Origin of the sequence: Pseudomonas sp. CH235 (genome assembly GCF_004368175.1) — a bacterium.
Lineage (GTDB): Bacteria > Pseudomonadota > Gammaproteobacteria > Pseudomonadales > Pseudomonadaceae > Aquipseudomonas > Aquipseudomonas paraglycinae.
The window spans coordinates 1-57,671 of record NZ_RRZJ01000035.1 but is presented as its reverse complement, the minus strand read 5'-3'; the positions used below and the strand labels follow the sequence as shown (position 1 = coordinate 57,671).

Here is a 57,671-nt window from a genome sequence, read left to right as displayed (position 1 = left end):
CGGATCAATGGCGAGAAGATGTCCAAGTCCTTGAACAACTTCTTCACCATTCGCGACGTGCTCGACAAGTACCACCCGGAAGTCGTGCGTTACCTGCTGGTGTCGAGCCACTACCGCAGCGCGATCAACTACTCGGAAGACAACCTCAAGGACGCCAAGGGCGCACTGGAGCGTTTCTACCACGCGTTGAAAGGCCTGCCGAACGTGGCGCCGGCGGGCGGCGAAGCGTTCGTCGAGCGTTTCACCACGGTGATGAACGACGACTTCGGCACGCCGGAAGCCTGCGCGGTGCTGTTCGAGATGGTGCGTGAGATCAACCGTCTGCGCGAGAGCGATCTCGATGCAGCGGCCGGTCTGGCAGCGCGCCTGAAAGAACTGGCCAGCGTGCTGGGTGTGTTGCAGCTCGAAGCCGATGACTTCCTGCAGGCCGGCGCCGAAGGGCGTGTCGATGCAGCTGAAGTCGAGGCGCTGATCGCTGCGCGTCTGGCGGCACGTGCCGGCAAGGACTGGGCCGAATCCGACCGCATCCGCGACCAGCTCACCGCCATGGGCGTGGTGCTGGAAGACGGCAAGGGCGGCACGACCTGGCGTCTGGCTGACTGATTGCTGCGCCTGCTACAAACAAAACCCGCCTTGTGCGGGTTTTTGTTTGGCTGCGAGAAGAGCCCCTCACCCTAACCCTCTCCCAGAGGGAGAGGGGACTGAATGGGGGATATTCAAGAAATACGCCGACCTGAAAGGTTTTCTCCGAATCCATAATCGACGCAATCTCTCAGGTCGATGTAGAACGCCAGACACCTCGGTCGGCTCCCTCTCCCTCCGGGCGGTCCGACGTTTCGGGAGGGCTGGGGTGAGGGATTGCTTTTGACGTTCGCGTAGGTCTTGATGTCGGCAACGCGCTCAGCCGGATGCTGAGCGGCGACGATTCGGAATGAAGACATCATGGCAAACCACTATCGCGAACTCCTGACAACCCCCGGCGCCACCGGGCTGATCCTCGCGAGCTCCATCGCCCGACTGCCCCAGGCAATGATCGGCATCGGCATCATCACCATGCTGGTGCAGCAGACCGACGTTTACTGGCTGGCCGGCGCAGTCGCCGGCACGTTTACCCTGGCCAATGCGCTGCTCGGCCCGCGCATCTCGAAACAGGTTGATCAGTATGGCCAGAGTCGCGTGCTGCCCGTCGTCACGGTGTTCAGCATCGTCATGCTGCTGGCGCTGATTGTTGCCGTTCACCTGAAGGCGCCCGCCGCGTTGTTTTTTGTGCTGGCGGCTCTGGCGGGGACGATGCCGAGCATGCCGTCCATGATCCGCGCACGCTGGACGCAGCTGTTTCGTGGCAAGCCGCAACTGCACACCGCGTTCTCGCTGGACACGGTCCTCACCGAACTGGCTTACATCATCGGCCCGCCACTGGCGATCGGTTTGAGTGTGAGTTTCTTCGCGGAAGCCGGGCCGCTGGTGGCGGTGGGGCTGCTGGCCGTCGGCGTGACGGCGTTTCTCATGCAGCGGCAGACCGAACCGAAAGTGGTGGCCAGCAACCGGAAAAACAGTGGTTCAACCCTGCTGATTCCCGGCGTTCGCACCATTGTCCTGGCGCTGCTGGCGATGGGGGCCATTGGCGGGTCGATCGATGTCGCCGTTGTGGCCTTTGCCAATGCGCAAGGCTGGCCATCGGCTGCCACCTTCATTCTTGCCGCCTATGCATTCGGCTCGCTGGTGGCGGGTCTGACCTTCGGCGCGTTGCGGGTTTCGCTGGCGATTGAAAAACAGTTCTTTATCGGGATCCTGGTCACGGCAGTCACCGGCGTATTGCCGGTGTTCTCACCGGACGTTTATGTCCTGTCCGCGATGCTGTTTATCGCCGGCATCTCGTTCGCGCCGACCATGGTTGTAGTCATGAAGCTGGGGACGATCATCATCCCGGCAGCGAGGATGACCGAAGGCCTGACATGGATGACCACCGGAATCAGCATCGGCGTGGCGCTCGGCGGCATGCTGGCGGGGCTGGTAATTGATGCCTGGGTCGCACGGGCAGGGTTCGGCGTTGCGATAGCCGCAGGTCTGATGATGATGGTTGTGGTGTTGATGGGCCTGCGGACGTTGGCGGCCGCATCGGCTGCACCTGTTGAGCCAGCCTTTTCACCCTCACCCTAGCCCTCTCCCCCAGGAGAGGGGACTGATTGGGGGATGTTCGAGAGGTACACCGACTTGAACGATTGGCGTCGAATCCATAATCGACTGGTTGTTTCAGGTCGATGTAAAACGCAAGACACCTCGGTCGGCTCCCTCTCCTGGGGGGAGAGGGCTGGGGTGAGGGGGAAGGGGGTTACTCAACCTTCGATCTGTCGCAATCGCTTGTACAGCGTATTGCGGCTCACCCCCAACCGTCGCGCCAGATGGGAAATATTCCCCCCGGCCAGTTGCAGCTCTCGGTTCAACGCCTCGGCATCGTTCAGGTCGATGCCCAACGGTTCGGCCACTTCCACCGGCTCCATCTCCAGATCGACAAAAAAGTCGTCCGGCAAATGCTCGGGTCGAATCGGTTGTTCCTCGGCCATCGCCAGTGCCACCTGCATCACACTGCTGACCTGACGCAGATTACCCGGCCACGGGTGTCGTTCAAACAAGTCCAGCACCTCGCGACTCAATCCCGCCCACTGCGATGGCTCGCGATGCTGTTCCCACAACCGCTTGAACAGCGCCTGCTTGTCACTGCGCTCGCGTAACGGAGGCAATTCCAGAGTCAAACCGCCAATGCGGTAGTACAGATCCTCGCGAAAACGACCCAGTTGCACCTGTTCCCTGAGCGAACGGTTGGTGGCGGAAATGATCCGCAGATCCACCGGAAACAGCTCGCTGCTGCCCACCGGTTGCACGCAGCGCTCCTGCAACACGCGCAACAGGCGAGCCTGAGTCGGCAGCGGCATGTCGCCGATTTCGTCGAGGAACAGCGTGCCCTTGTCGGCCTTGCGGATCAGTCCGATGCTGCCTTTCTGGTTGGCGCCGGTAAACGCGCCTTTCTCGTAGCCGAACAGCTCGGACTCCACCAGTTCGGCGGGGATCGCCGCGCAGTTGACGGCAATGAACGCCTGTTTGCTGCGGGAGCTGGCCTGGTGCAGGGCCTTGACGAAGACTTCCTTGCCGACCCCGGTTTCCCCGTGAATCAGCAGCGGGATGTCCTTTTCCAGCAGGCGTTCGGCCTGGCGCACGGCTTTTTCCACGCGGCTGTCGCCGAAGTGCAATGTGCTCAGGCTGATGGCCGTCGGTACGGCGACTTTCGGTTCGGCTGTTCTGGCTTCAGCGGTTCTTGTTTCAGTGAAGACGCGCGCCTGAATCGGCGCCTGTTTAGGCCGTTTCAACAAACACTGAAAACGATTGCGCCCGGAGGTCTGCAAGGCAAACGGCAAACCGTCCGGCTGATTGATCAACTCCAGCAACGACACCTTGAACAGGCTTTCAACGCTGACCCGCGACAACCGCACGCCCAACAGATTGTCGGCCCGTCGGTTGGCCGATAGCACCTGACCGCTCTCATCAAAGATCAGCAGCCCGGCCCACTGGCTGTCGAGGTTGTTCAACCCGGTGTTGAAGGTCAGTTGAAAGTGCTGGCCATGGAACAGGTTGAGGATCAGCCGGTTCTCCACGGTCTGGCTCATCATCTTGACCATGCCGAGGGTGTGCGACGGTGGCAGATAGCTGTCGCTGGACACATCGAGCACGGCGATGACCTTGCGCTCTGCATCGAAAATCGGCGCGGCGGAACCGGTCATGAAGCGATTGGCCTTGAGAAAGTGTTCATCGTGTTCAATGTGCACCGCCTGCTCGCAGGCCAGCGCCGTGCCGATGGCGTTGGTGCCGCTGGCGCGCTCGACCCAACTGGCGCCGGCCTGAAAACCGCGCGCCAGATTCGGCTCGATAAAGCGCTGGGTGCCCCAGGACGTCAGCACCTGGCCTTGATTGTCGGCCAGCATGATCAGGCAGTTGGAGTTGCTCAGGATGTTCTCGTAATACGGCAGCACTTCCTGGTGAGTGGTCTGCACCAGTGAATGATGGCGGTCGAGCAACTGCGCAATGCTGGCAGCGGGCAACTGATCGAAGGCCGGTGCGCTTTGATGATTGAGACCGAAGGCGCGGCAACGGGACCAGGAGTCCTGGACGATGGCGTCATGGGAAAGCGGCGGGGCAGGTGCGGCCATGATTGGCAGTCTCTGAAGGGTGCTTTGTTGTTTTTGTTATGGCTCGTTCGACGAGCAAAAAAGCATCCATAGAGTGTTGTTCACTATTGTTCATTGTCAATCGCCCGACTGTTCAATTGTTCAGTCGCGACTGTTCACTTGTGTTCAGCTACGAACCCCGGTTTGCGTGGCCTCCAGCGAATTTTCCGGTAAATCAACAGCTTGCCGTTTCTGGCACGAATGTCGCTCTACAGGACAGGTCGCTTGACTCCAATAATAAAAAGGCCGAGCCATGTCACTCACCCTGGAGCACGTCAGCCGTACCGTCGAGGGCCAGACCTGGATCGACGATGCGAGCCTGAAATTCGAACCTGGATCCTTCAACGTTTTGCTCGGGCGCACGCTGTCCGGTAAAACCAGTCTGATGCGCCTGATGGCCGGTCTGGACAAGCCCGACAGCGGCCGCATCCTGATGAACGGCGTCGACGTCACCCAGCGCCCGGTACGTCTGCGCAACGTGTCGATGGTCTATCAGCAGTTCATCAATTACCCGACCATGACGGTGTTCGAGAACATCGCGTCGCCGCTGCGCCAGGCCGGGATCTCCAACGAGCAGATTCAGAGCAAGGTGCAGGAAACCGCGAAGATGCTGCGCATCGAGAAGTTTCTGAAGCGCTATCCGCTGGAGCTGTCCGGCGGTCAGCAACAGCGCACGGCCATGGCCCGGGCACTGGTCAAGGATGCCGAACTGATTCTGTTCGACGAGCCGCTGGTCAACCTCGACTACAAACTGCGCGAAGAGCTGCGCCAGGAAATGCGCGAGCTGTTCAAGGCGCGCCACACCATCGCCATCTACGCCACCACCGAGCCCAACGAAGCGCTGGCGCTGGGCGGCACCACCACCATTCTTCATGAAGGCCGGGTGATCCAGAGCGGCCCCTCGACCGAGGTCTATCACCAGCCACAAACGGTGCTGGCCGCTGAATTGTTCTCCGAACCGCCGATCAACCTGATGCCGGGGCGCATCGCCGGCAACGAAGTGAGTTTCGCCAACTTCGTGCACTTTCCGTTGAACGTCGACCTGCGGCCGGTGGGCGAGGGCGAGTTCCGCTTTGGCGTGCGCCCGAGCCACATCTCGCTGGTGCCGAGCAACGACGACGACCTGGAACTGGCGGTGACCGTCGAGGTGGCGGAAATCAGCGGTTCGGAAACCTTCCTCCACGTGCGCAACGAGCATTTTCTGCTGGTGCTGCATTTGCCGGGGGTTCACGAATACGACGTCGATGCGCCGATCCGCATCTATATCCCGACTCATAAACTGTTTGTGTTCGATGCGCAGGGCCGTCTGGTGCAGGCACCGGGCCGGCGCGTCGCGAGGGTTGCCTGATGGCCGAAATCCGTTTGCAGCACCTCGCCCACAGCTACAGCAAAACCCCGAGCGGGCCCGAGGATTACGCGATCCGCGAGATGGACCACATCTGGGAGCAGGGCGGCGCCTATGCCTTGCTCGGTCCGTCGGGTTGCGGCAAGTCGACCTTGCTCAACATCATTTCCGGTCTGCTCAGCCCGTCCCAGGGTCATGTGCTGTTCGACGGCAAAGCGGTCAACGACCTGACCCCGGAAAAGCGCAACATCGCGCAGGTTTTCCAGTTCCCGGTGGTCTACGACACCATGACCGTGTTCGACAACCTGGCCTTTCCCTTGCGCAATCAGGGCCTGGCCGAAGCGAAAGTACACAGCAAGGTGCAGGAAATCGCCGAAGTCCTCGACCTGCAGAACCTGTTGAGCAAAAAGGCGCGCAACCTTACTGCCGACGAAAAACAGAAAGTTTCCATGGGCCGTGGCCTGGTGCGCGATGACGTGTCGGCGATCCTCTTCGATGAGCCGCTGACGGTGATCGACCCGCACCTGAAATGGAAACTGCGGCGCAAGCTCAAGCAGATCCACGAGCAATTCAACATCACCATGGTCTACGTCACCCACGATCAACTGGAGGCTTCGACCTTCGCCGACAAGATCGCGGTGATGTACGGCGGCCAGATCGTCCAGTTCGGCACCCCACGGGAATTGTTCGAGCGGCCGAGCCACACCTTTGTCGGCTACTTCATCGGCAGCCCGGGGATGAACCTGATCGAAGTGCAGCCGCAACCGGGCGGGGTCGGTTTCAACTCGACCCATCTGCCGCTGTCCGACGGCTTGCAGCGCCATATCGAACACGGCCAGTGGAAAAATCTGAAGGTCGGCATCCGCCCCGAATTCATTCACGTGTGGGACGAGCCGTTCGATGACGCGATGCAGGCGAGGGTCGTACACGTCGAAGACCTCGGCACCTACAAGATCATGACCCTGGATCTGGACGGTGCACCGCTGAAAGTGCGTCTGGCCGAAGACAAACCGGTGCCGCAGGGCACGGCGTACATCAGTTTTCCAGCGCAGTGGCTGATGGTGTATGCCGACGAGTTTCTGCTGGATGCCACCGACAGCGAGGTACAGCCATGAACAAGGTGCAGAACAACAAGGCCTGGTGGCTGGTGTTGCCGGTGTTCCTGCTGGTGGCCTTCAGTGCCGTGATCCCGATGATGACCGTGGTCAACTATTCGGTGCAGGACATCTTCGACCAGTCCAGCCGCTACTTCGTGGGTGCCGACTGGTACAAGCAGGTGCTGCTCGATCCGCGCCTGCACGACTCGTTGCTGCGCCAATTCATTTACTCGGCGTGTGTGCTGCTGATCGAAATCCCGCTCGGCATCGCCATTGCGCTGACCATGCCGACCAAGGGCCGCTGGTCGTCGGTGGTGCTGATCGTGCTGGCGATCCCGCTGCTGATTCCGTGGAACGTGGTCGGCACTATCTGGCAGATTTTCGGCCGCGCCGACATCGGTCTGCTCGGGTCGAGCCTCAACGCCATGGGCATCAGTTACAACTACGCGGCCAACACCATGGACGCCTGGGTCACCGTGCTGGTGATGGACGTCTGGCACTGGACTTCGCTGGTGGCGCTGTTGTGTTTCTCCGGGCTGCGGGCGATTCCCGACGTGTATTACCAGGCCGCGCGCATCGACCGGGCTTCGGCCTGGGCGGTATTCCGGCACATTCAGTTGCCCAAGTTGAAGAGCGTGCTGCTGATCGCGGTGATGCTGCGCTTCATGGACAGCTTCATGATCTACACCGAGCCGTTCGTGCTCACCGGTGGCGGGCCGGGTAATTCGACGACCTTCCTGAGTCAGACCCTGACCCAGATGGCCGTAGGCCAATTCGACCTGGGGCCGGCGGCGGCATTCTCGCTGGTGTACTTCCTGATCATCCTGCTGGTGTCCTGGCTGTTCTACACCGCCATGACCCACAACGATGCCAACCGCTGAGGCCCGGCCATGAGCAAAAGAAAGCTGATCCCCCTGCTGCTCTACATCCTGTTCCTGCTGGTGCCGATCTACTGGCTGCTGAACATGTCGTTCAAGAGCAACACCGAAATCCTCGGCGGACTGACCCTTTTCCCACAGGATTTCACGCTGGCGAACTACAAGGTGATCTTCACCGATCCGAGCTGGTACACCGGCTATATCAATTCGCTGTACTACGTCAGTCTGAACACGATCATTTCTCTGACCGTGGCGCTGCCGGCGGCGTATGCCTTTTCGCGCTATCGCTTTCTTGGCGACAAGCACCTGTTCTTCTGGCTGCTGACCAACCGCATGGCGCCACCGGCGGTATTCCTGCTGCCGTTCTTCCAGCTGTACTCGTCGATCGGCCTGTTCGACACCCACATTGCCGTGGCGCTGGCGCACTGCCTGTTCAACGTGCCATTGGCGGTGTGGATCCTCGAAGGTTTCATGTCCGGGGTGCCGAAGGAGATCGACGAAACCGCCTACATCGACGGCTACAGCTTTCCCAAGTTCTTCGTGAAGATCTTCATTCCGCTGATCGGCTCCGGCATCGGTGTGACGGCGTTTTTCTGCTTCATGTTTTCCTGGGTCGAACTGCTGCTGGCGCGCACGCTGACCTCGGTGAACGCCAAACCGATCGCGGCGGTGATGACGCGCACGGTGTCGGCGTCCGGCATTGACTGGGGCGTACTGGCGGCGGCGGGGGTGTTGACTATTCTCCCCGGCATGCTGGTGATCTGGTTCGTTCGCAACCACGTGGCCAAGGGCTTTGCCCTGGGCCGGGTCTGAGGAACTGATGATGGAATGGATGAGCTGGACCGTCCCGACGGCGGCGTTTTTCATCGTGATCGGGTTGATCCTGGTGGGCATGACCACCTGGGAATTGCGCTCGCCGAGCATCTTGCGGCGAGGGTTTCTGCCGATTGCCACCACCCGTGGCGATCGCTTGTTCATCGGTCTTCTCGGCAGCGCCTACCTGCATCTGCTGGTAATCGGCGTGACCGACTGGAGCATCTGGGTAGCGTCCGCGTTGTCCCTGGTGTGGCTGTTGGCTGTGATGCGTTGGGGCTAGTCGAATCGCTCGGCAATCTTGCTCCGAAAACCTAACAGGAGGTCTCTATGTTCGATAAGAAAAATAAGCTGCGACATAGCATTTCATTGGCAGCCATGCTGGCACTCAGCGGTTTGAGCGCGTCCGCCTGGGCCGACGCCTACGAAGATGCCGCAAAAAAATGGATCGGCAGCGAGTTCAAGCCGTCGACCCTGACGGCCGAGCAGCAACTCGAAGAACTGAAGTGGTTCATCAAGGCGGCCGAGCCGTTTCGCGGGATGGACATCAAGGTCGTCTCGGAAACCCTGACCACCCACGAATATGAATCCAAGGTGCTGGCCAAGGCCTTCAGCGAAATCACCGGCATCAAGCTGACCCACGACCTGCTGCAGGAAGGCGACGTCGTGGAAAAAATGCAGACCGTGATGCAGTCGGACAAGAACATCTACGACGGCTGGGTCAACGACTCGGACCTGATCGGTACGCACTTTCGCTACGGCAAGACCGAATCGATCACCGACCTGATGGCCAACGAAGGCAAGAACTTTACCTCGCCGACCCTCGACATCAAGGACTTCATCGGCATCTCCTTCACCACCGCGCCGGACGGCAAGATCTATCAATTGCCCGACCAGCAGTTCGCCAACCTGTACTGGTTCCGCGCCGACTGGTTCGAACGCGCCGACCTGAAAGCCAAGTTCAAGGAAAAGTACGGCTATGAACTGGGCGTGCCGGTGAACTGGTCGGCTTATGAAGACATCGCCAAGTTCTTCAGCGAAGACGTCAAGGAAATCGACGGCAAACGCATTTACGGGCACATGGACTACGGCAAGAAAGACCCGTCCCTGGGCTGGCGCTTCACCGATGCCTGGTTCTCCATGGCCGGTGGCGGCGACAAGGGCATTCCCAACGGTTTGCCGGTGGATGAGTGGGGGATTCGCGTCGAGGATTGCCACCCGGTCGGTTCCAGCGTGACCCGCGGCGGCGACACCAACGGCCCGGCGGCGGTGTTCGCCACCACCAAATACGTCGACTGGCTGAAGAAGTACGCGCCACCGGAAGCGGCGGGCATGACCTTCTCCGAATCCGGCCCGGTGCCGTCCCAGGGCAACATCGCCCAGCAGATCTTCTGGTACACCGCCTTCACCGCCGACATGACCAAACCGGGCCTGCCGGTGGTCAACGCCGACGGAACGCCGAAATGGCGTATGGCACCGTCGCCACGCGGGCCGTACTGGGAAGAAGGGATGAAGCTCGGTTATCAGGACGTGGGCTCCTGGACCTTCATGAAGTCCACGCCTGAGAAACAGAAACTCGCGGCCTGGCTGTACGCGCAGTTCGTGACTTCGAAAACCGTGTCGCTGAAGAAAACCATCGTCGGCCTGACGCCGATTCGTGAGTCGGACATCAACTCGCAAGCGATGACCGATCTGGCGCCGAAACTCGGTGGTCTGGTCGAGTTCTACCGCAGCCCGGCCCGCGTGCAATGGACCCCGACCGGTACCAACGTGCCGGACTACCCACGCCTGGCGCAACTGTGGTGGAGCCACATCGCTGAGGCCGCCAGCGGCGAGAAGACCCCGCAACAGGCCCTCGACGGTCTGGCCAAGGATCAGGACGCGATCATGACCCGTCTGGAACGGTCCAAGGCCCAAGCGGTGTGCGCACCGAAAATGAACCCCGAGCGCGACGCGCAATACTGGTTCGACCAACCGGGCGCACCAAAACCGAAGCTGGCCAACGAGAAGCCGAAGGGCGAAACCGTGAGCTACAACGAACTGCTCAAGTCGTGGGAGGCGGCACGCAAGTAAGCGCTTTTGCGGGACGGAACGGCACCTTCGGGTGCCGTTTTTTTTAGCCCTCGATTTCACGTTTCACCGCTCGGCGCACCGCTTTAAGGAGGGCGTTTTCAAAGGCGTTGTGCCCGGCGTGCAGCAGCCGGCAATGGATGTTCATGCGTTGCCTGAGCCAGCGCACGCTGGCCATGCCATGGGTATCGCGGATGCCCTGGATCAGCAGGGTGTTGTCATCGAGGGTCAGGTCTTCATCCTTTGGCGTGAAGCAGTAGTTCTGCAGGTGGTAATGCAGTTCCAGACGAATCGCGAGCACGGCTTCCTGATCGACGAAGCGCTCCAATGTGTCGGGGCAAATCGTCTGCCCTGTGCGACGTAGAACAGCGTTCAACCATTCGATGGCGGCGCGGTTTTGCTGCGATGGACAGCCTTCGCCAAGGATCCGGTAGATGTCCTTCGCGCGATGGCCTGACGACGCTTGAGGCGATTGCGCCAGCCCGTCATTGAGCGCCTGATCGTAGGCCCGGACATTGTCGGCAAACGGCACGAATACCGAGACCAGCGTGGTTTTCAGCAGGTGCTGCGGATAGCGCTGTTGGTACTGGATCGCCAGCCAGCTACCCCATGACACCCCCAGCACGCTGATTTTTTCGAAGCCGAAATGCTGGCGCAGGGCATCGATGTCTTCGACACACTGCCCGGTAGTGTTATCCCGAAGTTCGCCGTAGGGCGTCGAGCGTCCGCAACCTCGTTGATCAAACAGGATGATGTCGAACCGGCCCGTGTCGAAGAACTGCAAATGGTGGCGGCTGATACGCCCGCCGGGACCACCATGGATAAAAAACACCGGTTCGTGTCCCGGAACACCATGCCGTTCCCAATAGAGTTGATGGCCGTCGCCGGTCGGGTAATAACCTCGGCTGTGCAGGGAAAAACTCATGGCGCCGGAACCGTCAGACGATAGAACTGGAACAGCTCGACCTGCCCGGGCCGTGCCGCGACGCTGGATTCAAGTTTCAGGTGGTGGAGGGAGGCGAGCCAGGTGACCGAAATCAACACCGGGGTGTGCCCGAAAACAAGGATCGTGCCGCCGGGCTTGACGCAGCGGATCAGCGATTCGAATGCGGCCTGGGCATCCCGTCGGGTCAAGACTTCGGCGTTGAGGAACCGCAGGACCAAGACATCGCAGCGAATCCCGGAATCGAAAGCTTCACTCGCCTCCAGCACGTCGAATTCGATGGATGTTCCGCTGTGCCAGCGCCTGGCGTGTTCGATCATCGAGGCCGAACGGTCGCTGCCCAGGCACAGACAGTCGGGCAGGGCGCGGGCGAGGTGGGCGATGAACGCGCCGGTCGAACAGGCCGGGTCGTAAATCAGCGCGCCTTTTTCAGTGATGGCCTGGAGCAGCCCGGCGCAGTATTCGCGCAAGTGGTGTTCGTCAGTGTTCAGCCGTTCGGCCAGTGATTCGTTGCATTGCCAGAAGTCTGCCGGGCAGACCGCTTCCCGGCCCGCCTCATCCAGCAGCGGAAAGGGAAACAGGACCTCGCTGTCAGCCTGATGCAAGGCGTGCTCGAAGAACTGCGCTTTGTCTGCGGGGGAGACCGTCCGATAGCCGATCGACAACCCGTCATCACCCCACAATGAGTGGAGGTGCGGGCCAAACAACATGTCGGGTTTGAGCGCACTGCCGGCCTGCCACCGGAAATGCCGGTCACGCTGCAGGAGCTTGCGGCCGACCCAGAGCTCATCGTTCACCCGCAGGAAAAAAACGTGGTGCAGTCCGCTGCCTCGTGGTTCGAGGAAGTGGCCAACCGTGCCGTTCTCGTTGAGGTAAAGGCGCATCGAACGGGCCAGTGTCAGTTCCCGGGTGCGATCGAGTCGGTTCATACGGCTGGCCTCTCCAGCGTACGGCCTCGGGCTTGCGGAATGACGACGTTGCCGCTGGAGACCACGAAGAAGCGTTCCAGTCCGGGGATCACCACGTTGAGCAGGGTGGTGCCGAGCTCGGTTCGCTGCAGGATGGCGGCCCCCAGCGTACGGCCATGAATCCGCAGGTCTTGAGTCAGCAAGTACAGTTGGTTTTCCACCGACAGGTATTTAGCGGAATCCGGCAGTCTGATTTCGTGTTGAACGCAGCGATGCAGGAGCGTCTGCGGATCGAACTGCGCACAGCGCAGCAGTCGCGGGAAGGGCTGCAGATTGCGCAGCGCATTGTTCAGCGTCTGTCGGTATTCGGGTTCGGCGGCGCTGAGTTGCAATTGCACCAGTTCAGTGAGCGCCCGCCACGCCGCGTGGCGCGGGTCGAGGGAGCTGCCACTGCCGAATACCTGTGGGTGAGCGCCCGGCTTCGTGGTGAGGGCCAGAAAAGTCCGGGTCGTGAACTCGGTGCTGATATCCACCAGCACGATTTCGCCGTCGATCTCCTGTTCGGCATCGGCCCACAGACGACCGAGTTCGTCGCTTTCAGTGAGACGCGCCACCCGCCGCAGTGGTGGATGATTTTCGTAGTAAAAATGGTTGAGCAAAAACAACGACACGGCGTCGCGCTCGATGCATTCGTTGGCGGCGTGCAGCATCGCTTCGTTGTAAGTGGCGCCAATCGCGGTGCCGCTGTTGCTGGCGTAGCGCTGCACGGCGCGGTAGTCCGCCATATCCGGTGACGAGGGCAAACGTGAACCGTTCGGCGAGGTCAGCGCCACCGGATAGGAAAACCGGTCATGCCACGGCGGACAGACATAGGTCCGGCAGGTGATGCGCACGTTTTGCTGGCAAGTGAGCCTGTGCAGAAGCGAGTCATCGGCAAACACCGGCGTGTCTTTGAAATAGCCTTCCGTCTCGTGGTGAACATCGTAGGTACAGAGCTCATCCGTCCAGTAATGCTCGAGCGCTTCAAAGAGCGCGCCCAGGTGCGCCTGATCCGCATAGCCCTTGCCGGAGCCACGGGCATGACGGTTGTCGCTGCCATGCAGACTGGCCTGAACGGCAACCACTTTGCTGCCGAGGGTGCGGGTGTGTGGTGTGAGGCCCAGGCGTGAAAGTTCGGTGTGAATACGCCGTTCTGCCTGAGCGGCCGTGAGCTCACGCTCGGCCAACGTTGTCTTGTCCATGATTCCCTTCCTGGAAAGCCCGCGAGGGCGCAGGGCCCCCGCGGGTTCTGTCACTCGGCGTTGAGTTCCGCCTGTTCTTCCTCGGTCAGTTGCAGCGCTTCGATCTGCTCTGGCGAGGGTGCTTCCTGCTCTTCCAGTTCATCGATAGGGTTTGCGTTCAAGCTGCCCATGTAGCCCATGATGTTGCTCCTTGGTTGTTGTTTGGGAGTGCTGTTGCAAGCACGAACCGAATCTAAAAGGGCGGTGAGGGCGGGGTCAAAAATGTCCGGACGTTTCCAGCCGCGGGTTTCAGCGGTGTCGAAATACGTACTGATAAAACGTGAATTGACGCCGGGCGGATGTGTTTCTGGGGGGCAGCACTGCGTGGCAACGGGCGAACCATGCGAAAGGAGTCAGCGGTTTGAGGCGTTCTGTCGTGTGCCGCTGTCGGACGTTTCAGCGCGGGGACGACGCAAATTCGTACTGAAGGATTTACGGAGATGGATGCAGCACTTGTGCGGTGATTTTTCCCATGAGGTTTGAGAAAACACCGCACAAATCGGCTTGACGGTTCAGTGCCGTTCCCGGTGCATCACAGGAAACACCAGACTGAACACCGTCATCGCCCCCGGACGGCTTTGAACCTGCGCGGAGCCCTGATGCAAGGTCATGATCGAATGCACGATGGCCAGCCCCAGCCCGGTACTGCCCTGTGAACGGGTGCGACTGCTGTCGACCCGGTAAAAACGGTCGAACAGATACGGCAGGTGCTGCGCTTCGATGCCTGTGCCGGGATTGCTCACCCGCAGCGACACCTCGTTCGGCGCCTTTTCGATGAACAGCGAAACGGTCTTGCCGGACGGGCAGTGGCGCAGGGCATTGGACAGCAGATTGGAAATCGCTCGCTGAATCATCAGCCGGTCGCCCGACACCTGAGCGCTGCCGATGACCTTCAGATCGATCTGTTTGTCCTGTGCCGACAGGAAAAACAGATCCGCCACTTTGAACGCCTCTTCCTCCAGCGCAATCGGCTCGAACGAGGTGTGTGCCGCAGGCTGGCTCGCCTGGGCCAGGAACAGCATGTCCGAGACAATCCGCGCGACCCGCTCCAGCTCCTCGGTGCAGGACACCAGAACGTTGGTGTATTCCTCGACCGAGCGCTCCCGCGACAGTGTCACCTGGGCCTTGCCCATCAGGTTGTTGATCGGCGTGCGCAGTTCGTGGGCCAGGTCATCGGAGAACTGCGACAACTGCTGCACGCCGCTGTCCAGTCGATCGAGCATGACGTTGATGCCCTGCGCCAGTTCGCTGAGTTCCTGGGGCATGTTCAGCACCGACAACCGGTGATCGAGATCCTGCGTCGTCACTCGTGCCGCCACTTTGCGAAACTCCCGAAGCGGGGCCAGCCCTCGCTGCACGGCGCCCCATGCGGTCAGGCCGATGAACACCAGCAGCAACGGCAAGGCCATCAGCGTCGAGCGCAGGTAGGCGCTGAGCAGAGCCTGATCGTGGGCGTTATCCATCGACAGCAGCACCGGTACGTTGCTGCCGTCCTTGAGGCGAATCAGCTTGGAGACGGTGAGAAACTTCGCGCCTTCAGCATCGGCGCTGTCGGTGTGGGTCAACTGATCGGTGGTCGCCCGAACTGCCTTCAGTTCAATCCGTGGATCGGTCAGGCCCGAGCCGGACTTGAGCAGCGGGGTGCGCAGGTTGTTCAGGTCGTAAATGGTCAGGGTCAGGTTGTCATGCCCCATGACCTGATCGAGCAGAATGTGCGGCTTGGCGCTGATCTCGCTGGTGTCGGCATACAGCGTCAGGCTGTGCTCGACCTGTTCCATCTTCTTTTCCAGGCTGTCGCGCGATAGCGCGTTCAGTTCATGGGTCAGGGCGAAATACGCGAGGATCGCCAGGAACACCACCAGCAATGCGCCGAGAATACTGACCGTCAGACCCAGACGCAGCGACAGGCTCGCCGGCTTCATTCCCGGGCCTCCAGCACATAGCCGACACCGCGCAGGGTGTGGATCAGTTTGCTGTCGAACGGGTCGTCGATCTTCGCCCGCAAGCGACGGATCGAAACTTCGACCACGTTGGTGTCGCAGTCGAAATTCATGTCCCACACCAGCGAGATGATCTGGGTGCGGGTCAGCACTTCGCCGGACTGGCGCATCAGCAGGTGCAGCAGGGCGAACTCCTTGGTGGTCAGGTCGATGCGCTGCGTGCCTCGAAACGCCCGGTGACGGCCCGGATCGAGTTCCAGATCGGCGACCTTGAGCACCTGCGGCACCGGGATGTTTTCGCTACGGCGCATCAACGTGCGTACCCGCGCCAGCAGTTCCGGGAACTCGAACGGCTTGACCAGATAATCGTCGGCGCCCAGATCCAGACCGCGGATCTTGTCCGCCAGCCGCCCGCGTGCGGTGAGCATCATCACCCGGGTGGAGTGGGTGCGACGCAGTTGTTCCAGCACGCTCCAGCCATCGAGTTCCGGCAGGTTCACATCGAGAATGATCAGGTCATAAACCTGTTGTTGCGCCAGGTGCAAACCGTCAGCGCCATTAACGGCGTGGTCAACGATATAACCACTTTCGGTCAGGCCCTGATGCAAGTATTCGGCAGCTTTAAGCTCGTCCTCGACGACAAGGATTCGCATGATGTTTCACCACTTTTAATGAATGGGTATTTAAGTAAGTGAGTCTGGAAGTTGCAGTTTTTGCAGGGGCTTCCTGACGGACTTTGAAACTGAGTGGCGGGCACGGTAAAGGCTGTAGTGGCTACAGAGTCAACGCCTGAGCGCTTTAAATCGGCCGTCCGCGACAGCCTGTCGCAGTGGAATGGCGCATTTTTCACGACTTTCATTTCGGCAAGTGCTGTCCGGCAGATAACTAACGTGCATTTGTTTCTATCTATTGCAATAAAGCCATTCGAACTTCGAATCCTAGAGCAAAACAACTTCGATAAACCGTGGATAACGGATTTGTAATGTTCACGTCACCTTGTCGATAAGTTCAAAACCCTACCGTTGCGCCATCAACGATTCTTGATTGAAGGAAGCCTTCCATTGCCCGGTTTAATTGAACTGACGGCGCGATCACGCCTGAAAAAAACCGCCAGCGGCCTCTTGTTGCTGGCTTGTACCAGCCTTGCCGGCGCATCGACTTTGACGCTGGATCAGGCACTGCAAACCGCGTTCGCCGGCAACCCGGAGCTGGCCGCCGCACAGTGGGAAATCGGCATTGCCGAAGGCGACCGCAAGCAGGCCGGGCTGATCCCCAACCCCGAGGTGTCGTGGGAGGCCGAAGACACCCGGCGCGAATCGCGCACCACCACGGTGATGCTCAGCCAGCCGATCGAGCTGGGCGGCAAGCGTGGCGCGCGGATTGAAGTAGCGAGTCGTGCGCAGGATGCCGCCGGCATCGAGCTGGAGCGCAAGCGCAACGCACTGCGCGCCGACGTGCTTCAAGCGTTCAACGGTGCGCAAACCGCGCAGCAACGTTTGCAACTGGCCCGGCAGTCGCTGCAGCTCGCCGAGCACGGTTTGCGTGTGGCACAGGGGCGGATCGAGGCGGGCAAGTCGTCGCCGGTGGAAGGCACGCGGGCGCAAGTGCAGCTTTCGGAAGTGCGCCTGGAATTGAGCCGCGCCGAGCGCGATCAGGCCAATGCGTACCAGCAGCTGGCGCAGGTCATGGGCGCACCGTTGCCGACGTCGACCACGGTGCAGAGCGCGACTCAAAGTCTGCCCAGCGTACCGCCGCCCACCCGTTTGCTTGAGCGCCTGAACGAGACGGCGGAGCTGCGCCTGGCCAGGTTGCAGATCGAGCAGCGCGAGGCGTCGCTGGGGCTGGAAAAATCCCAGCGGATTCCCGATCTCACCGTCAGCGTCGGCAGCCAGTACAGTGAAGCCGAGCGCGAGCGGGTCAACGTGGTGGGGCTGTCGATGCCGATTCCGCTGTTCAACCGCAATCAGGGCAACGTGCTGGCGGCGGCGCGGCGTACCGATCAGGCGCGTGACCTGCGCAACGCCACCGAACTGCGTTTGCGCACGGAAATCCAGACCACGCTGGCGCAATGGCAGACCGCCAACGGCGAAATCCAGGCATTTGACAGGACCATCCTGCCCGCCGCGCAAAGTGCCGTGGACAGCGCCACTCGCGGTTTCGAAATGGGCAAGTTCGGCTTCCTCGACGTACTCGATGCCCAGCGCACATTGATCGCCGCTCGCAGCCAATACATCCAGGCGGTGAGCGAGGCGACCGACGCCCGGGTCCGCATCGAACGCATCTTCGGCGACCTCAGCGCCAACCCTTGAATTTCAACTTTCTGATCACTGCGCGATGGTTTGGCGCAGAGGAGTTTCCATGGACAAAAAACTGATCGTGGTCGCTGCGGCGACGTTGGCGCTGGGCATTGGCATCGGCGCGATGTGGAGCGGCAATGCGTCGATCGATGCGCATGCCGATGAAGCGGCGGAACACGCCGATCACGCTGAAGAAGGCGCCGCTGCTGACGGCGGGCACACCGAAGAAGGGCACATCGAATTGACTGCCGAGCAGATCGCGGCGGCGGGGATTCAACTGGCCGCCGCCCAGGCGCAGAACTTCAGCCTCGGTCTGTCATTCCCTGGCGAAGTACGTTTTGACGAAGACCGCACCGCGCATGTGGTGCCGCGCGTGCCGGGCGTGGTCGAGTCGGTGTCGGTCAATCTCGGGCAGTCGGTGAAGAAGGGCCAGTTGCTGGCGGTGATCGCCAGTCAGCAGATTTCCGATCAGCGCAGCGAGCAGGCAGCCGCGCAACGCCGTCTGGCTTTGGCCCGCACGACGTTCGAACGCGAGAAGAAACTGTGGCAGGACAAGATCTCCGCCGAACAGGATTTCCTCCAGGCACGTCAGGCTCTGGAAGAAGCCGAAATCGCCGTGAGCAATGCCCGGCAAAAGATCAGCGTGCTCAGTGGCAGCGTGGTCGCCACCGGAGGCAATCGCTATGAACTGCGCGCGCCTTTCGACGGCGTGGTGGTGGAAAAGCACCTGACGCCAGGGGAGGTGGTCGACGAAACCACGGCGGCGTTTACGCTTTCGGATCTGTCGCGGGTGTGGGTCACGTTCGGCGTTTCACCGAAGGACCTGAACAAGGTGCAAGTGGGCAAATCTGTCACCGTCAGCGCGGCGGAGTTGAACGCCGAAGTCAGCGGCACCGTGGCTTACGTCGGCAGCCTGCTCGGCGAACAGACCCGTACCGCGACCGTGCGCGTCACCCTGGAAAACCCGCAAGGCTCATGGCGCCCGGGCCTGTTTGTCACCGCGCTGGTCGCCACCGACAGCCGTCAGGCCAAAGTCGCCGTACCGGAAACCGCGATCCAGACCGTCGAGGACAAACCCACGGTATTCGTGCGCACCGACGACGGTTTCAAGGCCCAAGCGGTGGAGCTGGGCGGTCGCGCGGCGGGGCAAGTGGAAGTCACCGCCGGGCTGGAGCCGGGCGTGCAAGTCGCCAGCGCCGGCAGCTTCGTCCTCAAATCGGAGCTGGGCAAAGCCTCGGCCGAGCACAGTCATTAATCGCGGAAGACTCCCATGTTCGAACGCCTGATCCAGTTTGCCATCGAGCAGCGCATCATCGTGCTGCTCGCCGTTCTGCTCATGGCCGGCCTCGGCATCGCCAGTTATCAGAAGCTGCCGATCGACGCCGTGCCCGATATCACCAACGTCCAGGTACAGATCAACACCGGTGCGGCCGGGTTCTCGCCGCTGGAAACCGAGCAGCGCATCACCTTTCCGATTGAAACCGCGATGGCCGGCCTGCCGGCGCTGGAGCAGACCCGCTCGCTGTCGCGTTCGGGTTTGTCCCAGGTCACGGTGATCTTCAAGGACGGCACCGATCTGTTCTTTGCCCGGCAATTGGTCAACGAACGATTGCAGTCGGCCAAAGAGCAATTGCCCGAGGGCGTGGAAGCGGTGATGGGGCCGATTTCCACCGGGCTCGGCGAGATTTTTCTGTGGACGGTCGATGCGAAAGAAGGCGCGCTGAAAGATGACGGCACGCCCTACACGCCGACCGACTTGCGGGTGATCCAGGACTGGATCATCAAGCCGCAACTGCGCAACGTCCCCGGTGTGGCCGAGATCAACACCATTGGCGGTTTTGCCAAGGAGTACCAGATCGCCCCCGATCCGAAAAAACTCGCGGCCTACAAACTGACCCTCACCGATCTGGTGACGGCGCTGGAGCGCAACAACGCCAACGTCGGCGCCGGCTACATCGAGCGCAGTGGCGAGCAATTGTTGATTCGCGCGCCGGGGCAAGTGGCGAGCACCGAGGACATCGCCAACATCGTCATGGCCAACGTCGACGGCACGCCGATCCGGATCAAGAACGTCGCCACCGTGGACATCGGCCGCGAACTGCGCAGCGGCGCCGCCACGGAAAATGGCCGCGAAGTGGTGCTCGGCACGGTGTTCATGTTGATCGGTGAAAACAGCCGCACGGTTTCTCAGGCCGTCGCCGCGAAGCTCGAACAGATCAACAAGTCGTTGCCCGCCGGCGTGATCGCGGTGCCGGTGTACGACCGCACGCATCTGGTCGACAAGGCCATCGCCACGGTGAAGAAGAACCTCGTCGAGGGCGCGATTCTGGTGATCGCTATCCTGTTTCTGTTCCTCGGCAACATCCGCGCTGCGCTGATCACGGCGATGGTTATTCCGCTGTCGATGCTGTTCACCTTCACCGGCATGTTCAGCAACAAGGTCAGCGCCAACCTGATGAGCCTCGGCGCGCTGGACTTCGGGATCATTGTCGACGGCGCGGTGGTAATCGTTGAAAACACTCTGCGCCGGCTGGCCCATGCGCAGCAGCATCACGGGCGTCTGCTGACGCGATCCGAGCGTTTCCATGAAGTATTCGCGGCGGCGAAAGAGGCGCGGCGCCCGCTGATTTTTGGCCAGTTGATCATCATGGTCGTGTACCTGCCGATCTTCGCTCTGAGCGGTGTGGAAGGAAAAATGTTCCACCCGATGGCGTTCACTGTGGTCATCGCGTTGCTCGGCGCCATGCTGTTGTCCGTGACCTTTGTGCCGGCGGCGATTGCGCTGTTCGTGACCGGCAAGGTCAAGGAAGAAGAGGGCGTGATGATGCGTGGTGCACGTCGCGTGTATGCACCGGCGCTGGCCTGGGTGATGTCGCATCGTGCTGTTGCCGTGGGTGCGGCGCTGGGCGTGATCGTCCTCAGTGGCGTGGTCACCAGCCGCATGGGCAGCGAGTTTGTGCCGAGTCTCAGCGAAGGCGATTTTGCCTTGCAGGCGTTGCGCGTGCCGGGCACCAGCCTGACGCAATCGGTGGATATGCAGCAGCGGCTGGAAACGTTGATCCTCAATAAAGTGCCGGAAGTCGAGCGCGTGTTCGCCCGCACCGGTACTGCGGAAATCGCCTCCGACCCGATGCCGCCGAACATCTCCGACAGCTACGTGATGCTCAAGCCCAAAGAGCAATGGCCTGACCCGGGCAAGTCCCGCGAAACCCTGATGGCCGAGCTGCAACAGGCCGCGGCGACGCTGCCGGGCAGCAACTATGAACTGTCGCAGCCGATCCAGTTGCGCTTTAACGAACTGATCTCCGGCGTGCGCAGCGACGTGGCGGTCAAGGTGTTCGGCGATGACATGGACGTGCTCAACGCCACGGCGGCGAAGATTGCCGCCGCGATGCAGAAGGTCGACGGTGCGTCCGAGGTCAAGGTCGAGCAAACCACCGGTCTGCCGGTGCTGACCATCAACATCGACCGCGACAAGGCTGCGCGTTACGGGCTCAACGTCGGTGATGTGCAGGACACCATCGCGGTGGCCGTCGGCGGGCAGAAGGCCGGGACGTTGTATGAAGGTGACCGTCGATTCGACATGGTGGTGCGGTTGTCCGACGCCATGCGCAAGGACATCGACGGGTTGTCGGCGCTGCTGATTCCGGTGCCGGCGGCGGGTGGTGATGCTTCCAGTCAGATCGGTTTCATTGCGCTGAAGGACGTTGCCAGCCTCGATCTGGTGCTGGGGCCGAATCAGGTCAGCCGCGAAAACGGTAAGCGCCTGGTGATCGTCAGCGCCAACGTACGTGGGCGCGACATCGGTTCTTTTGTCGCCGAGGCGGGCGAAGTGATCGAGCGCGACGTGCAAGTGCCGGCGGGTTACTGGACCACCTGGGGCGGGCAGTTCGAGCAACTGCAATCGGCGGCCAAGCGCTTGCAGATCGTGGTGCCGGTGGCGTTGCTGCTGGTGTTCGGGTTGCTGTTCATGATGTTCAACAACCTCAAGGACGGCTTGCTGGTGTTCACCGGGATTCCGTTTGCGCTGACCGGCGGGGTCATGGCGTTGTGGCTTCGGGACATTCCGCTGTCGATCTCGGCGGGCGTCGGGTTTATCGCGCTGTCCGGTGTGGCGGTGCTCAACGGGCTGGTGATGATCGCGTTCATTCGCAACTTGCGGGAGGAAGGCCGGTCGTTGTCCGAAGCGATCCATGAAGGCGCGCTGACGCGATTGCGCCCGGTGTTGATGACGGCGCTGGTGGCGTCTTTAGGCTTCATTCCGATGGCTCTTGCGACCGGCACCGGGGCCGAGGTGCAGCGACCGCTGGCGACGGTGGTGATTGGCGGGATCCTGTCCTCGACCATTCTCACGCTGCTGATCCTGCCAGCGCTGTACCAATTGGCGCATCGCCGGGACGAGGAATCCCCCACGGCTGCCTAGTCACTTTTTACCTCAACAACAGGCCCGCCATTGCGGGCCTTTCTACATGACGGATATGTAATTTCGGCGCCACCGTCACGAAAGGTTCGGATTGTTACCTTGATCCCGTCAGTGACTTGAATGAGGAATCAACGATGAAACTTGCACAGATTGGCGCGTTTGCCGTGGCTCTGATGATGTCTTCGCTGGTGTTGGCCGAAGGTGGCGGGGATCGCACCTTCGACCGAATGATGACCGCCAACGAGCGCTCCATGGAGTTGTATGTCGCCAGGGAAAAGGCCCGCGACCCGGTTGTCGTCAATGAGAAGAAAGACGACACCACCAAGGACCTTTAAAAACGCCGCGCTGGAACAAGCCTGTCGTCCGAATTCCGATGCCGGGCTTTTTTGGAGGAATTGAACATGAAGTGGATCAAGTGGATGACCTTCGCCGGCGCCATGGCGATGTCTGTGAATGTGCTGGCCGAAGGCGGTGGTGATCGAACCTTCGAGCGAGCGTTCAGCGCCAACGCCAAGGCCATGGAGCAATACGCGGCCGAACGGGGCAAGGCGGCGCCCGTGGTGAAGGATTACGAATACGGAATGAAGCTTGATGTGGTGAAAATCGTCAGCGTTGTGAAGCCCCAGCCCGCTTGCGCCGTCGTCCCCACTGCGATGACCTATGAGGATTCGAACGGGCAGCTCAATACGCTCAAGTACAGCGTGGCGGGTGCTTGCCGAAACAGCGGCAGCTGATGCTGCGCACTTTCACGGTGTGCACCCGGCCATTGTGGTCATGCGCGGAAGACCCTGGCGTCTGCCGCGCTTTTGCGTTTGCGGGTTATTTGACTGGCAATGGCTCAGCAGTTGCGCCGGCAGTTACCGCAGGCGTTTCATGGCTCAGTTTGCGGCGGGCAATCTCTGCTCCACGCTGGCGCAGGGGCGTTTCGATAAAGCGGTAATTGAGCTCGCTCAGCACTACCAGCAGAACCAGAGACGTCGCTAACAGCTCAAGGGTAAAACGCCCGTCCAAGGGCACGCCCTGACTGGCGGCCACACGGGTCCAGATCTCTGTACTCAGGTGATTGGTGAAGACGTGAATCACGTAGAGTCCATAGGATCGCGAGCCGGCCCACTGCATGAAACCGCGCATGAAGGCCGGGCAGTAGATGTAACCCTTCTCGTAACTCGCCAGCCAGACAATCAGCACCGCGACGAGCGCGACCATGCCGACGGCAATCGGCATGGCTATCAGTTGTATGGCGACAGCACCCAGCATGTAGAGCAGAAAAAGCGTGCAGAACATGGATCTGGTCGAACTCTGCCCCAGCTCACGCGGTTCGATCTGCCGATAGAGGCGGGTTCGGGTAAACAGGCACAGGAGAATTCCCCAGAGCATTGCGTCCAGACGGAAGTACGTGAGGATGCTCATGGGGTGGCCGAAAGGATTTCGATCCACACCAAACTGCAAGGCAATGAGCGCGAACAGGACGATGACGCGCCAGCGTGGCGACGTTATGAACAGCAGAAAAAACGGAAAGACGAAGTAGAACTGCTCCTCCAGCGCCAGGCTCCAGTATTGGGGGCTGGAACCCAGCAGTGATTGGTAATGAGCGATGTTGCCAGTGAATGTTGCTACGGCAGTGAAACTGCGCAGATTGTCGTACCACGAGCCGAAGGCGTTCGACTGGTTGAACACAATGGAAAACAACAGCGGGAGGAGAATCCAGAGCCACGCAGTGGGCAACAGCCGGTAGGCGCGCCGTAGCCAGAAACAAGCGGCGGCCAGCCCCGGCTGGCCTTGCGCGCGGTGTTTGTCGAAATAGTCCAGATAGGCCTTGCTCACCACGAAACCGGAAATGCAGAAGAACAGATCGACCCCGGTCCAGGGCATGAAGACAGAAAAGATCCTCAGCAGCGTATCGGCGTGAAACGGCAGCATCATGTTGACGTGGCTCAAGAGGGTCATGGCGACGGCCGCGCCTCTCAAGTATTCGATTTCCAGGTTTTTACGCGCGCTCATCGATCCCTCGTTGTTCTTGTTTTTCAGCGCTGGCGAAGATGGCAGGTGACCGCTTGTCCGGTCAAGAAATCGATCTGTTATTTGCGGAACAAAAAAAAGCGCCCCGAAGGACGCCAAAGGATTCACCTCTTACCAAAGGAGCAAGGAGCTTCTAAAGGTGAATGGGCATTGCTCGTAAAACTCAGAGAATCGCCAGCGGGTATTCGACGATCACCCGTACCTCATCCAGGTCCGACTCAAATGCCGTGGCTCTGGTCGTGGCCTGGCGCAGGCGCAGCGACAGGTCTTTCATCGAACCGCTCTGCACCACGTATTTGACTTCGATGTCACGCTCCCAGCGCTTCTGGTCGGTCAGTGGATTGCCGTCGGCATCGCGGCGCATGTACACGGCGTTGGCGTTGGAGTAATCGGCGTCGGTGCCGCGTGCATAACGGGTCATGAACGACAGGCCGGGCACGCCGTAGGGGGTCATGTCGAGGTCGTAGCGCACCATCCACGAGCGTTCTTTCGGCGAGTTGAAGTCGCTGTACTGGATCGAGTTGTCGAGGAAGATCGAGTCGGACTGGCGCAGGTAGTCGAAGTCGTCGTTGCCGTTGTTGCGCTGGTGGGAAAGGGCGACGGAATGCGCGCCGAGTTTCACGCCGACGCGGCCGCTCCAGATGTTGTTGTCGAACTCGCCGAGCAATTGTTTGCCCTCGTCGACCGCCTTGTAGTAATTCAGGCCGCCGAACAGCGACAGGTCATCCGACAGCGGATACGTCCAGGCGGTGCCGGCGTAGTACTGGTTCCAGGCATCTTTGAGGCGGCTGGAGTACAGGCTGAAACTCAGGTTTTTGTTCAGCGCGTAATCGCCGCCGCCGTAAGCGATCCACGGCGAGTTGACCGGGCCGGCATAGAAGGTCGCGAAGTTCTCGCGCAGGTCGCTGGACACCGGTTGACTCATCGCATGCAACCGGCCGCCCTGGATCGACAGGTCTTCGACGCTGTTGTTGGTCGCGGTCACACCGCGAAAGCTTTCCGGCAGCAATCGCGAATCACCTGCCGCGACCACCGGGTTGGCCGGGAACACATCACCGACTTTCACCACCGTATCGAAGGCCCGCACTTTGGCGGCGCCGCCGACCTTGGTGTATTCGTCCCGTGCTTCACCGTCGCTGTTGACCGGCAACACATCGAACGAACTGCGGCCACCGTTGCGGCCGTCGCCGGTGTCGAGCTTCAGGCCGATCATCGCAAATGCATCCACCCCGACCCCGACGGTGCCCTGGGTGAAACCGGATTCGAACTTGCCGATGATGCCGTGGGCCCAGGCTTCGGAGTATCCATTGCCGGTAGGGCTGGACTGACCGTTGCGGTGATCACGGTTGAAGTAAAGGTTACGGTTGAGCACCGTCAGGCTGCTGCCTTCGATAAACCCTTCGGGTTTTTCTTCTGCAAACACCGAGGACGGCCCGGCGCCGACGACCACTGCCAGAGCGGCCATCGATATTTTTGTGTTGTTAACCATCAATCACTCCTTGGGTTCGGCAGAACGGGAACGAGCTTCGGCGTGGGTTTTATTGTTCGACGGACAAGGGGCCCGCCGGCATGGTCGCCGGGTGACATCGTTGCAGGCTGCAGATAACGCGGAGGTGATTGGGGAATTACAATTTTGTCAGGTGGGGCGGGCGAAACTCACACACAGGGTGGGTCTGATCGTTCCATGTATGCAAATGTTCGTTTCTACCGTTCGAAGCTATCCAGCACGTCTTCTGGCAGAGAGGTATCGATGTCATTGGGAAGTGTGAGTTGGCCCTTCATGGTTCCGATCCGTTGGGCGCGCGTTTTTTTCAAGGTGACTTTGTCTTTGCGTTCTTCGGCTAACGCCTTTAGGCCGTCCATCAACTCTGAAAAAATATCTCGCTTCATGGTTTCTGGATCTCCACTTGATGGGTGACTTTCGAATTTAACGGCATAGGCCAACTGCGTGATGTCAGCCGTTGCTCATCGTTTTGAAGGCAAATTCCTAAAAAGGGGAGGGCGTTGAAAATCAAAATCCCACAAAAACAAAAACGGCACCCGAAGGTGCCGTTTCTGTTTCTAGCCAACTATCGCTGAGCGATCAGCCCGCCAGGCCCGATTGCTGAACCAGGGTCAGCAGCGGTTGTGGGTAGACGCCGAGGAAGAACGCAACCACAGCGATCGCCAGCAGCATCACGCCGCCTGCTTTCTGTTCCCAGTGCAGTTGGGCGTCGTGGCGGCGCAGGTTCGGTTCGATCAGGTACAGGGTGACCATCACGCGCAGGTAGTAGAACACGCCGATGGCGCTGCCCAGTACCAAGGAACCTACCAGCCACCATTGGTGCGACTCGACACCGGTAGCGATGATGTAGAACTTGCCGATGAAGCCAGCGGTCAGCGGGATACCGGCCAGGGACAGCATCATCACGGTCAGTACGGCGGTCAGGTACGGACGGCGCCAGAACAGGCCGCGGTATTCGTACAGCGCGTCTGCGTCACGGCCGTTGTACGGCGAGGACATCAGGGTGATCACGCCGAAGGCGCCGAGGCTGGTGATCACGTAGGTGACCAGGTACACGCCGATGGCTTCCACCGCCAGACCCTTGCTCGCCACCAGTGCGATCAGCAGGTAGCCGAAGTGCGCGATGGAGGAGTAACCGAGCAGACGCTTGAGGTTGCTCTGGGTCAGGGCCAGCAGGTTACCGAACAGGATCGAAGCGATGGCGATGATGGTCAGCACGTTGCTCAGTACGCCACTGCTTGCGGCAGGGGAGATTTGGAACAGACGAACCATGACCGCGAACACAGCCACTTTCGACGCGGTGGCGAGGAACGCGGCCACCGGTGCCGGAGCACCTTCGTACACGTCCGGCGTCCACAAGTGGAACGGTACCAGCGACAGCTTGAACGCCAGACCGATCAGCATCATGCCCAGGCCCAGTTGTGCCAGCGAGCTTGGCAAGCCGGTCGCGGCCAGGGCCTGACCGATACCGACGAAGCTCAGCGAACCCGAGTCTGCGTACAGCAGCGCCATACCGAACAGCAGGAACGCGGAACCGGCGGCCGACAGCACCATGTACTTGATGCCGGCTTCCAGCGAACGCTTGTTGAAGAAGGCGTAGGCCACCAGACCGTAGACCGGCACCGAGAGCAGTTCCAAACCGATGAACAAGCCGGCCAGGTGCTGCGCGCTGACCAGAACCAAGCCACCGGCGGCGGCCATCAGGATCAGCAGGTACAGTTCTTCACGGTTGCCCGGGTAACCCGAACCGCCATCGCCGAGGTAGGCGTGGGCGAGGGTGACGCAAGCGAGGGTGGCGACCAGGATCAGCGCCATGTACAGGCAGGCAAAGGTGTCGATCTGCAGCAATGGGGTCACGGCCAGAGGCGCGACTTTCAGGGCCGGCAGGATCGACAGCAAGGCCAGGTTCAGACCTGCCACCGAAATCAGGAAGGTCTGCGAGTGGTTGCGGCGCCAGGCGATTGCCAGCATCACCACGATAATGGTGAGGCTGGTGATCAACAGTGGCGCAAGCGCAATAAAGTGTTGAATCGTGAATTCCATAGCGCTCTTACCGGGCCGAAGCGAGTTGAGTGAAGGCGGTGCCGAGCCACTGCTGCACGCCATGCATCGTGGCGGCAGAAGTGTCGAGGAACGGTTGCGGGTAGACGCCGAGGTAAATCAGCAGTACCGCAAGGCCCAGCACCATGATCAGTTCGCGACCGTCCATGCCGTGCAGGATCGAATCCGATTTGGACGGACCAAAGTAAGCGCGGTGGATCATGATCAGCGAGTAGACCGAACCGAACACCAGACCGGAGGTGGCAATCGCGGTGATCCATGGAGCACTGGCGAACGTACCGATCAGGATCAGGAACTCGCCGACGAAGTTACCGGTACCCGGCAGACCCAGAGAGGCGGCTGCGAAGAACAGGCTGATCGCCGGCAGGTAAGCGATACGCGACCACAGACCGCCCATCTCACGCATGTCACGAGTATGCAGACGCTCGTACAGCTGACCGCTGAGGATAAACAGTGCCGCCGCCGACAGACCGTGCGCCAGCATCTGGATCACGGCACCTTGCAGCGCCAGTTGGCTGCCGGAGTAGATGCCGATCAGTACGAAGCCCATGTGGGAAACGGACGAGAAGGCGATCAGACGCTTGATGTCGGTTTGCGCGAAAGCGAGGAACGCACCGTAGAAGATCCCGATCAGACCGAGGGTCATGGCGATCGGCGCGAATTCGGCCGAGGCGTTCGGGAACAGCGGCAGGGCGAAACGCAGCAGACCGTAGGCCGCGGTTTTCAGCAAGATACCGGCGAGGTCGACGGAACCTGCAGTCGGTGCCTGGGCGTGAGCGTCAGGCAGCCAGGAGTGGAACGGAACCACGGGCAGCTTGACCGCGAAGGCGATGAAGAAGCCGAGCATCAGAATGTACTCGGTGGTCATCGACATCTTGGTCTTCAACAGATCGGCGTAGTTGAAGGTGATCACGCCGGTGCTGTTGTAGTTGACCAGGACCAGACCGAGGATCGCCACCAGCATGATCAGGCCGGAAGCCTGAGTGAAGATGAAGAACTTGGTCGCGGCGTAGATACGGGTTTTCTTGCCGTCCGAAGAACTGTGACCCCAGAGCGCGATGAGGAAGTACATCGGCACCAGCATCATTTCCCAGAAGAAGAAGAACATGAACAGGTCGAGGGCCAGGAACACGCCGACAACGCCGCCCAGGATCCACATCAGGTTCAGGTGGAAGAAGCCAACGTGACGTTGAATCTCTTTCCACGAGCAGAGTACCGACAGGATACCCAGCAGACCGGTCAGCAGGATCATCAGCAGCGACAGGCCGTCGAGGGCCAGGTGCACGTTGATGCCGAAGCGCTGGATCCAGACGTGCTTGAACTCAAGCGCCCAGGTCGGATCGGCGCCAGGCGCCGGAGCAAATGAATAGTCACCGTGGGCCCACAGCCAGAGGCCGAGGGCGAGTTCCAGGGTCATGGTCAACAGCGCAATCCAGCGGGGGAGGGTGGCGCCGAAGCGCTCACCCAGCCAGCACAGCAGGCCGCCGATGAAGGGGATCAGGATTAGCCAAGGCAGAATCATGACGGGCTCGTTTCCTTTCGCAAATTCGCAAGGTTCATATCAGACCGCTACCAGCACGACAGCGCCGATGACCAACACGGCACCAGCAGCCATCGAAGCAGCGTACCAACGCAGTTGACCGGTTTCGGTACGGCTCAGGGCGGTGTGACCACCCTTGGCCATGCGCGGGATCAGACCGATGGTCTGGTCGAGCGGGTCTTTGCGCAGCATGTGGCTGATCGCAAGGTACGGCTTCACGAACAGTTTGTCGTAGATCCAGTCGAAGCCCCAGGCAGCGAACCACCAGGCCGAAAGGAGACGGCCGATGCCGCTGTTGGCAATCGCGGTCACGAAGCGACGCTTGCCGAGGAACAGCAGGGCCGCCAGCAGGATACCGGCCAGGGCGATGGCGCCCGAAGCGATTTCCAGACTGTGCTTGGCTTCGCCACCGGCATGGCCAACGCTCTCGGGCAGTACGCCGTGCAGCGGTGGAACGATCATGGCGCCGACGAAGGTCGACAGCACGATCAGCACCGACAGCGGCAGCCAGTGAGCGATGCCGTGACCGGCGTGGGCTTCGGTCTTGGCTTCACCATGGAACGCGATGAAGATCAGGCGGAAGGTGTAAAGCGACGTCATGAATGCGCCGACCAGACCTGCGTAAAGCAGACCGTGGTTGCCGCTGGCGAACGCTTCCCAGAGGATTTCGTCCTTGGAGTAGAAACCTGCAGTCACCAGTGGCAGGGCGGCCAGAGCGGCACCACCGACGATGAAGCTGGCGTAGGCCAGCGGCAGTTTCTTCCACAGGCCGCCCATCTTGAAGATGTTCTGCTCGTGGTGGCAGGCAACGATCACCGCACCGGAGGCAAGGAACAGCAGGGCCTTGAAGAAGGCGTGGGTCATCAGGTGGAAGATCGCGCCTTCCCAGGCGCCAACGCCCAGCGCCAGGAACATGTAGCCGATCTGGCTCATGGTCGAGTAGGCGAGGATACGTTTGATGTCGGTTTGTACCAGCGCGGCAAAACCGGCCAGTACCAGGGTCACACCACCCACGATGCCGACCAGGTGCAGGATGTCCGGCGCCAAGGCGAACAGACCGTGGGTACGGGCGATCAGGTAGACACCGGCAGTCACCATGGTTGCGGCGTGGATCAGTGCCGAAACCGGGGTAGGACCGGCCATCGCGTCCGCAAGCCAAGTCTGCAGCGGCAGTTGCGCCGATTTACCGACCGCACCACCCAGCAGCATCAGGGTCGCCAGCACGATCCAGAAATCGCCGACCTTGAAGTGCTCAGGCGCCTTCACCAGCAGTTCCTGGACGTTCAGCGTGCCCAGTTGCTGGAACAGGATGAACAGGCCGATCGCCATGAACACGTCGCCGATACGGGTGACGATGAAGGCTTTGAGTGCGGCGTTACCGTTGTTGCGGTTGCTGTAGTAGAAGCCGATCAACAGGTACGAGCACAGGCCCACGCCTTCCCAACCGAAGTAGATGAACAGCAGGTTATCGCCCAGGATCAGGAACAGCATGCTGGCGATAAACAGGTTGGTGTACGAGAAGAAGCGCGAGTAACCGTCTTCGCCACGCATGTACCACGATGCAAACAGGTGGATCAGGAAGCCGACACCAACGACCACACCGAGCATGGTCACGGACAGACCATCCAGGTACAGCGCGAAGTCAGGCTGGAAACCTTCCACCGACATCCAGCGCCACAGCACCTGGGTGTAGACGCCACCTTCCGGTGGTGCGACGTTGAATTGCCAGATCACGTAGGCCGCGACGATGGCAGACAGGCCGATGGAGCCGACACCGATCAGCGCCGACAGGTTTTCCGAGAAGCGGCCGCGCGAGAACGACAGCAACAGGAACCCGATCAGAGGGAATACGAAAGTCAGAAAGAGTAGGTTCATCCGCGCATCTCACTGGCAGCGTCGATATCGAGCGTGTGGAAGCGGCGATACAGTTGCAGCAGGATCGCCAGGCCAATACTGGCTTCGGCGGCTGCAAGGCTGATCACCAGGATGAACATGATCTGTCCATCCGGTTGCGCCCAGCGGGCGCCCGCAACGATGAAGGCCAGTGCAGAGGCGTTCATCATCACTTCCAGACTCATCAACACGAACAAAATGTTGCGGCGGACCATCAGGCCGACCAGACCAAGGCAGAACAGGATGCCGGCGACGGCCAATCCATGTTCGAGAGGGATAGCAGGCATGTCTTACTCCTTCGCCTCGTTACGGCCCAAATGGAACGCCGTGACGGCTGCAGCGAGCAGCAGCATCGAGGCGAGTTCGACCACCAGCAGATACGGACCGAACAGGCTGATGCCCACGGCTTTTGCATCGACGGTGGTGTGGCCGATGGCCTGACCGCTCTGGTGAGCGAACAGCACATACAGCAGTTCGGCCAGCAGCAGGGCGGCGAGAATGACCGGCCCCGCCCAGATCCCGGGCTTGAGCCAGGTGCGTTCCTGCTGAACCGAGGCGGGACCGAGGTTCAGCATCATCACCACGAACACGAACAGCACCATGATGGCGCCAGCGTAGGCGATCACTTCCAGCACGCCGGCGAACGGAGCGCCGAGTGCGAAGAAGGTCATGGCCACGGCGATCAACGAAATGATCAGGTAGAGCAGGGCGTGCACAGGATTGGTGTTGGTGACCACACGCAATGTGGACACAACAGCGATACCCGATGCGAAATAGAAAGCGAATTCCATCGTTCTTCCTTAAGGCAGCAAGCTCTTCACGTTGATCGGCTCGGCTTCGTTTTGTGCGGCGCCTTTCGGCTTGCCCGCAACGGCCATACCTGCAACACGATAGAAGTTGTAATCAGGGTTTTTGCCGGGGCCGGAGATCAGCAGATCTTCTTTCTCGTACACCAGGTCCTGACGTTTGAACTCGGCCATCTCGAAATCCGGGGTCAGCTGGATCGCGGTGGTCGGGCAGGCTTCCTCGCAGAGACCGCAGAAAATGCAGCGCGAGAAGTTGATACGGAAGAAGTCCGGGTACCAGCGACCGTCTTCGGTTTCAGCTTTCTGCAGCGAGATGCAACCCACCGGGCAAGCCACGGCGCACAGGTTGCAGGCTACGCAGCGTTCTTCGCCATCGGGGTCACGGGTCAGGACGATGCGACCACGGTAGCGTGGTGGCAGGTAGACCGGCTCTTCCGGGTATTGCAGGGTGTCGCGCTTGCGAAAGCCATGGCCGAAGACCATGACCAGGCTGCGCAACTGGGTACCGGTACCCTTAACGATGTCGCCAATATATTTGAACATGGGTCAAATCCTCACTGAACCGCAACCGCAGGCGTGTTCCACAACACGATTGCAGCGGTCACCAGCAAATTGATCAGGGTCAGTGGCAGGCAGAATTTCCAGCTGAAATCCATCACCTGGTCATAACGCGGACGCGGGATGGAAGCGCGCAGCAGGATGAACAGCATGATGAAGAACGCGGTCTTCAGTGCGAACCAGACGAAGGACAGTTGCGGCAGGATGCCGAACGGACCGTGCCAGCCACCGAAGAACAGGGTGACCAGCAGCGCCGAGATCAGGATGATGCCGATGTATTCACCGACGAAGAACATGCCCCATTTCATACCGGCGTATTCAATGTGGTAACCGTCGGCCAGTTCCTGTTCCGCTTCCGGCTGGTCGAACGGGTGACGGTGAGTCACGGCCACGCCAGCGATGAAGAAGGTACAGAAGCCGAAGAACTGCGGAATGATGAACCACAGGTTCTGCGCCTGGTACTCGACGATGTCGCGCATGTTGAACGAGCCGACCTGCACCACGATGCCCATCAGGGCCAGGCCCATGAACACTTCGTAGGACACGGTCTGCGCCGAGGCACGCAAGCTGCCGAGAAGGGCGAACTTGTTGTTACTCGACCAGCCGGCGAACAGCACCGCGTAGACCGACAGACCGGCCATGGCGAAGAAGAACAGCAGGCCGATGTTCAGATCCGCCACGCCCCAGGTCGGGGTGATCGGGATGATCGCGAAAGCGATCAGCAGGGCGGACATGGCCACGACCGGTGCCAGGGTGAAGATCACCTTGTCGGCAAACGGCGGGGTCCAGTCTTCCTTGAAGAACATCTTCAGCATGTCGGCCGCGATCTGGAACATGCCGAACGGGCCAACGCGGTTCGGACCGTAACGGTCCTGCCACCAGCCCAGCAGGCGACGCTCGACAAAGCTGAGCAACGCGCCTGCGACCACCACGGCCAGCAGGATCACGATGGCCTTGATGACCGTCAGGATCACATCGATCACTTCAGGGGTGAACCAGGTCATTGCGCTGCCTCCTGCAGACCATCAACGGTTTGGCCGAAAATCGCCGGCGGAATGCCTGCCAGACCGGCCGGCAGTGCAACCAGGCCAGCGCCCAGCTCTTCATTGATGCGCAGCGGCAGACGCAGGGTCTGGCCGGCAACATTGAGGCTCAGCAGTGCGCCTTCGTTGACGCCCAGGCGATCCGCTTCGGACTTGGCCAGTGCAACGTAGGCGGCCGGGATGCGTTCCTGGATCGGAGCGGCTTTCGACGAGTTCTCGTCGCTGCCGAACAGGTGGTAGAACGGCACGGCTTGCCAGGTGCCCTGGGCCGGGTTGAACGCGCGCGGAACACTGGCGAACCAGTTCAGCGAATCACCGGTGCTTTCGATCAGGCGGGTGCCCGGATCGCCAGCGCGCAGGTGACCACCGACTTCGTCCTGGAACTTGTTCCAGGCTTGCGGCGAGTTCCAGCCCGGCGACCAGGCGAACGGCACTTGCTGACGCGGTTCGGCGGAGCCCGAGTAACCTTCCATCGAGAAGGCGAACGCGGTGTCCTTGTCTTGCGGGGTGCGTGGTTCGTGAACGCTGATGTCGGCGCGCATCGCGGTGCGACCGGAGTAACGCAGCGGTTCACGCGCCAGTTTCAGACCCTTGATGCGGAACGAAGCGGACGGTGCGGCGTCGACGATACGCGCCAGTTGCGGCGTGCTCGAAGCAACGGCAGCGGTCACGTGGTCGAGTTGCGTCCAGTCGATCGGCTGGTTCAGCAGGGTGGCGCGCAGGGCGTGCAGCCAGCGCCAGCCTTCGTGGACCAGAATGCTCGCGTCCATGTATTGCGGGTCGAAAACCTGGAAGAAGCGCTGGGCGCGACCTTCCTGGCTGACCAGCGTACCGTCGCCTTCAGCGAAGCTGGCGGCTGGCAGAACCAGATGCGCGCGATCGCTGGTGGCGGTCTTCTGATGGTCGGCAACGATCACTACTTTCGCAGCGTTCAGTGCCGCATCGACCTTGGCCTTGGCGGTGCGGGTGTACAGATCGTTTTCCAGCACGACGATGGCGTCGGCCTTGCCGTCGATGACCGCTTGCAGCGCAGCATCAACCGATTCGCCACCGAGCATGGCCAGGCCGAGGCTGTTGGCTTCCGGCACGATCAGGCTGATCGAACCGTTCTTCTCGCGCAGCTTCAGGGCCTTGGCGATGTTCGCAGCGGCTTCGATCAAGGCTTTGGAGCCCAGCGAAGTACCGGCGATGATCAGTGGACGCTTGGCCGCGAGCAGGGCGTCGGCGATGCGCTTGGCCAGTTCCAGGGCTTCGGCATCCAGACCTTCAACGGCAGGGGCGCTGGCGTCCAGGGCGTGAGCCACGGCGAAACCGATGCGGGCCAGATCGTCCGGAGCGGCGTGTACGCATTCTTCGGCGATGTCGTCGAGCTTGGTTTCAGCCAGGCTGGCGATGAACAGGGGGTTCAGCTCGTGCTGACCGATGTTCTTCACGGCGGCGTCGAGCCAAGGCTGAACGCGCATGGCTTCGGCCATGTCTTCGGCCTTGCCTTTTACCGACTGACGCAGGGCCAGGGCCATGCGGGCAGCGGTCTGGGTCAGGTCTTCACCGAGGACGAACACGGCGTCGTGGTCTTCGATGTCGCGCATGTTCGGCACTGGCAGCGGGCTGTCTTTCAGCACTTGCAGGACCAGACGGATGCGTTCCAGCTCGGAGGCTTCGATACCGGAGTAGAAGTGCTCGGCGCCGACCAGTTCACGCAACGCGTAGTTGCTTTCCAGGCTGGCACGCGGCGAACCGATACCGACGATGTTGCGACCGCGCAGCAGGTCAGCGGCTTTGTCCAGCGCAGCATCCAGGCCAAGCTTGGTGCCGTCGGCCAGCAGCGGCTGACGTGGACGGTCGGTGCGGTTGACGTAGCCATAACCGAAACGGCCACGGTCGCACAGGAAGTACTGGTTCACCGAACCGTTGTAACGGTTTTCGATGCGACGCAGTTCGCCGTAACGCTCGCCCGGGGAGATGTTGCAACCGCTCGAGCAGCCATGGCAGATGCTCGGCGAGAACTGCATGTCCCACTTGCGGTTGTAGCGCTCGGAGTGAGTCTTGTCGGTGAACACACCGGTCGGGCAGACCTCGGTGAGGTTGCCGGAGAACTCGCTTTCGAGGGTGCCGTCTTCAACGCGACCGAAGTACACGTTGTCGTGGGCGCCAAATACACCGAGGTCGGTGCCGCCGGCGTAATCCTTATAGAAACGCACGCAGCGGTAGCAGGCGATGCAGCGGTTCATTTCGTGGGAAATGAACGGGCCCAGTTGCTGGTTCTGGTGGGTACGTTTGGTGAAGCGATAACGGCGCTCGTTGTGGCCGGTCATCACGGTCATGTCTTGCAGGTGGCAGTGACCGCCTTCCTCGCACACAGGGCAGTCGTGCGGGTGGTTGGTCATCAGCCATTCAACAACACTGGCGCGAAACGCCTTGGATTCTTCATCGTCGATGGAGATCCAGGTGTTGTCGGTGGCAGGGGTCATGCAGGACATGACGATGCGACCACGGGTGTCGTTCTCGTCGGTGTACTGCTTGACCGCGCACTGGCGGCAGGCCCCGACGCTACCAAGCGCGGGGTGCCAGCAGAAATAAGGGATGTCGAGGCCCAGCGACAGACATGCCTGTAACAGGTTGTCTGCCCCGTCGACTTCGAGCGCTTTGCCGTCTACGTGGATAGTGGCCATGGTTCAAAGGTCTTCGTTGGCCCGGTGTCAGCGGGCGTGGCTAATGGAATCTTGTTATCCGTCCGAATCCAGTCAGCCCCGAAAGGCGTCATCGGACGAAAGGCGAAGGGCACGGACCCTTCGCCTTTTTAAGCGTTTACGCGCCGACTACGATCGGCTTCGCCAGAGGCGGGACGGCGGCGCTTGCAGGCGCGATACCGGCTTCGAACTCTGGACGGAAGTATTTGATGGCACTGCCCAACGGCTCCACGGCACCCGGTGCGTGAGCACAGAAGGTCTTGCCCGGGCCGAGGAAGTTGACCAGACCCAGCAGGGTCTCGATGTCGCCTGGCTGGCCGCGACCTTGTTCGATCGCCATCAAGAGCTTGACGCTCCATGGCAAACCATCACGGCACGGTGTGCAGAAGCCGCAGGATTCGCGAGCGAAGAACTGCTCCATGTTGCGCAGCAGGGACACCATGTTGACGCTGTCGTCCACCGCCATGGCCAGGCCGGTACCCATACGGGTGCCCACTTTGGCGATGCCGCCGGCGTACATTTGTGCGTCGAGGTGTTCCGGCAACAGGAAACCGGTACCGGCGCCGCCTGGCTGCCAGGCTTTCAGCTTGAAGCCGTCGCGCATGCCACCGGCGTAGTCTTCGAACAGTTCGCGACCGGTCACGCCGAATGGCAGTTCCCAAAGGCCAGGGTTCTTGACCTTGCCGGAGAAGCCCATGAGCTTGGTGCCCATGTCTTCGCTGCCGTCGCGGGCCAACGATTTGTACCAGTCCACGCCGTCGGCGATGATCGCCGGCACGTTGCACAGGGTTTCAACGTTGTTCACGCAGGTCGGCTTGCCCCACACGCCAACGGCGGCAGGGAAGGGCGGCTTGGAGCGCGGGTTGGCGCGGCGGCCTTCGAGGGAGTTGATCAGTGCGGTTTCTTCACCGCAGATGTAACGCCCGGCGCCGGTGTGGACGAACAGCTCGAAATCGAAGCCGCTGCCCAGGATGTTCTTGCCCAGCAGGCCGGCAGCCTTGGCTTCTTCCACGGCACGGTTCAGGTGCTTGGCAGCGGTGGTGTACTCGCCACGCAGGAAGATGTAGCCACGGTAGGTTTTCAGCGCGCGGGCGCTGATCAGCATGCCTTCGATCAGCAGATGGGGCAGTTGCTCCATCAGCATGCGGTCTTTCCAGGTGTTCGGCTCCATTTCATCCGCGTTGCACAGCAGGTAGCGGATGTTGATGGATTCGTCCTTTGGCATCAGGCCCCACTTCACGCCAGTGGGGAAGCCTGCACCGCCGCGACCCTTGAGGCCGGCGTCTTTCACGGTCTGGACGATGGCATCCTGATCCATGTCGGCGAAGGCTTTGCGCGCAGCGGCGTAACCGTTCTTGGCCTGGTACTCGTCGAGCCACACGGCTTCGCCGTCGTCACGCAGGCGCCAGGTCAGCGGGTGAGTCTCGGCCGAACGCTGGATGCGGTTGGCCGGGCCGAAAGAAGTCAGGGTCATACGTAGCCCTCGAGCAGTTTGGCGACGCCGGCAGGCTGGACATCGCCAAAGGTGTCGTCATCGATCATCAGCGCCGGTGCCTTGTCGCAGTTGCCGAGGCAGCAGACCGGCAGCAGAGTGAAGCGACCGTCGGCAGTGGTCTGACCCAGGCCGATACCCAGGTTGTTCTGGATTTCGCTGACCACCGACTCGTGGCCGCCGATGTAGCAGACCATGCTGTCGCAGACGCGAATGATGTGACGGCCGACCGGCTGACGGAAGATCTGGCTGTAGAACGTGGCCACGCCTTCAACGTCGCTGGCCGGGATGCCGAGGATCTCGCCGATGGCGTACAGGGCGCCGTCCGGCACCCAGCCGCGTTCCTTCTGAACGATCTTCAGGGCTTCGATCGACGCCGCGCGCGGGTCTTCGTAGTGATGCAGCTCGTGCTCGATGGCCGAGCGCTCGGTTTCACTCAAGGTGAAACGGTCTGTCTGGATAAGCGTGCTGTTCATGCTTAGCGGTCCACGTCGGCCATAACGAAATCGATACTACCCAGGTACGCAATCAGGTCCGCGACCATGCTGCCTTTGATCACCGAAGGGATCTGTTGCAGATGCGGGAAGCTCGGAGTACGGATCCGGGTACGGTAGCTCATGGTGCCGCCGTCGCTCGTCAGGTAATAACTGTTGATGCCCTTGGTCGCTTCGATCATCTGGAAGGATTCGTTGGCCGGCATGACCGGGCCCCACGAAACCTGCAGGAAGTGCGTGATCAGGGTTTCGATGTGCTGCAGCGTGCGCTCTTTCGGCGGCGGCGTGGTCAGCGGGTGATCCGCCTTGTACGGGCCTTCCGGCATGTTGCGCAGGCACTGGTCGATGATCTTGACGCTCTGGCGCATCTCTTCGACGCGAACCATGCAGCGGTCGTAGGCATCGCCGTTGGCGGCCAGCGGCACTTCGAACTCGAAGTTCTCGTAACCGGAGTACGGACGCGCCTTGCGCAGGTCGAAGTCGCAACCGGTGGAACGCAGGCCGGCACCGGTGACGCCCCATTCCAGGGCCTCTTTGGTGTTGTACTGGGCAACGCCGATGGTACGACCCTTGAGGATGCTGTTCTGCAGGGCGGCCTTGGTGTATTCGTCGAGGCGCTTTGGCAGCCATTCAACGAAGTCTTTCACCAGTTTTTCCCAGCCGCGCGGCAGGTCGTGGGCGACGCCACCGATGCGGTACCAGGCCGGGTGCAGGCGGAAACCGGTGATGGCTTCGATCACCGTGTACGCCTTCTGGCGGTCGGTGAAGGTGAAGAACACCGGAGTCATGGCGCCGACGTCCTGGATGTAGGTGCCCAGGAAGAGCAGGTGGCTGGTGATCCGGAAGAACTCGGCCATCATGATGCGGATGACGTCGACCTTCTCGGGTACCTTGATGCCGGCCAGCTTCTCGACCGAGAGCACGTACGGCAGGTTGTTCATCACGCCGCCGAGGTAGTCGATACGGTCGGTGTACGGAATGAAGCTGTGCCAGGACTGACGCTCGGCCATCTTCTCGGCGCCACGGTGGTGGTAACCGATGTCCGGAACGCAGTCGACGATCTCTTCACCGTCCAGTTGCAGGATGATGCGGAACGCACCGTGAGCCGAAGGGTGGTTCGGACCCAGGTTGAGGAACATGTAGTCCTCGTTCGGGCCGGAGCGCTTCATGCCCCAGTCTTCAGGACGGAAACGCGCGGCTTCTTCCTCAAGCTGTTGCTTGGCCAGGTTCAGGCTGAACGGATCGAATTCGGTGGCGCGCGCCGGGAAGTCCTTGCGCAGTGGGTGACCTTCCCAGGTCGGCGGCATCATGATGCGCGACAGGTGCGGGTGACCTTTAAAGTCGATGCCATACATGTCCCAGACTTCACGCTCGTACCAGTTGGCGTTCGGCCAGATGCTGGTGACGGTCGGCAAGCTGAGGTCGCTCTCGGACAAGGCGACCTTGATCATCACGTCACTATTACGTTCCAGCGACATGAGGTGATAGAACACGGTGAAATCGGCACCGCTCGGCAGCCCTTGACGCTTGGTGCGCAGACGCTCGTCCACGCCGTGCAGGTCATAGAGCATGACGTACGGCTTGGGCAGGTTGCGCAGGAAGGTCAGGACTTCGACGAGTCTGGCGCGAGCCACCCACAGCACCGGCATGCCGGTGCGGGTCGACTGAGCGGTGAACGCTTCGGCGCCAAAACGGTTGTTCAGTTCGACGACCACATCCTGGTCGTCTGCCTTATAAGGCGGGATGTACAGAGCACTGCCTGTAGTCATGGTTATTTTTTCGCTTTCGGTCAACGTAAAGAATGAAGCCAGCTTCTCGTTTCTTTGAAACAGACTGGATCAGACTTCGTCAGGGCTGCGCAGGTTGGTGACTGCGATTCGCTGTTCGCGGCGCTGTTCCTTCTGCGAAGGCATGTCGGCGCGATAAACGCCTTGATCGCCAACGACCCAGGAAAGTGGGCGACGCTCCTGGCCAATGGACTCCTGCAACAGCATCAAGCCTTGCAGAAATGCTTCTGGACGGGGCGGGCAGCCAGGTACGTAGACGTCAACGGGCAGGAACTTGTCCACCCCCTGAACCACGGAGTAGATGTCGTACATGCCGCCGGAGTTGGCGCACGAACCCATCGAGATCACCCACTTGGGCTCGAGCATCTGCTCGTACAGGCGCTGAATGATCGGCGCCATCTTGATGAAGCAGGTCCCGGCGATAACCATGAAGTCGGCCTGACGCGGTGATGCCCGGATAACTTCGGCGCCGAAGCGCGCGATGTCGTGGGGCGCCGTGAAGGCGGTGGTCATTTCCACGTAGCAGCACGACAGACCGAAGTTGTACGGCCACAGGGAGTTCTTACGTCCCCAGTTGACCGCGCCACTCAGCACGTCTTCCAGCTTGCCCATGAAAATGTTTTTGTGGACTTGATCCTCTAACGGATCGGAAACGGTTTCCCGCTGGCCGATCGGATACTGCTCGTTAGGAGCATCGGGGTCGATTCTGGTGAGATTGTATTGCATTGCCAAAGCCTCATTGTTTCAGCTTCGCCTGCCGCTTGCGACGAGCTTCCGGAGCCCAGTCAAGGGCGCCCACTCGGAACAGGTAGACAAGACCTGCCAACAGAATTGCTATGAAAACGAGAGCTTCGACGAATCCGGTCCAGCCGCTTTCGCGGACGGACACAGACCATGCAAAGAGAAAGAGGGCTTCGATATCGAAGATCACGAACAGCATCGCGACCAGATAGAATTTGGCTGAGAGCCGCAAGCGGGCGCCACCGGTAGGTAGCATGCCGGACTCGAACGGTTCGTTTTTGCTGCGGCCCCAGGCTTTTGACCCGAGGAGGCTGGAGACACCGAGCATGAAGGCACACAGGCCGACTACACCCAGAAGGAAAATGGCAAAGCCCCAGTTGTGGGCCATGAGTCCTGTCGCTTCGGGCATGCTGGAAATCCTTAACAGAGAGCAAAGGTCTCTGAGCTTGATAAAGAAATAAGGCAGTGACGATATGTCGCAGCAATCAATCGCGCTGATTTTATGGCTAAACACCCGGCAAGTAAAATTCCTATAGCGAAATTATTTATTGGAATAAGGACATAGCGCGCCTCGAAGGGCCCGCAGCCCATGCGTTGCGGGCATTAGCCGGAATTTCAAGAATTATGTTTTGTAGGAAATGTAACGAACATAGTTGCCGCTAAATGATAATTAATATCGTTTGGGGTGGTTTCGTAACTGTTTAACGGGTCAGTAGTTGGGAAGTTGTCTTATATGCGCGTTACTGCAAGTAGCGGCGGCGCCCGTTTTAGCCGATTTTTGCGATGCGGATACCGCTCTGGATCAATGTTTTGCCTGACAGGTTGTGCCAATTCCTGAGGCGCTCGGAAAACCGCAGGCAAAAAAAACGCCCCGAACCAGTCGGGGCGTCAGTTTTTCGGCAATGCGGTTAGCTTTCTATACGGTCCGCAAAGGCCGTTCGCTCAGGCGAAGTCGATCAGTGGAACTGTTCTTCTTCGGTCGAACCGGTCAGCGCGGTCACCGAGGACGTGCCGCCCTGGATCACGGTGGTCATGTCGTCGAAGTAGCCAGTGCCCACTTCCTGCTGGTGAGCCACGAACGTGTAACCCTTGGCGGCGTCAGCGAATTCCTGCTCTTGCAGCTTCACGTAGGCAGTCATGTCGTTGCGGGCGTAGTCGTGCGCCAGGTTGAACATGCTGTGCCACATGTTGTGAATGCCGGCCAGGGTGATGAACTGGTGCTTGTAACCCATGGCGGACAGTTCGCGCTGGAACTTGGCGATGGTCGCGTCGTCCAGGTTTTTCTTCCAGTTGAAGGAAGGCGAGCAGTTGTACGACAGGATCTGGTCCGGATATTCCTTTTTGATCGCTTCAGCGAAACGACGGGCTTCGTCCAGGTCCGGCTTGGCGGTTTCGCACCAGATCAGGTCGGCGTACGGCGCGTAGGCCAGGCCGCGGGCGATTGCCTGGTCCAGGCCTGCACGAACCTTGTAGAAACCTTCCTGAGTACGGGTGCCAGTCACGAACGGCTGGTCGTACGGGTCGCAGTCGGAAGTCAGCAGGTCGGCAGCGTTGGCGTCGGTACGGGCCAGGATGATGGTCGGTACACCGGCAACGTCGGCAGCCAGACGTGCAGCGGTCAGCTTCTGTACGGCTTCCTGGGTTGGAACCAGAACCTTGCCGCCCATGTGGCCGCATTTCTTCACGGAGGCCAGTTGGTCTTCGAAGTGAACGCCGGCGGCGCCTGCTTCGATCATGCTCTTCATCAGCTCGTAGGCGTTCAGTACGCCGCCGAAGCCGGCTTCGGCGTCAGCCACGATTGGCGCGAAGTAGTCGATGTAGCCATCGTCGCCCGGGTTCTTGCCGGCTTTCCACTGGATCTGGTCGGCACGACGGAACGAGTTGTTGATGCGCTTGACCACGGTTGGCACCGAGTCCACCGGGTACAGCGACTGGTCCGGGTACATCGATTCGGCGGAGTTGTTATCCGCAGCGACTTGCCAGCCCGACAGGTAGATCGCCTGGATACCGGCTTTGACCTGTTGCACAGCCTGGCCGCCGGTCAGGGCGCCCATGCAGTTGACGAAATCTTTCTCTGGGCGGAAGGACGGCTTGGCACCCTGGGTGACCAGGTTCCACAGTTTTTCGGCGCCCATTTTTGCAAAGGTGTGCTCTGGTTGAACCGAGCCACGCAGACGGACGACGTCAGCAGCGGAGTAATTGCGAGTCACGCCTTTCCAGCGCGGGTTTTCAGCCCAGTCTTTTTCAAGGGCTGCAATTTGCTGTTCGCGTGTCAGTGCCATGGAGATAAACCTCGTCGCGTCTTTATGAAAAGTTGTTCTGCGGTGGAAAATTCCTTGCGCTCGCTGACCAGAAGCTTAGGTGGTCAGGTCGGGTTCGGCGGGGCAGGCGACGGGATGAACGATGGGCTCGAGGGGAAGTGAGCAGGTAAAGGCGAACTGGTGGGCGCATTCGGGCGTCGTGGGCCTTTATACGAACTACAGTGTAAAGCCGGGTTACCTAATTACGCTTCCGTCCCTCGGGACAACTTCGTTCCAGTCGGCAACCTCGTCAAACACACCTTGTGGGCGGTACAGACACGAAACGGCTCGCGGGGATGGTTGCGAGCATCGCTTCGAAGGCCCTTGCCAGGGCCTCTGATTAGCGGGAGCGAGGCCATCATGCCTTCGCTTTTTTGGCTCGTCAAACGTTTTGTAGTGCTTTTTTTAAAGCACTACATCTTTCGTCTAATACGACTAATCAGTCAGTTTTCGGTGCTTTAGTCCAACGTGTCGACTTTCACCCTTAACGTCATGTCATCCCGGCCTTGAGTCGAGTAGCTGCGGGCCAGGCCCTGTTTGTCGGCCTGGGTCTGGCGATTCACGCCGGCGAGGGTAATCCACTCGCCCAGACGCCCGGTGACAGTTGTGTCGGTGCTTTGCACGTTCACTACATCGGGACGTTCCTGGCTCATGCGGTCACGGTTGGTACTGATTGCCAGGTGAACGGTTTCGCCGGTGACGCTTGCGGTGACATAAAACCCCTGGGTGACGTTGCGATATTGAGTCTGGCTGCTGTAATCGCCGTAGGAGTTGGTCTGGCTGCTGGTGATCGGCACGCTTTGGCCAACCTGGATCAGCGCCGGTGCGCCTTCGCTGGCCTGGATCTGCTGAATGCCGCCGTCACGGCTGGCAGTGCTGCGACTGATGATGCGGGTTTGCGCGCCATTGACCGAATAGCCTTCATCGCCACGACCGTTGTTTTCGTTGGTGTCGACCGTGATCAGCAGGCGCTTGGGCGCGGTGTCGAGTTGCGAGAGCAGGTCCTTGAGTTCTTCGATCTTGCCGGGTTCAGCCTTGACGATCAGTTGGTTGCCATAGGCGCTGACCTGGCCGTCCTTGCCGATGAAGTCTTGAGCCACCGGCAGCATGTCGGCGCTGGTGTGGTATTTGAGGGGCACGATTTCTGTGGCTGCCATCACCGAAAAACTGCAGCCGAGCAGCAGGGTGGTGAGCAGGGTGCGTAGGGACATGTCCGTTATCTCCGCTTTCGAAAGGCTTGATATTGCCAGTTTGTCGGCCCGGGGTGGGGCAAGTTGAATCCTAGACAGCAAAACGCCCCGGCATCGTCGGATGGCGGGGCGTTTTACGTGATCGTTCCCACGCTCCGCGTGGGAATGCAGCCAGTGACGCTCTGCGTCACATGCCGCAAGGGACGCGGAGCGTCCCGAGAGGCATTCCCACGCAGAGCGTGGGAACGATCGGCGCCTCGGTCTTAAGCTGAGTGACGAACCATATCGACATGCGGAATCCCGGCTTCGAGGAATTCCTCGCTGACCAGGTTGAAACCGAGGCGCTCATAGAACGCCGTGGCCTGTACCTGGGCGCTGAGCATCTGCTGCTTCAGGCCGCGTGCTTCCGCTTCGGCAATCACCGCTTGCATCAGCGCATCGCCGACCTTCAGGCCGCGCCAGTCTTTCAGCACCGAAACCCGGCCGACATGCCCGTCGGGCAAGAGGCGGGCGGTGCCGATCGGAAAGTCGCCTTCGAAAGCCAGGAAATGCACCGCCGTGGCGTCATCAGCGTCCCACTCAAGCTCGGGTGGAACCGATTGTTCGGCAATGAACACCGTTTCGCGAATGCGGCGGATCTCGGCGTTGTCCTTTTGCCAGTCTGCAACACGTACGCGAATCTTATTCATCGTCGGCGAACCCCAGGCTTCCCTGTTTGACCAGTTCGCACAGCAGGCCGCGACCGTCTTCGTCGCTCAGCCAGTCACCGAGATTGTCTGTGTGCAGGGCGTCGGCAGAGCAGATCAGCTTCAGCAGTTCGCGCAGCTTGCCCGGCAGGTAACGGCTCTGACCGCTGGCGAACAGCAGCAGATCGTCATCGACGTCCGACCACGCCAGACGCGCGCTCGGGTTGCGGATCAGGATGGCACCGTCTTCGAGCGCGCCGAGGAGGTCTTCTTCCTCGACTTCTTCCGGGCCGACCACCAGCTCTGGATAACGCGGCTCGGTCATGTACTGGCCGAACCAGGTCAGCAGCAGGCGTTCGTCGCTCATGTGTTCGGCGAGCAGCGCTTTCAGGCGGCCGAGTGCATCGTGCTGGATCTGATGTGGATCATCGCTGACCGGCTTGGCGTCGGCGTCGGTGTAGCGCTCTTCGTCAGTCAGGAACTGGCTGAGGAAGTCGGTGAAGTGGGTCAGCACTTCAGCGGCGCTCGGTGCGCGAAAGCCGACCGAGTAGGTCATGCAGTCATCGACGGCAACGCCGCAGTGAGCCAGGCGCGGCGGCAGGTAGAGCATGTCGCCCGGTTCCAGGACCCACTCTTCGGTCTCGTGGAATTCGGCGAGGATGCGCAGATCCGCGTGTTGCAGCAGCGGGCTTTCGGAGTCGCACATCTGGCCGATTTTCCAGTTGCGCTTGCCGTGGCCTTGCAGCAGGAACACGTCGTAGTTGTCGAAGTGCGGACCGACGCTGCCACCCGGAGCGGCGAAGCTGATCATCACGTCGTCGACGCGCCAGCTCGGCAGGAAGCGGAAGTTTTCCAGCAGCTCGCTGACTTCCGGCACGAACTGATCGACCGCCTGCACCAGCAGGGTCCACTCGCGCTCCGGCAGTTTGCTGAATTCGTCTTCGGCGAACGGGCCGCGACGCAGTTCCCAAGGGCGCTCGCCGTGCTCGATCACCAGGCGCGATTCGACTTCTTCTTCCAGGGCCAGGCCGGCGAGTTCGTCGGCGTCGATCGGGCTTTCGAAATCAGGAATCGCCTGACGGATCAGCAGTGGTTTTTTCTGCCAGTAGTCGCGCATGAATTCGCGCGCCGTAAGACCACCCAGAAGTTGAAGAGGAATATCGGGATTCATATGTAACCTATTGAAAAAAAGCATTTTTCAGACGGGAATAAAAACGCCCGGCGCGGCCGGGCGTCTCAAACGGGTCAAGCAGTCGATCAGATGCGTTTGGCTTGCGCTACAGCGTTTCCGATGTAGTTGGCCGGCGTCAGTTGCTTGAGCTCGGCTTTCGCAGCGGCCGGCATGTCCAGGCCATCGATGAAAGTCTGCAGCGCTTCAGGGCTGATGCCCTTGCCGCGCGTCAGTTCTTTCAGCTTCTCGTACGGGTTTTCGATGTTGTAGCGGCGCATCACGGTCTGGATCGGCTCGGCCAGGACTTCCCAGCAAGCGTCCAGATCGGCAGCGATCTTGTCAGCGTTCAGCTCGAGCTTGCTGATGCCTTTGAGGCTCGCTTCGTACGCGATCACGCTGTGGGCGAAGCCGACACCGAGGTTACGCAGCACGGTGGAGTCGGTCAGGTCGCGCTGCCAGCGGGAGATTGGCAGTTTGCTCGCCAGGTGCTGGAACAGTGCGTTGGCGATGCCCAGGTTGCCTTCGGAGTTTTCGAAGTCGATCGGGTTGACCTTGTGCGGCATGGTCGACGAACCGATTTCGCCGGCGATGGTGCGCTGCTTGAAGTAGCCCAGGGAGATGTAGCCCCAGATGTCACGGTCGAAGTCGATCAGGATGGTGTTGAAGCGCGCAATGGCGTCGAACAGCTCGGCGATGTAGTCGTGCGGCTCGATCTGCGTGGTGTACGGGTTGAAGCCCAGACCCAGCTCGTCTTCGATGAAGGCGCGGGCGTTGGCTTCCCAGTCGATCTGCGGGTAGGCCGACAGGTGAGCGTTGTAGTTGCCGACAGCGCCGTTGATCTTGCCCAGCAGCGGAACGGCAGCGACCTGAGCGATCTGGCGCTCGAGACGGTAAACCACGTTCGCCAGCTCTTTACCCAAGGTGGTCGGCGAAGCCGGCTGACCGTGGGTGCGCGACAGCATCGGCACGTCGGCGAAGCGGATCGCCAGTTCGCGGATGGCATTGGCAGTCTGGCGCATCAGCGGCAGCATCACGTCGTCACGGCCTTCGCGCAGCATCAGGGCGTGGGACAGGTTGTTGATGTCCTCGCTGGTGCAGGCGAAGTGGATGAATTCGCTGACCTTGGCCAGTTCCGGCAGCTTGGCCGCCTGCTCTTTGAGCAGGTATTCGATCGCTTTTACGTCGTGGTTGGTGGTGCGCTCGATCTCTTTCACGCGCTCGGCGTGCTCCAGCGAGAAGTTCTCGGCCAGTTCATTCAGAACGGCGTTGGCTTCGGCGGAGAAGGCTGGCACTTCCGGGATGCCGGCGTGAGCGGCCAGGCGCTGGAGCCAGCGCACTTCAACCAGAACGCGGGCACGGATCAGACCGTACTCGCTGAAAATTGGGCGCAGGGCCTGGGTTTTGCCGGCGTAGCGGCCGTCAACAGGGGAAACCGCAGTGAGCGAAGAGAGCTGCATGGGGTGTTCTCGGACAGTCGGGCAACGAAATGGGGCGCGTATCATACATGAAAAAATCCGCCGGTCCGTCGCCAACTGACCGGCGTATTACGCGTTACAGACTACAAAGCTTTTATTGCGCGGCGATTTACTCGCTGCGCATCAACGGATACAGCTCTTTGAGCAATTTGCGCCGGCTGACGACCAGCTGCCAGCGATGACCGCCGAGCTGACGCCACAGGCGTGCCGAACGAATGCCGGCGAGCAGCAGGGCGCGGATCTTCGAGGCATTGCTCGGCTGCTGCAGGTTGCGCATGTCGCCATGCACCTGAATGCGTTGGCGCAGCGTGCTCAGGGTGTCCTGATACAGCGCACCGCAGGCTGCGATCACGTTTTCGTGGGCCGGGCCGAAGTGCTCGACCTGCGACTGGATCTGCGGCAAGCGCTTGCCGATCACGTCGAGCATGTCGTTGCGCTTGGCCAGTTGTCGCTCAAGGCCGAGCATCGACAGGGCGTAGCGCAGCGGTTCGCGTTGCAAGGTGCTTGGGTCGCGCTCGAGGGCGCCGATCAGCGCGCGGTAACCCTCGCGCAGGTTGATATCGTCGCCGCCGTAAACATCCAGCGTGTCTTTCGGGTCACGAACCAGCAGGCTGCCGAGCATGCAGCTCAGGCCGGCCTCGTTGGTCTGACCGGTCTTGGCGATCCGGTCGACCAGCACGGCGGCGAGAAACACGCCGCCCAGAGCGGTCAATTGCTCCTGAGTCGGGCTCATGCCTGGCCGCTCCACGGCTCGGCGACTTCGATCACGCCGCCACCGAGGCAGATTTCACCGTCATAGAACACCACCGACTGGCCCGGCGTGACCGCGCGTTGCGGCTCGTCGAATACGGCGCGATAGCCGGTTTCGGTTTTCTCAAGGGTGCAGGCCTGATCGCTCTGGCGATAACGAACCTTGGCAGTCAGGCGCAGCGGCTGGCTTAGATCGATCGGGTTGACCCAATAGATTTCCGAAGCGAGCAGGGCGCTGGAGAACAGCCACGGATGGTTGTTGCCTTGACCGACGATCAGCTCGTTGGTGTCCAGATCCTTGCGCAGCACGTACCACGGCTCATCGCCGGCGTCTTTCAGACCGCCGATGCCCAGGCCCTGACGCTGGCCGATGGTGTGGTACATCAAGCCGTGGTGACGGCCGATGACTTCGCCTTCGGTGGTCTTGATCTCGCCCGGTTGTGCCGGCAGGTATTGCTTGAGGAAATCGCTGAAGCGACGCTCGCCGATGAAGCAGATCCCGGTGGAATCCTTCTTCTTGGCGGTCGCCAGCTCGTATTTCTCGGCAATCGCGCGGACTTCCGGTTTTTCCAGCTCGCCGACCGGGAACAGGGTCTTGGCGATCTGTTCGCCGCCGACGGCGTGCAGGAAGTAGCTCTGATCCTTGTTCGGATCCAGGCCCTTGAGCAGTTCGGTGCGGCCGTCGATGTCGCGGCGGCGCACGTAGTGACCGGTGGCGATCAGGTCGGCGCCGAGCATCATGGCGTAGTCGAGGAACGCCTTGAACTTGATCTCGCGGTTGCACAGGATATCCGGGTTCGGCGTGCGGCCGGCCTTGTATTCGGCCAGGAAGTGCTCGAACACGTTGTCCCAGTACTCGGCGGCGAAGTTGGCGGTGTGCAGCTTGATACCGATCTTGTCGCACACGGCCTGGGCATCCGCCAGGTCGTCCATGGCGGTGCAGTATTCCGTTCCGTCGTCTTCTTCCCAGTTCTTCATGAACAGGCCTTCCACTTCATAGCCCTGCTCGATCAGCAGGAGAGCGGAAACGGAAGAGTCCACGCCGCCGGACATGCCGACAATGACGCGCTTCTTGGATGTGTCAGAAGGGGCTGGATCACGCATAGGGATTCAATGAGTGTCTTGAAAAAGGACGCGATTCTATCAGGCTCACGGCCTCAAGGCTAAAGGGAAGGGCGGATCAGTTCGAGGCCGAAGCGATTGCCGGCCAGATAATCATCGATGCAACGGATGATCAGCTCGCTGCGCCAGTTGTCGCGCTGGGCCAATAATTCGTCGCGGGTCAGCCACTTGGCGCCGACGATGCCGTCGTCGAGTTGATAATCCGGGTGATGTTTCACGGCTTTGGCGCTGAAGCACACGCGCTGGTAAGTCACGCCGTTGCTCGGGGCGGTGTAAAGATAAATGCCGACCACGGCGGTGGGTTCGACGTCCCAGCCGGTTTCTTCGAGGGTTTCGCGCACGGCGGCTTCGATCAGGGTTTCTTCCGGATCCAGATGACCGGCGGGCTGATTGAGCACGTTACGCCCGGCCTTGTGTTCCTCGACCATCAAAAAACGCCCGTTGTCCTCGACGATGGTGGCGACGGTGATGTGGGGGAGCCATTGCATTGATTGAATCTCCTGAGCGATAGGCAGAAACACAAACCCCGGCGCAAGGCCGGGGTCTGTGATGTTCCCTTTACAACCTTATACCAGCGCAGCGATGGCCGCGTTGAGGGTTGCGCTTGGGCGCATGGCCTTGCTGATCAGCTCGGCATTGGCGTGGTAGTAACCGCCGATGTCCACTGGCTTGCCTTGAACGGCGTTGAGCTCGGCAACGATGGTCGCTTCGTTCTCGGTCAGGGTCTTGGCCAGAGTCGCGAACTGCGCTTGCAGTGCAGTGTCTTCGGTCTGGGCGGCCAGGGCTTGTGCCCAGTACATTGCCAGGTAGAAGTGGCTGCCGCGGTTGTCGATGTTGCCGACTTTACGCGATGGCGACTTGTTGTTGTCGAGGAACTGGCCAGTGGCCTGGTCCAGGGTCTTGGACAGAACCAGCGCTTTCGGGTTGTTGTAGTTCACACCCAGGTGCTCGAGAGACGCGGCCAGGGCCAGGAATTCACCCAGCGAATCCCAGCGCAGGAAGTTCTCTTCGACCAGTTGCTGCACGTGCTTCGGAGCCGAACCGCCGGCGCCGGTTTCGAACAGGCCACCGCCGTTCATCAGCGGCACGATCGACAGCATCTTGGCGCTGGTGCCCAGTTCCATGATCGGGAACAGGTCGGTCAGGTAGTCACGCAGTACGTTGCCGGTCACCGAAATGGTGTCCTTGCCTTCGCGGGTGCGCTGCAGGGTGTATTTCATGGCATCGACCGGCGCCATGATCTGGATGTCCAGACCAGCGGTGTCGTGATCCTTCAGGTAAGCCTGAACCTTCTCGATCACCACGCCGTCGTGGGCGCGCATCGGGTCCAGCCAGAAAATGGCTGGCGTTGCGCTTGCACGAGCACGGTTGACGGCCAGTTTGACCCAGTCCTGGATCGGCGCGTCTTTGGTCTGGCACATGCGGAAGATGTCGCCGGCTTCAACAGCCTGTTCCATCAGCAGGGTGCCTTTGCTGTCGGTTACGCGAACCACGCCGTCGGCCTTGATCTGGAAGGTCTTGTCGTGGGAACCGTACTCTTCAGCCTTTTTAGCCATCAGGCCAACGTTTGGCACGCTGCCCATGGTGGTCGGATCGAAAGCGCCATTGGCTTTGCAATCTTCGATCACGGCCTGGTAGATGGTGGCGTAGCAGCGATCCGGGATCACAGCCTTGGTGTCGTGCAGCTGGCCGTCGGTGCCCCACATCTTGCCGGAGTCACGGATCATGGCCGGCATCGAGGCGTCGACGATAACGTCGCTCGGCACGTGCAGGTTGGTGATGCCTTTGTCGGAGTTGACCATCGCCAGCGAAGGACGAACGGCGTAGACCGCCTGCACGTCGGCTTCGATCTGGGCTTGTTGTTCGGCCGGCAGGGATTTGATGCGGGCGTACAGGTCGCCGATGCCGTTGTTCAGGTTGAAGCCGATCTCGGCCAGCACGTCGGCGTGCTTGGTCAGGGCGTCGTTGTAGAACTCGGCAACGATCTGGCCGAACATGATCGGGTCGGAGACCTTCATCATGGTGGCTTTCAGGTGAACCGACAGCAGCACGCCTTGTTGCTTGGCGCTGTCGATTTCAGCGGCGATGAACGCGCGCAGAGCCTTTTTGCTCATCACGGAGCAGTCGAGGATCTCGCCCGCCTGAACGGTGGTTTTTTCTTTCAGGGCGGTGGTGGTGCCGTCTTGGGCGACCAGCTCGATTTTCACGGTGTCAGCGGCGTCGATCAGGGCCGCTTTTTCGCTGCCGTAGAAATCGCCGGTGCTCATGTGAGCGACGTGGGACTTGGAGTCCTTGGCCCAGGCGCCCATTTTGTGTGGGTGCTTGCGAGCGTAGTTCTTGACCGACAACGGCGCGCGACGGTCGGAGTTGCCTTCACGCAGAACCGGGTTCACGGCGCTGCCCTTGACCTTGTCGTAGCGCGCCTTGGCGTCTTTGTCGGCGTCGCTGGTCACGGTTTCCGGGTAGTCCGGCAGGTTGTAGCCCTGGGCCTGCAGTTCTTTGATCGCGGCTTGCAGTTGCGGAACCGAGGCGCTGATGTTCGGCAGCTTGATGATGTTGGCTTCAGGCGTAACGGCCAGGTCGCCCAGTTCGGCGAGGTGGTCGGCTACGGCTTTGTCGCCCAGTTGCTCGGGGAAGCTGGCCAGAATACGTGCTGCAAGAGAGATATCGCGGGTTTCCACGGCGATATCGGCCGAGGCGGTGTAAGCCTCGATGATCGGCAGCAGGGAATAGGTGGCGAGGGCTGGAGCTTCGTCGGTGAAGGTATAGATGATCTTCGAGCGGGTGGGCATATTCGGATTAACTCTCTCTTCTTTGCTAAAGCGTGCGCAGAAACTCGAGGGGCGCCGGGTAAGCGCGTTCGTTCAAAGTCATCCATGAACCGAATGTCGAGAATCTTCGCGGTGATGTTGGGTGCATCAGTAGAGCGTCAAGCAGTCGGACTGCGGTAACAACCCGACCAATCAGGCGGAAAGTCTCGTGCTAGAGAGGCCAGCCGTCGTGACCCTTTGGTCAGCGGGCGGCATTATACATAGGTAGCTGGCAATCTGCCGATGGTTCATATGCAACGATTCTCGTCCATTGGTCTAAAGGTCGCAGGCCGGGGTGGGGCGTAGAGTCGCCGTGAATGCTTGAGATTGGCGCTTTTCCCTTTGCTTTCAGGCTTGTACGAACCGAGATGTGGTCGCGCCCGGAACAGAGGGTTTGCGTGTTGATTTAACTGGGTTACGCTCGAACCAAGCCAGATGTTCAATCCAAACAATGGAGTTCAGCATGGGTTACAAGAAGATTCAGGTTCCAGCCGTCGGCGACAAAATCACCGTCAACGCAGACCATTCTCTCAATGTCCCTGATAACCCGATCATTCCCTTCATCGAAGGTGACGGCATTGGCGTCGACGTCAGCCCTGTGATGATCAAAGTGGTTGATGCTGCCGTAGAGAAAGCCTACGGGGGCAAGCGCAAGATTTCCTGGATGGAGGTTTATGCTGGCGAAAAAGCAACTCAAGTCTATGACCAGGACACCTGGCTGCCCCAGGAAACCCTGGACGCGGTCAAGGATTACGTGGTTTCCATCAAGGGCCCGCTGACCACCCCGGTCGGTGGCGGCATCCGCTCCCTCAACGTTGCCCTGCGCCAACAGCTCGATCTCTATGTCTGCCTGCGCCCTGTGGTGTGGTTCGAAGGCGTGCCAAGCCCGGTGAAAAAGCCTGGCGACGTCGACATGGTGATCTTCCGCGAGAACTCCGAAGACATTTATGCCGGTATCGAATGGAAAGCCGGCTCCCCTGAGGCCACCAAGGTCATCAAGTTCCTGAAAGAAGAAATGGGCGTCACCAAGATCCGTTTCGACCAGGATTGCGGCATCGGCATCAAGCCGGTTTCGAAAGAAGGCACCAAGCGTCTGGTGCGCAAGGCCCTGCAATACGTGGTGGACAACGACCGCAAGTCGCTGACCATCGTGCACAAGGGCAACATCATGAAATTCACCGAAGGTGCCTTCAAGGACTGGGGCTACGAGGTGGCGAAGGAAGAATTCGGCGCCGAGCTGCTCGATGGCGGCCCATGGATGAAATTCAAGAACCCGAAAACCGGCCGCGAAGTCGTCGTCAAGGACGCCATCGCCGACGCCATGCTCCAGCAGATCCTGCTGCGTCCGGCCGAATACGATGTGATCGCCACCCTCAACCTCAACGGTGACTACCTGTCCGACGCGCTGGCGGCGGAAGTGGGTGGTATCGGTATCGCGCCGGGTGCCAACCTGTCCGACACCGTGGCCATGTTCGAGGCGACCCACGGTACCGCGCCGAAATATGCCGGCAAGGACCAGGTCAACCCGGGTTCGGTGATTCTGTCGGCGGAGATGATGCTGCGCCACCTGGGCTGGACCGAGGCGGCCGACCTGATCATCAAGGGCACCAATGGCGCCATCAAGGCCAAGACCGTGACCTACGACTTCGAACGTCTGATGGAAGGCGCCACGCTGGTGTCTTCTTCGGGCTTCGGTGAAGCGCTGATCAAGCACATGTAAGAACGGCAGCTGCAACGAAACCGCCCGGCTCGAGTGATCGAGCCGGGCGGTTTGTTTTCTGGCAGGTGTTCGGGTTGCTTCAGCTGGTCACTGATTGGTGATGAGCGGCTGCCGAGGCGGCATCTTTTGCGGCTTCGACATTCTTGATTTCTGTAGCGTGAAGGCCTTTGGGGCCTTGTACGATCACGAATTCGACGATTTGCCCGGCTTTGAGGGTTTTGTACCCGTCCATCTTGATGGCGGAAAAATGGGCAAAGAAATCGATATCCTTGCCGTCCTCGTCCTTCCCCTCGCGGGATTCGGTATTGATGAAGCCGAACCCCTTGGCATTGTTGAACCATTTCACCTTGCCGACAGCCATGCTCAAATCCCTCTGCAACAGTCTCCATCGCTGGAGTATCATCCAATTCATCCGCAGTCGAATCCGTTAAAAAGATTGACTCCGCGGATCTTTTTTCCCCACTGTGGGTTCTATTGGTTGTAACACCGTTTTCCCGATAGTCAAGGTGACCGGGCAGTCGGAGTTGAAAACGTGTCAAGCCGCCCCCACCACTGTATTTGCACAACTGACGAACCTTTCTTTCCATGCATGCAATCAGCCAGATTCGACTAACATTCAATCAGGATCGCCCGCTTCTCCAAAAGGATCTTCCACAGGAGCACGACGACGATTCGGCAGGCGTTGCTGTTCAGGAAGCAAAGCCTGCGTTACAGGCGCCGCCGATGTACAAGGTGGTTTTGTTTAATGATGACTACACACCGATGGATTTCGTCGTCGAAGTGCTCGAGGTGTTTTTTAACCTGAATCGCGAGCTGGCGACCAAGGTCATGCTGGCCGTCCACACAGAAGGGCGGGCAGTATGTGGAGTGTTTACCCGCGACATCGCCGAGACAAAGGCCATGCAGGTCAACCAGTACGCCAGGGAAAGCCAGCATCCGCTACTCTGTGAAATCGAGAAGGACGGTTAATCGCCGACCACTTGGGTATGAGGTGAAGCTATGTTAAACCGCGAGCTCGAAGTCACCCTCAATCTTGCCTTCAAGGAGGCACGTTCGAAACGTCATGAATTCATGACCGTCGAACACCTGCTGCTGGCCCTATTGGACAATGAGGCTGCCGCCACCGTATTGCGTGCCTGCGGCGCAAACCTCGACAAACTCAAGCACGACCTGCAGGAGTTCATCGACTCCACCACGCCACTGATCCCCGTCCATGACGAGGATCGCGAAACCCAGCCAACCCTGGGCTTCCAGCGTGTGCTGCAACGTGCTGTCTTTCATGTGCAGAGCTCGGGCAAACGCGAAGTGACCGGCGCCAACGTGCTGGTTGCAATCTTCAGTGAGCAAGAGAGTCAGGCGGTGTTCCTGCTGAAACAGCAGAGCGTTGCACGCATTGATGTCGTCAACTATATCGCCCACGGCATTTCCAAAGTGCCGGGGCATGGCGATCACTCTGAAGGTGAACAAGATATGCAGGACGACGAGGGCGGTGAGTCTTCTTCTTCAGGCAATCCGCTGGACGCTTACGCCAGCAACCTCAACGAACTCGCACGCCAGGGCCGGATCGATCCGCTGGTCGGGCGTGAAACGGAAGTCGAGCGTGTCGCGCAGATTCTCGCGCGCCGTCGCAAGAACAATCCGCTGCTGGTAGGCGAGGCTGGCGTGGGTAAAACCGCGATCGCCGAAGGCCTGGCCAAACGTATTGTCGACAACCAGGTGCCGGACCTGCTGGCCAACAGCGTCGTTTATTCCCTCGATCTGGGCGCTCTGCTCGCGGGCACCAAGTATCGCGGTGACTTCGAGAAGCGCTTCAAGGCGCTGCTCAACGAACTGAAAAAACGTCCGCAGGCGATCCTGTTCATCGACGAAATCCACACCATCATCGGTGCGGGTGCTGCGTCCGGTGGCGTCATGGATGCCTCGAACCTGCTCAAACCGCTGCTGTCGTCTGGCGACATTCGCTGCATCGGCTCGACCACGTTCCAGGAATTCCGTGGCATCTTCGAAAAAGACCGTGCCCTGGCGCGTCGCTTCCAGAAGGTCGATGTCGTCGAGCCGTCGGTGGAAGACACCATCGGTATCCTGCGCGGCCTGAAAGGGCGTTTCGAACAGCACCACAACATCGAATACAGCGATGAGTCGCTGCGCGCCGCTGCGGAACTGGCTTCGCGCTACATCAATGACCGGCACATGCCGGACAAGGCCATCGACGTGATCGACGAGGCGGGCGCCTACCAGCGTCTGCAACCGGTCGAGAAGCGTGTGAAACGCATCGAAGTGCCTGAGGTCGAGGACATCGTTGCGAAAATCGCGCGGATTCCGCCGAAGCACGTCACCAGCTCCGACAAGGAACTGCTGCGTAACCTCGAGCGTGACCTGAAGCTGACGGTGTTCGGTCAGGACGCGGCGATCGATTCGCTGTCGACTGCGATCAAGCTGTCCCGTGCCGGGCTCAAGTCGCCTGACAAGCCTGTCGGTTCGTTCCTGTTCGCAGGACCGACCGGTGTTGGTAAAACCGAAGCCGCGCGTCAATTGGCCAAGGCGTTGGGGATCGAACTGGTGCGCTTCGACATGTCCGAGTACATGGAGCGTCACACCGTATCTCGTCTGATCGGTGCGCCTCCGGGGTATGTCGGTTTCGACCAGGGCGGTCTGTTGACCGAAGCGATCACCAAGCAGCCGCATTGCGTATTGCTGCTCGATGAAATCGAGAAGGCGCATCCGGAAGTCTTCAACCTGCTGCTGCAGGTGATGGACCACGGTACGCTGACCGACAACAACGGGCGCAAGGCGGATTTCCGCAATGTGATCGTGATCATGACCACCAACGCCGGTGCTGAGACGGCGGCACGTGCTTCGATCGGTTTCACCCATCAGGACCACTCGTCTGATGCGATGGAAGTGATCAAGAAGAGCTTTACGCCGGAATTCCGCAACCGTCTGGATACCATCATTCAGTTTGGTCGCCTCAGTCATGAGGTCATCAAAAGTGTGGTGGACAAGTTCCTCACCGAACTTCAGGCGCAGCTGGAAGACAAGCGTGTGCTTCTGGAAGTTACCGATGCGGCGCGCAGCTGGCTGGCGGCCGGTGGTTACGATTCGGCCATGGGCGCTCGTCCGATGGCGCGTCTGATCCAGGACAAGATCAAGCGTCCGCTGGCGGAGGAGATTCTGTTTGGCGAGCTGGCCGAGCATGGTGGTGTGGTTCACATCGACATCAAGGATGGTGAGTTGACGTTTGACTTCGAGACAACTGCAGAAATGGCCTGACGGCTGGTAAGTGAAAAGGCGCCTTCGGGCGCCTTTTTATTGTCTGCGGTTTTTATTTTGTGGGCATATCCGTTGCTTCGGGAGCTGCCGCTGGCGGTTTCGCCCTTACGGCGAGTCACCTTTTCCAAACGCCGAAAAGGTAACCCAAAAGGCTTCAACCCTGACGTACGGCCCTCGCTGTGGCTCGGGTTCCTTCGCTCCGGTATTGATCCGGGGGCATCGCCTACGGTTTGCTTCGCTGCACCTCCTCTCGATGCATGCGGCTGCGCCGCACGGTCGCTGCGCTCCCACCCCCGGATAAATCCCTCCACTCAGCCTTCCGATGGGGCTGGCAC

At 60.3% G+C, this 57,671-nt stretch carries 49 protein-coding genes (1 of these 49 running past the window's edge); 16 read left to right on the top strand and 33 right to left on the bottom strand.

Translation table 11 applies throughout. From position 1 onward, the window contains the following. Both cysS and EIY71_RS25315 read left to right on the top strand, forming a co-directional pair. On the top strand, positions 1–603 hold the end of the coding sequence (gene cysS, locus EIY71_RS25320) for a cysteine--tRNA ligase (RefSeq protein WP_085690018.1). The gene continues 780 nt to the left of window position 1, outside the view; only the last 603 of its 1,383 coding nucleotides appear in the window; the start codon falls outside the window, past its left edge; its stop codon occupies positions 601–603. 339 nt (positions 604–942) lie between these two features. Further along, complete coding sequence (locus tag EIY71_RS25315; protein ID WP_134023559.1) at positions 943–2,160, top strand: MFS transporter; 1,218 nt, start codon at positions 943–945, stop codon at positions 2,158–2,160. A 176-nt stretch (positions 2,161–2,336) separates the two neighbouring features. Here the strand turns inward: EIY71_RS25315 and EIY71_RS25310 are convergent, their stop codons facing one another. After that, on the bottom strand, positions 2,337–4,202 hold the full coding sequence (locus EIY71_RS25310) for a sigma-54-dependent Fis family transcriptional regulator (protein WP_134023557.1): 1,866 nt from the start codon (positions 4,200–4,202) through the stop codon (positions 2,337–2,339). 271 nt (positions 4,203–4,473) lie between these two features. Here EIY71_RS25310 and EIY71_RS25305 point away from each other — a divergent pair, with 271 nt between their 5' ends. Genes EIY71_RS25305 through EIY71_RS25280 form a run of 6 tightly spaced genes read left to right on the top strand, consistent with a single transcriptional unit; the run spans position 4,474 to position 10,426 of the window. Next, entirely contained in the window at positions 4,474–5,568 is a 1,095-nt protein-coding gene (locus tag EIY71_RS25305; RefSeq protein ID WP_007951489.1) for an ABC transporter ATP-binding protein, read from the top strand. Further along, positions 5,568–6,680, top strand: a complete 1,113-nt coding sequence (locus tag EIY71_RS25300; RefSeq protein ID WP_007951488.1) for an ABC transporter ATP-binding protein — start codon at positions 5,568–5,570, stop codon at positions 6,678–6,680. The genes EIY71_RS25305 and EIY71_RS25300 overlap by 1 nt, the downstream gene beginning before the upstream one ends. Further along, complete coding sequence (locus tag EIY71_RS25295; protein ID WP_007951487.1) at positions 6,677–7,543, top strand: carbohydrate ABC transporter permease; 867 nt, start codon at positions 6,677–6,679, stop codon at positions 7,541–7,543. Before EIY71_RS25300 ends, EIY71_RS25295 begins: the two co-directional genes overlap by 4 nt. Positions 7,544–7,552: 9 nt before the next feature. After that, a complete protein-coding gene (locus EIY71_RS25290) occupies positions 7,553–8,353 on the top strand; it encodes a carbohydrate ABC transporter permease (protein WP_007951486.1) in 801 nt (266 codons plus the stop codon). A gap of 10 nt (positions 8,354–8,363) precedes the next feature. Beyond that, positions 8,364–8,636, top strand: a complete 273-nt coding sequence (locus EIY71_RS25285; protein ID WP_039767461.1) for a DUF2160 domain-containing protein — start codon at positions 8,364–8,366, stop codon at positions 8,634–8,636. Positions 8,637–8,683: 47 nt separating this feature from the next. Next, entirely contained in the window at positions 8,684–10,426 is a 1,743-nt protein-coding gene (locus EIY71_RS25280) for an ABC transporter substrate-binding protein (RefSeq protein ID WP_007951484.1), read from the top strand. A gap of 43 nt (positions 10,427–10,469) precedes the next feature. Here the strand turns inward: EIY71_RS25280 and EIY71_RS25275 are convergent, their stop codons facing one another. From EIY71_RS25275 to EIY71_RS25255, 6 genes are all read right to left on the bottom strand, one after another. Next, a complete protein-coding gene (locus EIY71_RS25275) occupies positions 10,470–11,348 on the bottom strand; it encodes an alpha/beta fold hydrolase (RefSeq protein WP_102717010.1) in 879 nt (292 codons plus the stop codon). Continuing rightward, positions 11,345–12,295 (bottom strand): trans-aconitate 2-methyltransferase, encoded by a 951-nt coding sequence (locus EIY71_RS25270; protein ID WP_134023555.1) that lies wholly within the window; start codon positions 12,293–12,295, stop codon positions 11,345–11,347. Before EIY71_RS25270 ends, EIY71_RS25275 begins: the two co-directional genes overlap by 4 nt. Continuing rightward, on the bottom strand, positions 12,292–13,515 hold the full coding sequence (locus tag EIY71_RS25265; protein WP_134023553.1) for a YcaO-like family protein: 1,224 nt from the start codon (positions 13,513–13,515) through the stop codon (positions 12,292–12,294). Before EIY71_RS25265 ends, EIY71_RS25270 begins: the two co-directional genes overlap by 4 nt. 50 nt (positions 13,516–13,565) lie before the next feature. Next, complete coding sequence (locus EIY71_RS28785) at positions 13,566–13,694, bottom strand: hypothetical protein (RefSeq protein ID WP_007951477.1); 129 nt, start codon at positions 13,692–13,694, stop codon at positions 13,566–13,568. Between the two features lie 372 nt (positions 13,695–14,066). Next, positions 14,067–15,476, bottom strand: a complete 1,410-nt coding sequence (locus EIY71_RS25260; protein WP_134023551.1) for a heavy metal sensor histidine kinase — start codon at positions 15,474–15,476, stop codon at positions 14,067–14,069. Beyond that, positions 15,473–16,147 (bottom strand): heavy metal response regulator transcription factor, encoded by a 675-nt coding sequence (locus tag EIY71_RS25255; protein WP_007951475.1) that lies wholly within the window; start codon positions 16,145–16,147, stop codon positions 15,473–15,475. Before EIY71_RS25255 ends, EIY71_RS25260 begins: the two co-directional genes overlap by 4 nt. A 408-nt stretch (positions 16,148–16,555) precedes the next feature. On the opposite strand from EIY71_RS25255, the gene EIY71_RS25250 reads away from it, so the two are divergent. The 5 genes from EIY71_RS25250 to EIY71_RS25230 all read left to right on the top strand — a co-directional run bounded on the left by EIY71_RS25250 (position 16,556) and on the right by EIY71_RS25230 (position 22,948). Beyond that, positions 16,556–17,803, top strand: a complete 1,248-nt coding sequence (locus EIY71_RS25250) for a TolC family protein (protein ID WP_134023549.1) — start codon at positions 16,556–16,558, stop codon at positions 17,801–17,803. A gap of 49 nt (positions 17,804–17,852) precedes the next feature. Continuing rightward, positions 17,853–19,046 (top strand): efflux RND transporter periplasmic adaptor subunit, encoded by a 1,194-nt coding sequence (locus EIY71_RS25245; protein WP_134023547.1) that lies wholly within the window; start codon positions 17,853–17,855, stop codon positions 19,044–19,046. A 15-nt stretch (positions 19,047–19,061) separates the two neighbouring features. After that, on the top strand, positions 19,062–22,214 hold the full coding sequence (locus EIY71_RS25240) for an efflux RND transporter permease subunit (protein ID WP_134023545.1): 3,153 nt from the start codon (positions 19,062–19,064) through the stop codon (positions 22,212–22,214). Between the two features lie 134 nt (positions 22,215–22,348). Further along, positions 22,349–22,549, top strand: a complete 201-nt coding sequence (locus EIY71_RS25235; RefSeq protein ID WP_134023543.1) for a co-regulatory protein PtrA N-terminal domain-containing protein — start codon at positions 22,349–22,351, stop codon at positions 22,547–22,549. A gap of 66 nt (positions 22,550–22,615) precedes the next feature. After that, positions 22,616–22,948, top strand: a complete 333-nt coding sequence (locus EIY71_RS25230) for a DUF2790 domain-containing protein (RefSeq protein WP_102687960.1) — start codon at positions 22,616–22,618, stop codon at positions 22,946–22,948. An 85-nt stretch (positions 22,949–23,033) separates the two neighbouring features. Here the strand turns inward: EIY71_RS25230 and EIY71_RS25225 are convergent, their stop codons facing one another. From EIY71_RS25225 to EIY71_RS25105, 25 genes are all read right to left on the bottom strand, one after another. Then, complete coding sequence (locus tag EIY71_RS25225; protein WP_134023541.1) at positions 23,034–24,215, bottom strand: acyltransferase; 1,182 nt, start codon at positions 24,213–24,215, stop codon at positions 23,034–23,036. Between the two features lie 181 nt (positions 24,216–24,396). After that, entirely contained in the window at positions 24,397–25,722 is a 1,326-nt protein-coding gene (locus EIY71_RS25220; RefSeq protein ID WP_134023539.1) for an OprD family porin, read from the bottom strand. A 215-nt stretch (positions 25,723–25,937) separates the two neighbouring features. Further along, a complete protein-coding gene (locus EIY71_RS25215; protein WP_102687963.1) occupies positions 25,938–26,123 on the bottom strand; it encodes a hypothetical protein in 186 nt (61 codons plus the stop codon). Positions 26,124–26,316: 193 nt separating this feature from the next. Then, on the bottom strand, positions 26,317–27,780 hold the full coding sequence (nuoN, locus tag EIY71_RS25210; protein ID WP_011334964.1) for an NADH-quinone oxidoreductase subunit NuoN: 1,464 nt from the start codon (positions 27,778–27,780) through the stop codon (positions 26,317–26,319). A 7-nt stretch (positions 27,781–27,787) separates the two neighbouring features. Next, on the bottom strand, positions 27,788–29,320 hold the full coding sequence (gene nuoM / locus EIY71_RS25205) for an NADH-quinone oxidoreductase subunit M (protein ID WP_011334963.1): 1,533 nt from the start codon (positions 29,318–29,320) through the stop codon (positions 27,788–27,790). A gap of 39 nt (positions 29,321–29,359) precedes the next feature. Further along, on the bottom strand, positions 29,360–31,213 hold the full coding sequence (gene nuoL / locus EIY71_RS25200) for an NADH-quinone oxidoreductase subunit L (protein WP_085612666.1): 1,854 nt from the start codon (positions 31,211–31,213) through the stop codon (positions 29,360–29,362). Next, the gene (nuoK, locus tag EIY71_RS25195; RefSeq protein ID WP_003180046.1) at positions 31,210–31,518 is read right to left on the bottom strand and encodes an NADH-quinone oxidoreductase subunit NuoK; all 309 of its coding nucleotides are present in this window, start codon (positions 31,516–31,518) and stop codon (positions 31,210–31,212) included. Before nuoK ends, nuoL begins: the two co-directional genes overlap by 4 nt. 3 nt (positions 31,519–31,521) lie before the next feature. Beyond that, positions 31,522–32,022, bottom strand: a complete 501-nt coding sequence (gene nuoJ / locus EIY71_RS25190) for an NADH-quinone oxidoreductase subunit J (protein ID WP_007951462.1) — start codon at positions 32,020–32,022, stop codon at positions 31,522–31,524. A gap of 9 nt (positions 32,023–32,031) precedes the next feature. After that, positions 32,032–32,580, bottom strand: a complete 549-nt coding sequence (nuoI, locus tag EIY71_RS25185; RefSeq protein ID WP_007951461.1) for an NADH-quinone oxidoreductase subunit NuoI — start codon at positions 32,578–32,580, stop codon at positions 32,032–32,034. Between the two features lie 11 nt (positions 32,581–32,591). Then, positions 32,592–33,599 carry an NADH-quinone oxidoreductase subunit NuoH gene (nuoH, locus tag EIY71_RS25180; protein ID WP_007951460.1) on the bottom strand — a complete coding sequence of 336 codons (1,008 nt, stop codon included), beginning with the start codon at positions 33,597–33,599 and terminating at the stop codon, positions 32,592–32,594. Then, a complete protein-coding gene (nuoG, locus tag EIY71_RS25175; protein WP_134023537.1) occupies positions 33,596–36,310 on the bottom strand; it encodes an NADH-quinone oxidoreductase subunit NuoG in 2,715 nt (904 codons plus the stop codon). Before nuoG ends, nuoH begins: the two co-directional genes overlap by 4 nt. Before the next feature lie 136 nt (positions 36,311–36,446). Continuing rightward, positions 36,447–37,802: an NADH-quinone oxidoreductase subunit NuoF gene (gene nuoF, locus EIY71_RS25170; protein WP_007951458.1), complete on the bottom strand. Its 1,356-nt coding sequence runs from the start codon at positions 37,800–37,802 to the stop codon at positions 36,447–36,449. Continuing rightward, the gene (gene nuoE / locus EIY71_RS25165; protein WP_003223804.1) at positions 37,799–38,296 is read right to left on the bottom strand and encodes an NADH-quinone oxidoreductase subunit NuoE; all 498 of its coding nucleotides are present in this window, start codon (positions 38,294–38,296) and stop codon (positions 37,799–37,801) included. The genes nuoF and nuoE overlap by 4 nt, the downstream gene beginning before the upstream one ends. Before the next feature lie 2 nt (positions 38,297–38,298). Beyond that, entirely contained in the window at positions 38,299–40,083 is a 1,785-nt protein-coding gene (gene nuoC, locus EIY71_RS25160) for an NADH-quinone oxidoreductase subunit C/D (protein WP_134023535.1), read from the bottom strand. A 69-nt stretch (positions 40,084–40,152) separates the two neighbouring features. Continuing rightward, a complete protein-coding gene (locus EIY71_RS25155; RefSeq protein WP_007951456.1) occupies positions 40,153–40,827 on the bottom strand; it encodes an NADH-quinone oxidoreductase subunit B family protein in 675 nt (224 codons plus the stop codon). A 10-nt stretch (positions 40,828–40,837) separates the two neighbouring features. After that, positions 40,838–41,251 (bottom strand): NADH-quinone oxidoreductase subunit A, encoded by a 414-nt coding sequence (locus EIY71_RS25150; RefSeq protein ID WP_003223812.1) that lies wholly within the window; start codon positions 41,249–41,251, stop codon positions 40,838–40,840. Positions 41,252–41,798: 547 nt separating this feature from the next. Next, positions 41,799–43,124, bottom strand: coding sequence for an isocitrate lyase (aceA, locus tag EIY71_RS25145; protein ID WP_007951455.1), 1,326 nt, complete (start codon positions 43,122–43,124; stop codon positions 41,799–41,801). A gap of 476 nt (positions 43,125–43,600) precedes the next feature. Beyond that, on the bottom strand, positions 43,601–44,353 hold the full coding sequence (locus tag EIY71_RS25140; RefSeq protein ID WP_007951453.1) for a secretin N-terminal domain-containing protein: 753 nt from the start codon (positions 44,351–44,353) through the stop codon (positions 43,601–43,603). A gap of 242 nt (positions 44,354–44,595) precedes the next feature. Further along, positions 44,596–45,021, bottom strand: a complete 426-nt coding sequence (locus EIY71_RS25135; RefSeq protein ID WP_007951452.1) for a GNAT family N-acetyltransferase — start codon at positions 45,019–45,021, stop codon at positions 44,596–44,598. Next, the gene (locus EIY71_RS25130; protein ID WP_007951451.1) at positions 45,014–46,189 is read right to left on the bottom strand and encodes a cupin domain-containing protein; all 1,176 of its coding nucleotides are present in this window, start codon (positions 46,187–46,189) and stop codon (positions 45,014–45,016) included. Before EIY71_RS25130 ends, EIY71_RS25135 begins: the two co-directional genes overlap by 8 nt. Before the next feature lie 86 nt (positions 46,190–46,275). After that, positions 46,276–47,646 carry an adenylosuccinate lyase gene (gene purB / locus EIY71_RS25125; RefSeq protein WP_039767413.1) on the bottom strand — a complete coding sequence of 457 codons (1,371 nt, stop codon included), beginning with the start codon at positions 47,644–47,646 and terminating at the stop codon, positions 46,276–46,278. A 127-nt stretch (positions 47,647–47,773) separates the two neighbouring features. Further along, positions 47,774–48,397, bottom strand: coding sequence for a high frequency lysogenization protein HflD (gene hflD / locus EIY71_RS25120; RefSeq protein ID WP_039767411.1), 624 nt, complete (start codon positions 48,395–48,397; stop codon positions 47,774–47,776). Further along, entirely contained in the window at positions 48,394–49,518 is a 1,125-nt protein-coding gene (gene mnmA, locus EIY71_RS25115; RefSeq protein ID WP_074688946.1) for a tRNA 2-thiouridine(34) synthase MnmA, read from the bottom strand. Before mnmA ends, hflD begins: the two co-directional genes overlap by 4 nt. A gap of 59 nt (positions 49,519–49,577) precedes the next feature. Continuing rightward, positions 49,578–50,024, bottom strand: coding sequence for an NUDIX hydrolase (locus EIY71_RS25110; RefSeq protein ID WP_102687967.1), 447 nt, complete (start codon positions 50,022–50,024; stop codon positions 49,578–49,580). Positions 50,025–50,102: 78 nt separating this feature from the next. Then, on the bottom strand, positions 50,103–52,328 hold the full coding sequence (locus tag EIY71_RS25105; RefSeq protein WP_102687968.1) for an NADP-dependent isocitrate dehydrogenase: 2,226 nt from the start codon (positions 52,326–52,328) through the stop codon (positions 50,103–50,105). 481 nt (positions 52,329–52,809) lie between these two features. Here EIY71_RS25105 and icd point away from each other — a divergent pair, with 481 nt between their 5' ends. Continuing rightward, on the top strand, positions 52,810–54,066 hold the full coding sequence (icd, locus tag EIY71_RS25095) for an NADP-dependent isocitrate dehydrogenase (protein ID WP_007951441.1): 1,257 nt from the start codon (positions 52,810–52,812) through the stop codon (positions 54,064–54,066). Between the two features lie 79 nt (positions 54,067–54,145). Here icd and EIY71_RS25090 read toward each other — a convergent pair whose 3' ends face one another. Beyond that, complete coding sequence (locus EIY71_RS25090) at positions 54,146–54,427, bottom strand: cold shock domain-containing protein (protein WP_085745987.1); 282 nt, start codon at positions 54,425–54,427, stop codon at positions 54,146–54,148. Positions 54,428–54,651: 224 nt separating this feature from the next. Between EIY71_RS25090 and clpS the strand changes: the two genes are divergently transcribed. After that, a complete protein-coding gene (gene clpS, locus EIY71_RS25085) occupies positions 54,652–55,035 on the top strand; it encodes an ATP-dependent Clp protease adapter ClpS (protein WP_011334948.1) in 384 nt (127 codons plus the stop codon). Positions 55,036–55,065: 30 nt separating this feature from the next. Further along, the gene (clpA, locus tag EIY71_RS25080; protein ID WP_007951436.1) at positions 55,066–57,336 is read left to right on the top strand and encodes an ATP-dependent Clp protease ATP-binding subunit ClpA; all 2,271 of its coding nucleotides are present in this window, start codon (positions 55,066–55,068) and stop codon (positions 57,334–57,336) included. Positions 57,337–57,671: the final 335 nt, after the last annotated feature.

Excerpts from the sequence above, each read along its gene's own strand:
- EIY71_RS25315 (WP_134023559.1), top strand. The coding sequence starts at position 943 with ATGGCAAACCACTATCGCGAACTCCTGACAACCCCCGGCGCCACCGGG.
- EIY71_RS25310 (WP_134023557.1), bottom strand. The coding sequence starts at position 4,202 with ATGGCCGCACCTGCCCCGCCGCTTTCCCATGACGCCATCGTCCAGGAC.
- EIY71_RS25305 (WP_007951489.1), top strand. The coding sequence starts at position 4,474 with ATGTCACTCACCCTGGAGCACGTCAGCCGTACCGTCGAGGGCCAGACC.
- EIY71_RS25300 (WP_007951488.1), top strand. The coding sequence starts at position 5,568 with ATGGCCGAAATCCGTTTGCAGCACCTCGCCCACAGCTACAGCAAAACC.
- EIY71_RS25295 (WP_007951487.1), top strand. The coding sequence starts at position 6,677 with ATGAACAAGGTGCAGAACAACAAGGCCTGGTGGCTGGTGTTGCCGGTG.
- EIY71_RS25290 (WP_007951486.1), top strand. The coding sequence starts at position 7,553 with ATGAGCAAAAGAAAGCTGATCCCCCTGCTGCTCTACATCCTGTTCCTG.
- EIY71_RS25285 (WP_039767461.1), top strand. The coding sequence starts at position 8,364 with ATGGAATGGATGAGCTGGACCGTCCCGACGGCGGCGTTTTTCATCGTG.
- EIY71_RS25280 (WP_007951484.1), top strand. The coding sequence starts at position 8,684 with ATGTTCGATAAGAAAAATAAGCTGCGACATAGCATTTCATTGGCAGCC.
- EIY71_RS25275 (WP_102717010.1), bottom strand. The coding sequence starts at position 11,348 with ATGAGTTTTTCCCTGCACAGCCGAGGTTATTACCCGACCGGCGACGGC.
- EIY71_RS25270 (WP_134023555.1), bottom strand. The coding sequence starts at position 12,295 with ATGAACCGACTCGATCGCACCCGGGAACTGACACTGGCCCGTTCGATG.
- EIY71_RS25265 (WP_134023553.1), bottom strand. The coding sequence starts at position 13,515 with ATGGACAAGACAACGTTGGCCGAGCGTGAGCTCACGGCCGCTCAGGCA.
- EIY71_RS28785 (WP_007951477.1), bottom strand. The coding sequence starts at position 13,694 with ATGGGCTACATGGGCAGCTTGAACGCAAACCCTATCGATGAACTGGAA.
- EIY71_RS25260 (WP_134023551.1), bottom strand. The coding sequence starts at position 15,476 with ATGAAGCCGGCGAGCCTGTCGCTGCGTCTGGGTCTGACGGTCAGTATT.
- EIY71_RS25255 (WP_007951475.1), bottom strand. The coding sequence starts at position 16,147 with ATGCGAATCCTTGTCGTCGAGGACGAGCTTAAAGCTGCCGAATACTTG.
- EIY71_RS25245 (WP_134023547.1), top strand. The coding sequence starts at position 17,853 with ATGGACAAAAAACTGATCGTGGTCGCTGCGGCGACGTTGGCGCTGGGC.
- EIY71_RS25240 (WP_134023545.1), top strand. The coding sequence starts at position 19,062 with ATGTTCGAACGCCTGATCCAGTTTGCCATCGAGCAGCGCATCATCGTG.
- EIY71_RS25235 (WP_134023543.1), top strand. The coding sequence starts at position 22,349 with ATGAAACTTGCACAGATTGGCGCGTTTGCCGTGGCTCTGATGATGTCT.
- EIY71_RS25230 (WP_102687960.1), top strand. The coding sequence starts at position 22,616 with ATGAAGTGGATCAAGTGGATGACCTTCGCCGGCGCCATGGCGATGTCT.
- EIY71_RS25225 (WP_134023541.1), bottom strand. The coding sequence starts at position 24,215 with ATGAGCGCGCGTAAAAACCTGGAAATCGAATACTTGAGAGGCGCGGCC.
- EIY71_RS25220 (WP_134023539.1), bottom strand. The coding sequence starts at position 25,722 with ATGGTTAACAACACAAAAATATCGATGGCCGCTCTGGCAGTGGTCGTC.
- EIY71_RS25215 (WP_102687963.1), bottom strand. The coding sequence starts at position 26,123 with ATGAAGCGAGATATTTTTTCAGAGTTGATGGACGGCCTAAAGGCGTTA.
- nuoN (WP_011334964.1), bottom strand. The coding sequence starts at position 27,780 with ATGGAATTCACGATTCAACACTTTATTGCGCTTGCGCCACTGTTGATC.
- nuoM (WP_011334963.1), bottom strand. The coding sequence starts at position 29,320 with ATGATTCTGCCTTGGCTAATCCTGATCCCCTTCATCGGCGGCCTGCTG.
- nuoL (WP_085612666.1), bottom strand. The coding sequence starts at position 31,213 with ATGAACCTACTCTTTCTGACTTTCGTATTCCCTCTGATCGGGTTCCTG.
- nuoK (WP_003180046.1), bottom strand. The coding sequence starts at position 31,518 with ATGCCTGCTATCCCTCTCGAACATGGATTGGCCGTCGCCGGCATCCTG.
- nuoJ (WP_007951462.1), bottom strand. The coding sequence starts at position 32,022 with ATGGAATTCGCTTTCTATTTCGCATCGGGTATCGCTGTTGTGTCCACA.
- nuoI (WP_007951461.1), bottom strand. The coding sequence starts at position 32,580 with ATGTTCAAATATATTGGCGACATCGTTAAGGGTACCGGTACCCAGTTG.
- nuoH (WP_007951460.1), bottom strand. The coding sequence starts at position 33,599 with ATGACCTGGTTCACCCCTGAAGTGATCGATGTGATCCTGACGGTCATC.
- nuoG (WP_134023537.1), bottom strand. The coding sequence starts at position 36,310 with ATGGCCACTATCCACGTAGACGGCAAAGCGCTCGAAGTCGACGGGGCA.
- nuoF (WP_007951458.1), bottom strand. The coding sequence starts at position 37,802 with ATGACCCTGACTTCTTTCGGCCCGGCCAACCGCATCCAGCGTTCGGCC.
- nuoE (WP_003223804.1), bottom strand. The coding sequence starts at position 38,296 with ATGAACAGCACGCTTATCCAGACAGACCGTTTCACCTTGAGTGAAACC.
- nuoC (WP_134023535.1), bottom strand. The coding sequence starts at position 40,083 with ATGACTACAGGCAGTGCTCTGTACATCCCGCCTTATAAGGCAGACGAC.
- EIY71_RS25155 (WP_007951456.1), bottom strand. The coding sequence starts at position 40,827 with ATGCAATACAATCTCACCAGAATCGACCCCGATGCTCCTAACGAGCAG.
- EIY71_RS25150 (WP_003223812.1), bottom strand. The coding sequence starts at position 41,251 with ATGCCCGAAGCGACAGGACTCATGGCCCACAACTGGGGCTTTGCCATT.
- aceA (WP_007951455.1), bottom strand. The coding sequence starts at position 43,124 with ATGGCACTGACACGCGAACAGCAAATTGCAGCCCTTGAAAAAGACTGG.
- EIY71_RS25140 (WP_007951453.1), bottom strand. The coding sequence starts at position 44,353 with ATGTCCCTACGCACCCTGCTCACCACCCTGCTGCTCGGCTGCAGTTTT.
- EIY71_RS25135 (WP_007951452.1), bottom strand. The coding sequence starts at position 45,021 with ATGAATAAGATTCGCGTACGTGTTGCAGACTGGCAAAAGGACAACGCC.
- EIY71_RS25130 (WP_007951451.1), bottom strand. The coding sequence starts at position 46,189 with ATGAATCCCGATATTCCTCTTCAACTTCTGGGTGGTCTTACGGCGCGC.
- purB (WP_039767413.1), bottom strand. The coding sequence starts at position 47,646 with ATGCAGCTCTCTTCGCTCACTGCGGTTTCCCCTGTTGACGGCCGCTAC.
- hflD (WP_039767411.1), bottom strand. The coding sequence starts at position 48,397 with ATGAGCCCGACTCAGGAGCAATTGACCGCTCTGGGCGGCGTGTTTCTC.
- mnmA (WP_074688946.1), bottom strand. The coding sequence starts at position 49,518 with ATGCGTGATCCAGCCCCTTCTGACACATCCAAGAAGCGCGTCATTGTC.
- EIY71_RS25110 (WP_102687967.1), bottom strand. The coding sequence starts at position 50,024 with ATGCAATGGCTCCCCCACATCACCGTCGCCACCATCGTCGAGGACAAC.
- EIY71_RS25105 (WP_102687968.1), bottom strand. The coding sequence starts at position 52,328 with ATGCCCACCCGCTCGAAGATCATCTATACCTTCACCGACGAAGCTCCA.
- icd (WP_007951441.1), top strand. The coding sequence starts at position 52,810 with ATGGGTTACAAGAAGATTCAGGTTCCAGCCGTCGGCGACAAAATCACC.
- EIY71_RS25090 (WP_085745987.1), bottom strand. The coding sequence starts at position 54,427 with ATGGCTGTCGGCAAGGTGAAATGGTTCAACAATGCCAAGGGGTTCGGC.
- clpS (WP_011334948.1), top strand. The coding sequence starts at position 54,652 with ATGCATGCAATCAGCCAGATTCGACTAACATTCAATCAGGATCGCCCG.
- clpA (WP_007951436.1), top strand. The coding sequence starts at position 55,066 with ATGTTAAACCGCGAGCTCGAAGTCACCCTCAATCTTGCCTTCAAGGAG.